The organism is Aquitalea sp. FG25, from assembly GCF_057809375.1.
On sequence record NZ_JBMDJV010000032.1, the window covers coordinates 1 to 50,805 of the forward strand.

The 50,805-nt window shown below is 55.3% G+C and carries 51 protein-coding genes; 26 read left to right on the top strand and 25 right to left on the bottom strand.

Translation table 11 applies throughout. The annotated features are described in order from the left end of the window. Nucleotides 1-32: 32 nt before the first annotated feature. Nucleotides 33-896 (bottom strand): thiamine pyrophosphate-binding protein, encoded by an 864-nt coding sequence (locus tag ACODR9_RS21395; protein WP_488812159.1) that lies wholly within the window; start codon nucleotides 894-896, stop codon nucleotides 33-35. Nucleotides 897-1,200: 304 nt separating this feature from the next. Between ACODR9_RS21395 and iclR the strand changes: the two genes are divergently transcribed. Further along, nucleotides 1,201-2,043 carry a glyoxylate bypass operon transcriptional repressor IclR gene (iclR, locus tag ACODR9_RS21400; protein ID WP_488812160.1) on the top strand — a complete coding sequence of 281 codons (843 nt, stop codon included), beginning with the start codon at nucleotides 1,201-1,203 and terminating at the stop codon, nucleotides 2,041-2,043. A gap of 68 nt (nucleotides 2,044-2,111) precedes the next feature. Here the strand turns inward: iclR and ispH are convergent, their stop codons facing one another. The 8 genes from ispH to ACODR9_RS21440 all read right to left on the bottom strand — a co-directional run bounded on the left by ispH (nucleotide 2,112) and on the right by ACODR9_RS21440 (nucleotide 11,329). After that, complete coding sequence (gene ispH, locus ACODR9_RS21405; RefSeq protein ID WP_488812247.1) at nucleotides 2,112-3,047, bottom strand: 4-hydroxy-3-methylbut-2-enyl diphosphate reductase; 936 nt, start codon at nucleotides 3,045-3,047, stop codon at nucleotides 2,112-2,114. 46 nt (nucleotides 3,048-3,093) lie between these two features. Then, entirely contained in the window at nucleotides 3,094-3,585 is a 492-nt protein-coding gene (gene lspA, locus ACODR9_RS21410; protein WP_488812161.1) for a signal peptidase II, read from the bottom strand. Between the two features lie 73 nt (nucleotides 3,586-3,658). Further along, on the bottom strand, nucleotides 3,659-6,445 hold the full coding sequence (gene ileS, locus ACODR9_RS21415) for an isoleucine--tRNA ligase (RefSeq protein WP_488812162.1): 2,787 nt from the start codon (nucleotides 6,443-6,445) through the stop codon (nucleotides 3,659-3,661). Further along, nucleotides 6,442-7,377 carry a bifunctional riboflavin kinase/FAD synthetase gene (locus ACODR9_RS21420; RefSeq protein WP_488812163.1) on the bottom strand — a complete coding sequence of 312 codons (936 nt, stop codon included), beginning with the start codon at nucleotides 7,375-7,377 and terminating at the stop codon, nucleotides 6,442-6,444. The genes ileS and ACODR9_RS21420 overlap by 4 nt, the downstream gene beginning before the upstream one ends. A 130-nt stretch (nucleotides 7,378-7,507) precedes the next feature. Continuing rightward, on the bottom strand, nucleotides 7,508-8,185 hold the full coding sequence (locus tag ACODR9_RS21425) for an OmpA family protein (protein ID WP_488812164.1): 678 nt from the start codon (nucleotides 8,183-8,185) through the stop codon (nucleotides 7,508-7,510). Nucleotides 8,186-8,423: 238 nt separating this feature from the next. Continuing rightward, nucleotides 8,424-8,936, bottom strand: a complete 513-nt coding sequence (locus ACODR9_RS21430; protein WP_488812166.1) for a DUF934 domain-containing protein — start codon at nucleotides 8,934-8,936, stop codon at nucleotides 8,424-8,426. Continuing rightward, the gene (locus tag ACODR9_RS21435) at nucleotides 8,920-10,578 is read right to left on the bottom strand and encodes a nitrite/sulfite reductase (protein WP_488812168.1); all 1,659 of its coding nucleotides are present in this window, start codon (nucleotides 10,576-10,578) and stop codon (nucleotides 8,920-8,922) included. Before ACODR9_RS21435 ends, ACODR9_RS21430 begins: the two co-directional genes overlap by 17 nt. Nucleotides 10,579-10,624: 46 nt before the next feature. Further along, nucleotides 10,625-11,329: a phosphoadenylyl-sulfate reductase gene (locus tag ACODR9_RS21440; protein ID WP_488812169.1), complete on the bottom strand. Its 705-nt coding sequence runs from the start codon at nucleotides 11,327-11,329 to the stop codon at nucleotides 10,625-10,627. Nucleotides 11,330-11,450: 121 nt separating this feature from the next. On the opposite strand from ACODR9_RS21440, the gene cysB reads away from it, so the two are divergent. After that, nucleotides 11,451-12,395: an HTH-type transcriptional regulator CysB gene (gene cysB / locus ACODR9_RS21445; protein WP_488812171.1), complete on the top strand. Its 945-nt coding sequence runs from the start codon at nucleotides 11,451-11,453 to the stop codon at nucleotides 12,393-12,395. 75 nt (nucleotides 12,396-12,470) lie between these two features. On the opposite strand, the gene fabG is transcribed toward cysB, so the two are convergent. Both fabG and ACODR9_RS21455 read right to left on the bottom strand, forming a co-directional pair. Next, nucleotides 12,471-13,211, bottom strand: coding sequence for a 3-oxoacyl-ACP reductase FabG (gene fabG, locus ACODR9_RS21450; protein WP_488812173.1), 741 nt, complete (start codon nucleotides 13,209-13,211; stop codon nucleotides 12,471-12,473). 270 nt (nucleotides 13,212-13,481) lie between these two features. Continuing rightward, nucleotides 13,482-15,113, bottom strand: coding sequence for an ABC-F family ATPase (locus ACODR9_RS21455; RefSeq protein WP_488812175.1), 1,632 nt, complete (start codon nucleotides 15,111-15,113; stop codon nucleotides 13,482-13,484). A gap of 174 nt (nucleotides 15,114-15,287) precedes the next feature. Here ACODR9_RS21455 and dapA point away from each other — a divergent pair, with 174 nt between their 5' ends. Together dapA and bamC are read left to right on the top strand one after the other, a co-directional pair. Then, on the top strand, nucleotides 15,288-16,163 hold the full coding sequence (gene dapA, locus ACODR9_RS21460; protein ID WP_488812177.1) for a 4-hydroxy-tetrahydrodipicolinate synthase: 876 nt from the start codon (nucleotides 15,288-15,290) through the stop codon (nucleotides 16,161-16,163). A gap of 25 nt (nucleotides 16,164-16,188) precedes the next feature. Continuing rightward, a complete protein-coding gene (bamC, locus tag ACODR9_RS21465; RefSeq protein WP_488812179.1) occupies nucleotides 16,189-17,352 on the top strand; it encodes an NlpB/DapX family lipoprotein in 1,164 nt (387 codons plus the stop codon). Between the two features lie 55 nt (nucleotides 17,353-17,407). Here the strand turns inward: bamC and ACODR9_RS21470 are convergent, their stop codons facing one another. Both ACODR9_RS21470 and ACODR9_RS21475 read right to left on the bottom strand, forming a co-directional pair. Then, nucleotides 17,408-17,632 carry a hypothetical protein gene (locus ACODR9_RS21470; protein WP_488812181.1) on the bottom strand — a complete coding sequence of 75 codons (225 nt, stop codon included), beginning with the start codon at nucleotides 17,630-17,632 and terminating at the stop codon, nucleotides 17,408-17,410. A gap of 332 nt (nucleotides 17,633-17,964) precedes the next feature. After that, entirely contained in the window at nucleotides 17,965-19,098 is a 1,134-nt protein-coding gene (locus ACODR9_RS21475) for a ribosomal protein uL16 3-hydroxylase (RefSeq protein ID WP_488812183.1), read from the bottom strand. A gap of 138 nt (nucleotides 19,099-19,236) precedes the next feature. On the opposite strand from ACODR9_RS21475, the gene ACODR9_RS21480 reads away from it, so the two are divergent. Continuing rightward, entirely contained in the window at nucleotides 19,237-19,716 is a 480-nt protein-coding gene (locus ACODR9_RS21480) for an FKBP-type peptidyl-prolyl cis-trans isomerase (protein WP_488812185.1), read from the top strand. 299 nt (nucleotides 19,717-20,015) lie between these two features. On the opposite strand, the gene prmC is transcribed toward ACODR9_RS21480, so the two are convergent. The 5 genes from prmC to ACODR9_RS21505 form a co-directional block, all read right to left on the bottom strand. Beyond that, nucleotides 20,016-20,849 (bottom strand): peptide chain release factor N(5)-glutamine methyltransferase, encoded by an 834-nt coding sequence (prmC, locus tag ACODR9_RS21485; protein WP_488812186.1) that lies wholly within the window; start codon nucleotides 20,847-20,849, stop codon nucleotides 20,016-20,018. Nucleotides 20,850-20,852: 3 nt separating this feature from the next. After that, nucleotides 20,853-22,256 (bottom strand): magnesium transporter, encoded by a 1,404-nt coding sequence (gene mgtE, locus ACODR9_RS21490; RefSeq protein ID WP_488812188.1) that lies wholly within the window; start codon nucleotides 22,254-22,256, stop codon nucleotides 20,853-20,855. A gap of 206 nt (nucleotides 22,257-22,462) precedes the next feature. Then, nucleotides 22,463-23,146 carry a monofunctional biosynthetic peptidoglycan transglycosylase gene (gene mtgA / locus ACODR9_RS21495; RefSeq protein WP_488812190.1) on the bottom strand — a complete coding sequence of 228 codons (684 nt, stop codon included), beginning with the start codon at nucleotides 23,144-23,146 and terminating at the stop codon, nucleotides 22,463-22,465. A 3-nt stretch (nucleotides 23,147-23,149) separates the two neighbouring features. After that, entirely contained in the window at nucleotides 23,150-23,971 is an 822-nt protein-coding gene (gene aroE / locus ACODR9_RS21500) for a shikimate dehydrogenase (protein WP_488812192.1), read from the bottom strand. A 126-nt stretch (nucleotides 23,972-24,097) separates the two neighbouring features. Next, complete coding sequence (locus tag ACODR9_RS21505; protein WP_488812194.1) at nucleotides 24,098-24,550, bottom strand: rhodanese-like domain-containing protein; 453 nt, start codon at nucleotides 24,548-24,550, stop codon at nucleotides 24,098-24,100. 284 nt (nucleotides 24,551-24,834) lie between these two features. Between ACODR9_RS21505 and glnA the strand changes: the two genes are divergently transcribed. The 15 genes from glnA to ACODR9_RS21580 all read left to right on the top strand — a co-directional run bounded on the left by glnA (nucleotide 24,835) and on the right by ACODR9_RS21580 (nucleotide 38,756). Beyond that, the gene (gene glnA / locus ACODR9_RS21510; RefSeq protein ID WP_159875135.1) at nucleotides 24,835-26,253 is read left to right on the top strand and encodes a type I glutamate--ammonia ligase; all 1,419 of its coding nucleotides are present in this window, start codon (nucleotides 24,835-24,837) and stop codon (nucleotides 26,251-26,253) included. A 180-nt stretch (nucleotides 26,254-26,433) separates the two neighbouring features. Next, nucleotides 26,434-27,717, top strand: coding sequence for a tyrosine-type recombinase/integrase (locus ACODR9_RS21515; RefSeq protein ID WP_488812196.1), 1,284 nt, complete (start codon nucleotides 26,434-26,436; stop codon nucleotides 27,715-27,717). Between the two features lie 637 nt (nucleotides 27,718-28,354). Continuing rightward, nucleotides 28,355-28,567: a helix-turn-helix transcriptional regulator gene (locus ACODR9_RS21520; RefSeq protein ID WP_178971994.1), complete on the top strand. Its 213-nt coding sequence runs from the start codon at nucleotides 28,355-28,357 to the stop codon at nucleotides 28,565-28,567. Between the two features lie 18 nt (nucleotides 28,568-28,585). Next, complete coding sequence (locus ACODR9_RS21525; protein WP_488812198.1) at nucleotides 28,586-29,299, top strand: hypothetical protein; 714 nt, start codon at nucleotides 28,586-28,588, stop codon at nucleotides 29,297-29,299. Next, nucleotides 29,296-29,508, top strand: a complete 213-nt coding sequence (locus ACODR9_RS21530) for an ogr/Delta-like zinc finger family protein (protein ID WP_488812200.1) — start codon at nucleotides 29,296-29,298, stop codon at nucleotides 29,506-29,508. The genes ACODR9_RS21525 and ACODR9_RS21530 overlap by 4 nt, the downstream gene beginning before the upstream one ends. An 11-nt stretch (nucleotides 29,509-29,519) precedes the next feature. Continuing rightward, a complete protein-coding gene (locus tag ACODR9_RS21535; protein WP_488812202.1) occupies nucleotides 29,520-29,795 on the top strand; it encodes an Ogr/Delta-like zinc finger protein in 276 nt (91 codons plus the stop codon). Nucleotides 29,796-30,162: 367 nt separating this feature from the next. Then, a complete protein-coding gene (locus ACODR9_RS21540) occupies nucleotides 30,163-30,336 on the top strand; it encodes a hypothetical protein (RefSeq protein WP_488812204.1) in 174 nt (57 codons plus the stop codon). Beyond that, nucleotides 30,333-30,677, top strand: coding sequence for a DUF1484 family protein (locus tag ACODR9_RS21545; RefSeq protein WP_488812206.1), 345 nt, complete (start codon nucleotides 30,333-30,335; stop codon nucleotides 30,675-30,677). Before ACODR9_RS21540 ends, ACODR9_RS21545 begins: the two co-directional genes overlap by 4 nt. Nucleotides 30,678-30,687: 10 nt before the next feature. Then, nucleotides 30,688-31,038, top strand: coding sequence for a hypothetical protein (locus ACODR9_RS21550; RefSeq protein ID WP_488812208.1), 351 nt, complete (start codon nucleotides 30,688-30,690; stop codon nucleotides 31,036-31,038). Further along, nucleotides 31,038-32,066, top strand: coding sequence for a DUF7146 domain-containing protein (locus ACODR9_RS21555; protein WP_488812210.1), 1,029 nt, complete (start codon nucleotides 31,038-31,040; stop codon nucleotides 32,064-32,066). The genes ACODR9_RS21550 and ACODR9_RS21555 overlap by 1 nt, the downstream gene beginning before the upstream one ends. Beyond that, on the top strand, nucleotides 32,053-33,816 hold the full coding sequence (locus ACODR9_RS21560; RefSeq protein WP_488812212.1) for a DUF927 domain-containing protein: 1,764 nt from the start codon (nucleotides 32,053-32,055) through the stop codon (nucleotides 33,814-33,816). Before ACODR9_RS21555 ends, ACODR9_RS21560 begins: the two co-directional genes overlap by 14 nt. A 403-nt stretch (nucleotides 33,817-34,219) precedes the next feature. Then, a complete protein-coding gene (locus ACODR9_RS21565; protein ID WP_488812214.1) occupies nucleotides 34,220-34,498 on the top strand; it encodes a hypothetical protein in 279 nt (92 codons plus the stop codon). A gap of 11 nt (nucleotides 34,499-34,509) precedes the next feature. Further along, nucleotides 34,510-35,286 (top strand): hypothetical protein, encoded by a 777-nt coding sequence (locus tag ACODR9_RS21570; RefSeq protein ID WP_488812216.1) that lies wholly within the window; start codon nucleotides 34,510-34,512, stop codon nucleotides 35,284-35,286. Nucleotides 35,287-35,304: 18 nt separating this feature from the next. Continuing rightward, nucleotides 35,305-37,515: a tetratricopeptide repeat protein gene (locus tag ACODR9_RS21575; protein ID WP_488812218.1), complete on the top strand. Its 2,211-nt coding sequence runs from the start codon at nucleotides 35,305-35,307 to the stop codon at nucleotides 37,513-37,515. A gap of 770 nt (nucleotides 37,516-38,285) precedes the next feature. Continuing rightward, nucleotides 38,286-38,756 (top strand): energy transducer TonB, encoded by a 471-nt coding sequence (locus tag ACODR9_RS21580; RefSeq protein WP_488812220.1) that lies wholly within the window; start codon nucleotides 38,286-38,288, stop codon nucleotides 38,754-38,756. Between the two features lie 406 nt (nucleotides 38,757-39,162). On the opposite strand, the gene ACODR9_RS21585 is transcribed toward ACODR9_RS21580, so the two are convergent. Beyond that, on the bottom strand, nucleotides 39,163-39,585 hold the full coding sequence (locus ACODR9_RS21585) for a BLUF domain-containing protein (protein WP_488812222.1): 423 nt from the start codon (nucleotides 39,583-39,585) through the stop codon (nucleotides 39,163-39,165). 267 nt (nucleotides 39,586-39,852) lie between these two features. Between ACODR9_RS21585 and ACODR9_RS21590 the strand changes: the two genes are divergently transcribed. The 3 genes from ACODR9_RS21590 to ntrC all read left to right on the top strand — a co-directional run bounded on the left by ACODR9_RS21590 (nucleotide 39,853) and on the right by ntrC (nucleotide 42,969). Next, complete coding sequence (locus tag ACODR9_RS21590) at nucleotides 39,853-40,329, top strand: DUF4124 domain-containing protein (RefSeq protein ID WP_488812224.1); 477 nt, start codon at nucleotides 39,853-39,855, stop codon at nucleotides 40,327-40,329. A 100-nt stretch (nucleotides 40,330-40,429) separates the two neighbouring features. Beyond that, nucleotides 40,430-41,485, top strand: a complete 1,056-nt coding sequence (gene glnL, locus ACODR9_RS21595) for a nitrogen regulation protein NR(II) (protein WP_488812226.1) — start codon at nucleotides 40,430-40,432, stop codon at nucleotides 41,483-41,485. 26 nt (nucleotides 41,486-41,511) lie between these two features. After that, a complete protein-coding gene (gene ntrC, locus ACODR9_RS21600) occupies nucleotides 41,512-42,969 on the top strand; it encodes a nitrogen regulation protein NR(I) (RefSeq protein ID WP_488812228.1) in 1,458 nt (485 codons plus the stop codon). Nucleotides 42,970-42,980: 11 nt separating this feature from the next. Here ntrC and ACODR9_RS21605 read toward each other — a convergent pair whose 3' ends face one another. Beyond that, on the bottom strand, nucleotides 42,981-43,898 hold the full coding sequence (locus ACODR9_RS21605) for a LysR family transcriptional regulator (protein ID WP_488812230.1): 918 nt from the start codon (nucleotides 43,896-43,898) through the stop codon (nucleotides 42,981-42,983). Between the two features lie 113 nt (nucleotides 43,899-44,011). Here ACODR9_RS21605 and metE point away from each other — a divergent pair, with 113 nt between their 5' ends. Next, nucleotides 44,012-46,294, top strand: a complete 2,283-nt coding sequence (gene metE, locus ACODR9_RS21610) for a 5-methyltetrahydropteroyltriglutamate--homocysteine S-methyltransferase (RefSeq protein WP_488812232.1) — start codon at nucleotides 44,012-44,014, stop codon at nucleotides 46,292-46,294. Nucleotides 46,295-46,468: 174 nt separating this feature from the next. Here the strand turns inward: metE and ACODR9_RS21615 are convergent, their stop codons facing one another. The 3 genes from ACODR9_RS21615 to ACODR9_RS21625 form a co-directional block, all read right to left on the bottom strand. Continuing rightward, on the bottom strand, nucleotides 46,469-46,936 hold the full coding sequence (locus ACODR9_RS21615; protein ID WP_488812234.1) for a SixA phosphatase family protein: 468 nt from the start codon (nucleotides 46,934-46,936) through the stop codon (nucleotides 46,469-46,471). Nucleotides 46,937-47,092: 156 nt separating this feature from the next. Continuing rightward, a complete protein-coding gene (locus ACODR9_RS21620; RefSeq protein ID WP_488812236.1) occupies nucleotides 47,093-47,806 on the bottom strand; it encodes an LrgB family protein in 714 nt (237 codons plus the stop codon). Further along, nucleotides 47,803-48,159, bottom strand: coding sequence for a CidA/LrgA family protein (locus ACODR9_RS21625; protein ID WP_488812238.1), 357 nt, complete (start codon nucleotides 48,157-48,159; stop codon nucleotides 47,803-47,805). The genes ACODR9_RS21620 and ACODR9_RS21625 overlap by 4 nt, the downstream gene beginning before the upstream one ends. 163 nt (nucleotides 48,160-48,322) lie before the next feature. Here ACODR9_RS21625 and ACODR9_RS21630 point away from each other — a divergent pair, with 163 nt between their 5' ends. Together ACODR9_RS21630 and ubiA are read left to right on the top strand one after the other, a co-directional pair. Beyond that, nucleotides 48,323-48,853 carry a chorismate--pyruvate lyase family protein gene (locus ACODR9_RS21630; protein WP_488812239.1) on the top strand — a complete coding sequence of 177 codons (531 nt, stop codon included), beginning with the start codon at nucleotides 48,323-48,325 and terminating at the stop codon, nucleotides 48,851-48,853. Beyond that, entirely contained in the window at nucleotides 48,850-49,722 is an 873-nt protein-coding gene (gene ubiA, locus ACODR9_RS21635) for a 4-hydroxybenzoate octaprenyltransferase (RefSeq protein WP_488812241.1), read from the top strand. Before ACODR9_RS21630 ends, ubiA begins: the two co-directional genes overlap by 4 nt. Before the next feature lie 311 nt (nucleotides 49,723-50,033). Here ubiA and ACODR9_RS21640 read toward each other — a convergent pair whose 3' ends face one another. Together ACODR9_RS21640 and ACODR9_RS21645 are read right to left on the bottom strand one after the other, a co-directional pair. Further along, nucleotides 50,034-50,393, bottom strand: a complete 360-nt coding sequence (locus ACODR9_RS21640; RefSeq protein WP_488812243.1) for a hypothetical protein — start codon at nucleotides 50,391-50,393, stop codon at nucleotides 50,034-50,036. Between the two features lie 80 nt (nucleotides 50,394-50,473). Next, nucleotides 50,474-50,805: hypothetical protein (locus ACODR9_RS21645; protein WP_488812245.1), on the bottom strand; the 332-nt coding region annotated here is incomplete at its 5' end.

Consider the following 50,805-nt stretch of genomic DNA (forward strand, 5'->3'; position numbering starts at 1 on the left):
TTGTGGGGCCTAGTGTGAGGCTCTCGAAGTGTCTAGGAAAGAAGGGGCGATTCACAGCGATTGCCAATACCAAAGACAAAATCGGCAGCCAGCACAGTGGCGTTGCCATAACGATGTGATGTCTGCAAACCAGCCATACCAACCATCAAGGGGTGATCATCGGGAATACAGCCCCAGCCCATCAATGTAGGAATCACCGGAATCTGAACAATCTGTGCAAATTCGGTGAGTAGTGCTGATGCATTGGCATTGATGACTCCACCACCAGCCACGATGATCGGACGCTCCGCTTGCAGCAGCATGGACAGTGCTTTCTCCACTTGCGGACGGGAGGCCTGTGGCTTGAATGCTGGGAGGGCTTGGTAGGTTTCTGGATCAAACTCAATCTCCGCCATCTGCACATCGAAAGGCAAATCCAGCAGAACAGGCCCTGGACGCCCGGAGCGCATCAGATGAAATGCCTGTTGTAAGGCACCAGGAAGCTGGGCTGGCTCCATGACGGTAGTAGCCCACTTCGCGACTGGACGGGCAATTTCCTTGATATCAACCGCCTGAAAATCCTCCTTGTGTAAACGCGCACGCGGTGCCTGACCCGTTATACAGAGAATGGGAATGGAATCGGCTGCGGCGGAGTACAAGCCAGTAATCATGTCGGTACCGGCAGGACCAGAGGTCCCGATGCAAACCCCGATATTGCCAGGAGCAGCCCTGGTAAAGCCTTCTGCCATATGTGCAGCGCCTTCCACATGGCGTGCCAGCAGATGGCGTATGCCACCTATTTTTTTCATTGCTGCGTACATGGGGTTGATTGCCGCTCCCGGCACACCAAATGCCGTCGTCACCCCCTCCTTGATAAGCACATGCACAGCCGCCTCGATTGCTCGCATTTTGGCCATTGAATAGCTCCTGAGTTAAGCAGGCCTCACCACATTGGTCATGACCCGGATATTCGGCAACTATCCCGCAATGCAAACCACCCGTCAACAAACAATGAAAACTGTTTCCATTTTTTAAAAATTTCAATTTTATTGCTTATTTTTCACGATGTTACAAAATACAAACAAAAGGAAATAAATCCCAAATTTTATTAAAAACGAACAAAAAGTGGCCATTACTGAGCTATAACTACTCTCAACTGTACCTAAGGCGTAAAATTGCAGCGGTTAAGAGCGCCCAATCCACAATCAGCAACGAGGATTTATGAGCAAAGTCGATACCCCCACTCGCAGCAATGTACTTAAGCGCAATGAGGGGGGCACTGCCAGCACCGGCCAAGTGCAATCGCTAACCCGAGGATTGGTTCTGTTGGAGCGGATAGCCGAAGCACCTGCCGGCATCATGCTGACCGATCTTTCCATGCAGGTTGGCCTACCGAACTCCACCACGCACCGGCTACTGACAACGATGCAGCAGATGGGTTTTGTTAAGCAGACTGGCGACCTTGGGCTGTGGAGTATTGGCGTGCGTGCGTTTACCGTTGGGAGCGGGTTTCTAAGCAGCCGCGACCTGTCCACGATGGCCATGCCGATTTTGCGGCAAGTCATGGAGGCGGCAGGAGAAACCAGCAATCTGGTGGTATTCGACACTGATGCCTGGCAAAGCGTTGTGATAGGGCAAGTGCAATGTCGAGAGCTGATGCGCATGCTCGCCCCGATTGGGGGTCGGTTGCCCTTGCACGCATCCGGGGCGGGCAAGGCTTTTCTAGCTGCGCAGGATGAGTTCCACCTTGGTCGTATTCTGCAAAAAACCGGCCTGCCGCAGTACACCGAACATACCATCACCACACCAGCAAGACTGAAACAGGAAATCATGCAAATCCAGAAACAGGGATTTGCTTTTGATGATGGTGAGCATGCGATAGGCCTGCGCTGCGTTGCCAGCTGCATTTATGATGAGTGCGGCGAGGCTTTTGCCGCCATCTCGGTCTCAGGACCCAAGTCGCGGATACCGGACGAGCGCATCACCCATCTGGGCTCACTGGTCATGCGTGCAGCCAGTGAAGTGACGCACCACTATGGTGGCAAACTAAAACATACCAGCTGATACGCCGGTTATATGGCATGAAAAAGGCTCTGCAATTGCAGAGCCTTTACTTTAGATAACATGGGTAATTACTGATCACGCAAACCTGGTGGCAGGGCAAACACGGTAGACTCTTCCACCCCACTCAGTTCGGCCACGGTTTCTGCACCATAACTCCGAATCTGCTCGATCACCGCCTGAACCAACACTTCTGGAGCACTGGCACCGGCAGTCACGCCGACCCGGTTCTTACCATCAAACCACTCTGGCTTGAGCAACGAGGCATTGTCCACCATATAGGCATCCACCCCACGCAGCGCAGCAACTTCGCGCAGGCGATTGGAGTTGGAGCTATTGGGCGAGCCGACTACCACGATGATGTCGCACTGGTCTGACAACACCTTCACTGCGTCTTGACGATTCTGCGTTGCATAGCAGATATCGTCCTTTTTCGGGCTGCTGATGGATGGAAAACGCTGCTTCAGTGCAGCAATGATGTCACGGGTTTCATCCACCGACAGCGTGGTCTGGCTCACATAAGACAGTGCAACCGGATTACGCACTTCCAGACTGGCGACATCCGCCACACTTTCTACCAGATACATGCCGCTATCAACTTGGCCCATCGTGCCTTCCACTTCCGGGTGGCCGGCATGACCGATCATGATGATTTCCATCTCAGCCTTGTGCATGCGCTTGACCTCGACATGCACTTTGGTGACCAGCGGACAGGTTGCGTCGAAAACCAGTAGCCCAAGCGCTTCGGCCTCGGCGCGTACCGAGAGTGGTACACCGTGCGCGGAATACACCAGCGTGCTTCCCGCCGGAACATCTTTCAGTTCCTCGATGAAAATGGCACCCTTGGCACGCAGGTCCTCCACGACAAAGCGGTTATGTACCACCTCATGCCTCACATAAATCGGCGCACCATACTTCTCGATGGCGCGCTCGACGATGGCGATGGCCCGATCCACCCCGGCACAAAAGCCGCGCGGGTTGGCCAGCATGATGGTCTTCGTCATCAGTAATCCTTGCAAAATGCCATCAGGCAACGATGGCAAAAAAACGGGTTCAGTGCGGTTTGGCATGCTTCATGCTGTCGAGCACCATCAGCACGGCGCCGACGCAGATAAAGGAGTCTGCCAGATTGAAAGCTGGGTAATACCAGCTGTGCTGATAGTGGACGAGGATGAAGTCGACAACATGTCCATATGCCAACCGGTCGATCACATTGCCAATGGCCCCACCAATGATGAAGCTGGCGGCCACATTCATCAGGCGGCTGAAACGCCCCTTGATGATGTTCCACCCCAGGTAGCCGGACACGGCAAGTGCCAACAGGGTAAACAAGTACTTCTGCCAACCACCGGCATCACGCAGAAAGCTGAATGCTGCACCTGGGTTGTAGATCAGAGTGAAGCCAAAATAGCCGGGTATGACATCCTGCACAGCACCATACGGGTACTGACTATTGAAATAGATCTTGGAGAGTTGGTCCAGAACAATGACCAGCAATGCCAGCCCCATCCATCTGGTCCAGTTTCTGGCTTGAGGCGCCTGCATGACGGATTCCATTTGATTACATCCTTACCGGTCGACACCCCCGGCACAAGGCCGGGGGCAGACTCAGGGTCGATCAGGCATGCGCCCGGGCTTCACCTTTGCCATCGATATTCTCGACGCAGCGTCCACATACTGCGCCATGACCGGCATGGGACCCAACATCAGCACGATAGTGCCAGCAACGATCACATTTCTTATACGTAGAAGGCGTCACGGCGATACGGGTTTCTTCCGCCTCACGGACACGCGCTGCCGAAACGATCAGAACGAACTTGAGGTCCTCGCCCAGGCTGGCCAGATGCTGGAACAAGTCGCCGGCGGCATCGATATCCAGTTCGGCCTGCAGCGAGGAGCCTAGTTGATCAGCACTGCGCAACTCTTCAATCTGCTTGTTGACCTGTGCACGCAGGCTGCGAATTGCCTGCCACTTCTGCTGCAAGGCTTGCTCGCTGGCAGCGGTCAGTGCCGGGAATTCATGCCAGGTGTGATAGAGCGTCGACTCCTCCTCGCTCTTGGTCAGCACTTCCCAGGCCTCATCGGCAGTGAAACACAGTACCGGAGCGATCATCAGCAGCAGGCTACGGCTGAGATGATACAGCGCGGTCTGGGCACTGCGGCGCGCACGGCTGTCGGCCTTGGTGGTGTACAGACGGTCCTTGATAATGTCCAGATAGAAAGCACCCAGATCCTCGGAGCAGTAGTTAACCACCTCTTGCATTGCATGGTGGAAGGCATAGCGGGTATAGAGTTCGCCTACTACCTTTTCCTGTACCTGACGTGCCATCAGCAAGGCGTACTGATCTAGCTCCAGCATTTCACCAAACGGAACCGCATTTTCCAGCGGGTCGAAATCCGACAGATTGGCTAGCAGGAAACGCAGGGTGTTGCGCAGGCGGCGATAGCTTTCGGTAACCCGCTTGAGAATTTCATCGGAAATCGCCAGCTCACCGGAGTAATCGGTGGAAGCCACCCACAGACGCAGGATATCGGCCCCCAGGCTGTCGTTCACCTTTTGCGGTGCCACAACATTGCCCTTGGACTTGGACATCTTCAGGCCCTTGCCATCCACCACAAAGCCGTGGGTCAGCAATTGCTTGTACGGTGCGCGACCAATGGTGGCACAACCTGTCAGCAAGGAGGACTGGAACCAGCCACGATGCTGGTCACTACCTTCCAGGTACAGATCGGCAGGCCAGGCCAGTTCAGGGCGCTGCTTGAGCACGGCAAAGTGGGTCGAGCCAGAATCAAACCACACGTCCAACGTGTCCGTCAGCTTGCGATACTCTGCCGCTTCGGCACCCAGCAGCTCTTGCGCATCCAGGCTGAACCAGGCTTCAATCCCCTGCTGTTCGATACGCAGTGCCACTTCCTCCAGCAAAGCCAGCGAGCGCGGATGCAGCTCGCCACTTTCCTTGTGCACGAAGAAGGTCATCGGCACACCCCAGTTGCGCTGACGCGAGACACACCAGTCCGGACGGTTGCCAATCATGGCTTCCAGGCGCGCACGCCCCCATGCCGGGAAGAATTCGGTTGCATCCACGGCGCTCTTGGCACGCTCACGCAGGGCAACATCATCCTTGCCCTGCTTGTCCATGCCGATGAACCATTGGGCAGTCGCACGGAAAATGATGGGCGTCTTGTGACGCCAGCAATGCGGGTAGCTATGCAGCAAACGGGCCTGATGAATCAGGGTGCCATGCTGTTCCAGCGTTTCGATGACTTTGGGATTGGCCTCCCAAACCGACAGACCGGCAAACAGTTCGGTGGTCGATTTGTAGCGGCCATCATCTGCCACCGGGTTGTCGATCGGCAGTCCGTATTGCTGACCAACTTGAAAGTCTTCCAGACCATGAGCCGGTGCGGTATGCACCAGACCAGTACCGGCATCGGTCGTAACGTGATCACCGCAGATGACCGGTACGGTACGGCTATAGAAGGGATGTTGCAGTTGCAGCATCTCCAGCTTGTCGCCCGTGGTTTCTGCCAATACCTTGGCATCGGCAAAGCCGTAACGCTCAAGTGCAGACTCCGCCAGTTCCTTGACCAGAATCAGCTTGCCCTTCGGCGTGTCGATCAACTGGTAAGTCAGCGCAGCACTGACTGCAACAGCCTGGTTGGCCGGCAGGGTCCACGGGGTGGTTGTCCAGATAACGGCCATGGCGCCGGCCACCTGCTCGCCAGTCAAGCCAAATGCGGTAGCCAGCTTGTCCTGATCCAGCACGTGGAAACCGACATCGATAGCTGGGGAGTTCTTGTCTTCATACTCGACCTCAGCCTCGGCCAGCGCAGAGCCACACTCAATACACCAGTGCACCGGCTTCTCGCCCTTGAACAGGTAGCCATTGCTGTAGATCGTGCCCAGCGTGCGCACGATGTCAGCCTCGGTCTTGAAGTCCATGGTGAGATAGGGGTTGTCCCAGTCGCCAAGAACGCCTAGGCGGATGAAGTCTTTCTTCTGGCGCGCAATCTGCTCCTTGGCGTACTCACGGCACAGCTCACGGAACTTGGCCGCCGGAATGGCCTTGCCATGCAGCTTTTCTACCATCAGCTCAATAGGCAGACCATGGCAATCCCAGCCTGGAACATAGGGTGCATCAAAACCGGCCAGGGTCTTGGAGCGTACGATGATGTCTTTCAGCACCTTATTGACTGCATGACCGATATGGATATCACCGTTGGCATACGGCGGGCCATCATGCAAAATGAATTTTGGGCGACCGGCGGATAGCTTGCGTACTTTATCGTAGCGTTTTTGTTCCTGCCAGCGCTTGACCCAGGCAGGTTCGCGTTTGGCCAGATCCCCTCGCATGGCGAACGGGGTATCCAGCAGGTTGACGGTTTTACGGTAATCGATGCTCATGCCTGCTCTCGCTGCAAACTGGTCAAATAAGTATGGGCACTGGCGGCATCACGTTCTATCTGCGCCACCAATGCTGGCAAATTGTCGTAGCGCTCTTCATCGCGCAATTTTTTCAGGAAATGCACCGTCACGCGCTGGCCATAAAGATCACCAGCAAAATCAAACAGGTGTGCTTCCAACTTGTAATCAGTCGTGCTGCTGACCGTAGGATTGAGCCCAAGGCTAGCTACGCCGCCCTTACGCCCTTGCGGTGTGTCTACTTCTACCACAAACACGCCCTGCAAGGCGGGTTTCAGATGTGACAGATGCACATTGATCGTGGGAAAACCAATGGTTCTCCCCAGTTTTTGCCCATGCATGACTTTGCCGGATACCTGATAGCTGCGTCCCAGCAAAGCATTGGCCGCATCAAGATCTCCAGCAGCCAAGCGGTCGCGCACCAGCGTACTGGATGCTCGCTCCCCCTGAACCAGTACCGACGGCATGGCCTCGGTAACAAAATGAGGGCAAGCTGACAGCAGGTCAAAATTTCCCTGGCGCGCTGCACCAAACTGAAAATCATCTCCTATCAGCAGATAGCGGGTTTTCAGATCGCGCACCAGCACATCCTGGATGAAGTCCTGCGCACTCATGCTGGCAAAATGCTGATTGAACCGAAAGACAAACACGTAATCGACTAGTCTGGATGCTTGTAAAACATTCAGTTTGTCACGCAAGCTGGATAAACGGGCCGGCGGATTGCTCCGGATGAAGAACTCACGAGGATGCGGCTCGAACGTCAGCAAGGCAGTAGGCAAGGACCGGGCATCAGCCTCGCTCTTAAGACGCCGCAGCATCTGCTGATGGCCAAGATGCACACCATCAAAGTTTCCGATGGTCAATGCACAGCCAGCGAGCCCGAAACGTCGTGGATCTCCTAGAAATACCTGCATCTGACGCCTAGCATCCTGAAAACTTACGATTGTAGCCGTGGGGGAGCAGTAGCGTCCAGCCATGTAATCAGAAGTGACAAAACAAAAAAGCCCCACGTCTGTGGGGCTTTTTGGGGTTTACCAAAGCAGATTACTGCTGGGTGGTAACCTTAACTGCGTCGATCACCACGTCAACACGACGATCCGGTTCGATGCAGGCCTTGATTTCAGCATTCTGCTTCTTGTTCTTGGCGTATTTCGGGAACTTGGCCTTGCACTCGTCGGTCATCTTGGCATCGGTCTTGCCCTTGCCAACTGCAGTAACCTTCTCAGCCGGTACACCAGCGTCAACGAAGTAAGCCTTAACAGCATCAGCACGCTTCTGGGACAGAGCGTTGTTCAGCTTGTCGCTACCCATGAAGTCGGTGTAGCCATCAACTTCAACACCATTCAGAACGCCTTGACCTGCATGTGCCTTCAGCTTGGCAACCAGCGGATCCAGTTCGTTCTTGGCATCAGCACGCAGGGTTGCCTTGTTGAAGTTGAACAGAACCTTGGCGGACAGGGTTACATGTTCCTTCACAGAAACCGGAGCAGCCTTCGGAGCTTGCGCTACCGGAGCAACCGGCTTGGCAGCTTCACGATCGCCACACTCAACCAGGCCATCCTTAGCCTTGTCAAAGTAGGTGGTGTGCCAGCATTCGCCGTAGTTGTTACGGGAAACGGCATCAGTGGTTTGATCTACGGTGTAGCCCGGCTTAGCTGCGAACGCGCTAGCGGAAACCAGCAGAGCAGCAACCAGGGCGCTCAGTTTCAGCTGTTTAGTCATATTATTCCCTCTTTTATCTATGAATCGGTATTGATGCGGTTGACGCAAACACCACACGGACAATTCTACTGCAAACAACAGGGTAAGCGCCAAACTGTGTTTATGCAGTTAACGGGCACTATAGAAATGCGCCTACCCGGTGTCAACACAGCACGACGGCAAACACCGATGAAATGTTGCAGAAAAGCATCACATTTACTGAACAATCCGGCAATTCTGTGTCATTAACACGACACTATCACAGCGATGTTACACGCCGACGAAACAGAGGAACCGGCTCACGATGTGTCGACTGATAGCGTTCCGTGAAAGTGTCATATCCGGACAATGCCCCGCCAAGGTCTTTGCCATCCTTGATTTCGAAGGCATTGAAACCAACCTGCCAGAGATAGTGCAGCAAATCTACCCACACGTCGCCCAGGGCTCTTAACTCACCGGCATAGTTGTAGCGTTCTCGCAACAGGCGACCAAGGCTGTAACCCCGGCCATCGGTAAATGCCGGGAAATCGACAGCCACTAGCGGAAGGCTGTTCAGATCCGCAGCCAGCAGCTGCGGATCTTCGTCCGGGGCCAGCCAGACTGCGGTCTGCCCCGCGCGGGTCTGCCAAACAGATTTGTCGGCCAGCCATACTCCCAGCGGGATAATGACATCAACATCTGCAGCGACTGCCGGGTATTGTCCTTCGGCATCAGCACGCAACACCTGCCAGCGGTCCTGCGATATTTGTCCATCTTTAATGATGCTTCGCATATACACGTTCCTTGAAGGGGTCGAGGCCAATGCGGCGTACGGTTTCGATAAAGCGCTCCCCGTCAGTGCGCTGCTCAAGATAGACCGTCATGATTTTTTCAAAAGCTAGCGGCACATCTGCCTGCGCAAAGGATGGCCCAATGACCTTGCCAATGGTGGTATGGCTGCCCTGGCTACCGCCCAGGGTAATCTGGTACCACTCTTCGCCATTTTTATCCACACCGAGAATACCGATATTGCCGATATGGTGATGTCCACAGGCATTCATGCAACCGGAGAAATTGCAGTCGATCTCACCCAGGTCAAACAGATAATCCAGATCATCAAAGCGCGTCTGGATAGCTTCGGCAACCGGGATGGAGCGCGCATTGGCCAGGCTGCAGAAGTCACCGCCCGGGCAGCAGATGATGTCAGTGAGCAAGCCGATATTGGGGGTGGCAAAGCCCTGGCTCTTGGCCAATTGCCATACTTCATACAAGTCCCGTTCGCGCACATCCGGCAGAATCAGGTTCTGCTCATGCGCCACACGAAGCTCGCCATAGCCAAAGCGGTCAGCCCAGTCGGCTGCGGCGTCCATCTGCTCTGCCGTGATATCGCCCGGCGGTACGCCGGTCTTCTTCAATGACAGTACGACTGAACGATAGCCGGCCTGTTTGTGAGGACGGGTATTGCGCGCTAGCCAGCGTGCGAAGGCGGGCTCAGCAGCTTGCTTTTCCACCAGTTCTGGCGGATTGGATGGCAGCAGGTCATAGGCCGGATCGGTGAAATAACTAGCGTAATGGGCGACATCAACATCCCGCAGGGTGGATGGACCATCTTTCAGATGCAGCCATTCGTCTTCGACCTTGGCGGCAAAGCCCTCTACCGTCATTGCCTTGACCAGAATCTTGATCCGCGCCTTGTATTTGTTGTCGCGACGGCCAAAGCGGTTATACACGCGCAGCACCGCATCCAGATAGGTGAGCAAGTGTCGGGTGGGGAGGAATTGTTTTACCACCTCACCGACGATGGGAGTACGGCCCAGACCACCGCCCACAATCACTTTGAAGCCGACTTCACCAGCCTCATTACGTACCACATGCAGACCGATGTCATGAACCTGCGTAGCAGCGCGATCTTCCACGCTGCCCGATACGGCGATCTTGAACTTACGTGGCAGGAAGGCAAACTCTGGATGCAAGGTGCTCCACTGGCGAATGATTTCGCAATAGGCACGAGGGTCGAGCATTTCGTCCTGAGCGACACCAGCAAAAGCATCGGTCGTGGTATTGCGCACGCAATTGCCAGAGGTCTGGATGGCGTGCATTTCAACTTCGGCCAGTTCCTCCAGGATATCCGGTACGCGAGCCAGTTCCGGCCAGTTGAACTGAATGTTCTGGCGCGTGGTGAAATGGGCGTAGTTCTTGTCGTACTTACGGGCAATATGGGCCAGCTTGCGCAACTGCCGACTTGCCAGATGGCCATAGGGAACAGCAATGCGCAGCATGGGCGCATGGCGCTGCACATACAACCCATTCATCAGACGCAGCGGGCGGAACTCGTCTTCAGCCAGTTCACCAGAAAGAAAGCGCTGGGTCTGATCGCGAAACTGTTCGACACGCTCGCGCACAATGCGATGGTCGACTTCATCATAACGGTACATGGTTGAATGTCCTTGAGTAAGGTTGGCCTGATAGGGCCGGCCAGCCTTATGCTGGGCGCTTGAGGGGGCTGGACTTGATGTGTAGCCCACACTCTTTGGATTCCGGATTTTCCCACCACCAGCGACCGGCGCGCACATCTTCGCCAACGGTAATGGCGCGGGTACAGGGGGCGCAGCCGATGGAGGGGTAACGCTGGTCGTGCAGGGCGTTGTAGGGTACATCATTGCTACGGATGTATTCCCAAACCTCGGCTTCGGTCCACTCGATCAGCGGATTGAACTTCATCAGTCCGTTATCGGTATCGAATTCTTGATTGCCCAGATCCTGCCGGGTGGGAGACTGTTCACGGCGCAAACCGGTAATCCATGCCGACTTACCTGCCAGCGCTCGCTTCAGCGGCTCAATCTTGCGAATCTGGCAACAGGATTTACGCAGTTCAACGCTTTGATAAAAGCCATTGATGCCATTCATATTGACATAGGCCTCGGTGGCAGCAGTTTCCGGGAAGTACACCTTTACCGGTACCGCTGGATAACGTTCGGCAACCTGCTGCATCAGCGTATAGGTTTCAGTCGGCAGCCTGCCGGTATCCAGGCTGAACACCTGCAGCGGCAGGGACAGGCGGGCGATCAGGTCGGTCAGCACCATGTCTTCGGCGCCATAGCTGTTGGCCAGCACCGCATCTGGGTGTTTGGCGGCAATGTCGGTCAGCAAGGCTTGGGTTGCTGCAAGTTTCACATCCAGGCTCATCGAGCGCTCCACTATAGGTAAAGTCTGGCTAGGGCATCATCCTACCCAAGCCTTATATAAACCTAAAAGAATATTGTGTTAGTATTTAATGCCTACAGGTTTTATGGAATATGCCCGTCTTATGAAACTGCAACAGCTGCGCTACCTGGTCGAAGTGGCCAAACAGGGTCTGAATGTCTCCGAAGCGGCAGAGAAGCTGCATACTTCCCAACCGGGCATTTCCAAGCAAATCCGCTTGCTTGAGGATGAGCTGGGCATCCAGGTCTTCATCCGCAACGGCAAGCGCGTGGTGTCTGTTTCCGAACCCGGTAAGGAAGTATTACGCATTTCCGAGCGCATCTTGCGTGAAGCGCAGAACCTGAAGCGCGTCGGAGATGAATTCTCGCGCGAATCAGAAGGTGCGCTTACCATTGCCACCACTCACACGCAGGCGCGCTACGCCCTCCCTCCCACCATTGCAGCATTCGTGCAACGCTATCCCAAGGTAAAACTGTCCATTAAACAGGGCAGCCCAACCCAGATTTGCGAAATGGTTGTTTCCGGCGAAGCGGATCTGGCCGTTGCCACTGAGGGCATCGCGCTCTACAAAGAGTTGGCCATGCTGCCTTGCTATGAGTGGAACCGCTCCGTAGTGGTACCGCAGGATCACCCCTTGCTACAGCTGGATCGGCCGCTCAGCCTGGCGGACATCGCCAGTTATCCGATTGTGACGTACGACTTTGCCTTTGCCGGGCGCTCCAAGATCAACAAGGCTTTTGCCGATCAGGGCCTCAGCCCGAATGTGGTGCTTACGGCCATTGATACTGACGTGATCAAGACATATGTCGCCCTGGGCCTGGGCATTGGCATCATCGCCAGCATGGCGTTCGAGCCGGTCCGGGATGCAAACCTGCACATTATCGATGCCGGCCATCTGTTCGAGCCATCCACGACCAAGATTGGCATCCGCAAGGATGCCTACTTGCGCGGCTTTGCCTACACCTTTGTCGAGCTGTTTGCACCACACCTGCACCGCCGTGAAGTGGATGCGGCTCTTCTTGCCCATGACAGTGAGCTGGACGACTAAAAATACGCTCGGATCATTCACCGACAAGCAAACGCCCCGGCATGCCGGGGCGTTTTCATTGCTACCGCCTGCTGCTTACAGTGTCAGGCCGCCGGTTACTTCAATGGCAGCGCCGTTGATGTAGCTGGCTTCGTCAGATGCCAGGAAGGCATAGACATTGGCAATTTCAGCCGGGTCAGCCATACGCTTCATCGGCACTTTGTCTTCCATGGCCTGGATAACCTTTTCCGGCATGGATTTCAGGATGGGCGTTGCCACAAAGCCCGGGCATACGGCATTGGCACGGATACCCTTCTTGCCTAGCTCCTTGGCCCAGGTCTTGACGAAACCAATCACGCCAAACTTGGTGGCAGCGTAGTTGGTCTGGCCAAAGTTGCCATACACGCCGACTACCGAAGACGCATTCAGAATAACGCCACCACCCTGCTCCACCATGGTATCCACCACGGCGCGAGCGCAGTTGTAAACGCCCTTCAGATTGATGTCGATTACCTTGTCGAACTGGTCGTCGGTCATCTTGATCAGTTGGGCATCCATCACGATGCCGGCATTGTTCACCAGCACGTCGATGCGGCCAAAGCGATTCTTCAGATCACCAACCATATCGGCGATCTGCGCCTTGTCGGTCACATTGACCAGATAGCCGACAGCCTCGCCACCCAGAGCCTTGAGTTCTTCCACCACCGCATTGACGGCATCGATGTTCAGATCACAGACGGCAACAATGGCACCTTCCTTGATGAACTTCTCTGCTGTCGCCTTGCCGATACCACTGGCAGCGCCGGTGATGATGGAGACTTTCCCTTTCAATCGCATGGTTCTTCCTTCATTAACTTGAGGTTGCAGGCAACCCGGTTCCGGGTCGACCTTCGGGCTCCACCATCGACCCATTCAAGATCGGGTTCCTGTTTTGGTCTTGTTGTTATTATGTTGGTGCTACAAAAAACGGGAGCATCGTGCGCTGTTATTTTGCAGCGCAACACGATGTCGCACTGCAATATAGCGCACCTGCTCCCGTCGGTAAAGCAATCGCTCTAGCCTGCCTGCCAACAAGACAAAGGCATTGAAGAAAGAGCGACTTACCGCTTATTCCAGGCCCTTGCTGGCCAGATAATCTTCGTAATTGCCGGTGTAGTAGTCATAACCACCCTTGCCATCCAGCTCCAGCACATGGGTGGCCAGCGAACTGACGAACTGACGGTCGTGCGACACGAAAATCAGGGTGCCCTTGTACTTTTCCAGCGCCATGTTCAGCGCTTCGATGGACTCCATATCCATGTGGTTGGTCGGTTCGTCCATGATCATCACGTTCGGCTTTTGCAGCAGCAGCTTGCCGTACAGCATGCGGCCCTTCTCGCCACCGGACAGTACGCGCACCGGCTTGGTCACTTCGTCGCCACCAAACAACAGGCGGCCTAGTGTGCCGCGAATGACTTGCTCGTCGTCGCCTTCCTGGCCCCACTCGCGCATCCATTCGGTCAGCGTCATGTCGCTGTCAAACTCGGCTTCGTGGTCCTGCGCAAAATAGCCGATCTGCGCTTTTTCCGCCCACTTGATATTGCCGTAGTCCGCAGTCAGACCTTCTGCGAGACGGGCTTCGAATGCACCAGCCAGCAACTTGACCAGAGACGTCTTACCTGCGCCGTTCGGGCCAATCACCGCCAGGCGGGCACCGGCTTCCAGGATGAAACTCATATCCTTGAACAGCACTTTGTTGTCGTAGGCTTTGTTCAGGCTTTCTACTTCTACCGCCTGACGATGCAGCTTGAAGCGATCGTCGGTTTCAAAGCGGATAAACGGGCTCTGACGGCTGGATGGCTTCACGTCCACCATCTCGGACTTCAGCTTGTCCACCTGCTTCAGACGGGAAGTAGCCTGCCGCGCCTTGGACTTGTTGGCCGAGAAGCGTGCCACGAACTCCTGCAGCTCCTGGATACGTTCCTTGGCCTTACTGTTGGACGACAGCTGGCGTTCGCGTGCCTGGGTGGAGGCGATCATGTAATCGTCGTAGTTACCCGGATAAATGCGAATGGTGTTGTAGTCCAGATCCGCCATGTGGGTACACACGGAGTTCAGGAAGTGACGGTCGTGGGAAATGATGATCATGGTGGAATTGCGCTCGTTCAGCACATTTTCCAGCCAGCGAATGGTGTTGATGTCCAGGTTGTTGGTCGGTTCGTCCAGCAACAGGATATCCGGGTTGGAGAACAGCGCCTGCGCCAGCAAAACACGCAGCTTCCAGCCTGGAGCCACTTCGCTCATCGGGCCAAAATGCTGCTCGACAGGAATACCCACCCCCATCAACAGCTCGCCTGCGCGCGCCTCGGCGGTATAGCCATCGTACTCGGCGAACTTGGCTTCCAGTTCGGCCGCGTGCATGTAGTCGTCTTCGGTGGCTTCGAGATTGGCATAAATGGCGTCGCGTTCGCTCATTGCAGCCCACATCTCGGTATGGCCCATCAGCACGACATCAATCACGCGCTGGTCTTCGTAGCCAAATTGATCCTGACGCAACTTACCCAGTCGCAGGCCGTTTTCAATGGCCACTTCGCCGCTGGTCTGCTCCAGGTCGCCGCCCAGAATCTTCATGAAAGTCGATTTGCCGGAACCGTTGGCACCAATCAGGCCATAACGGTTGCCTTCGCCAAATTTGACGGAAACCTTTTCAAACAAAGGTTTCACGCCAAACTGCATCGTAATATTGCTTGTGGTAATCACGCTTGGGATCCTTCAGCCAATCCAGCCGTAAGTATCGGAAAAACCGTGGATTCTATCACATCAGCACGACAATCCGGTGCCTGGCACCAAATGCGATGACATGCTTTTGACCCGTAGGGGAATTCCGCTACAATCGAAGACTTTGAATCTTCATCCCTAGATATAGGCAGAACTATGCTTACCGGTAGCTTGGTTGCCCTGGTCACCCCGATGTCCGCTGATGGTCGGGTCGACTTCGAATCTCTCTCCCGCCTGGTCGATTTCCACATCGACAACGGCACCAGCGGCATTGTTGCCGTCGGTACCACCGGCGAATCCGCCACCCTTGCCGTTGATGAGCACATCGCCGTCGTCGAAGCTGTCATCAAACAGGCCAAAGGCCGCGTCAAGGTTATTGCCGGAACCGGGGCAAACTCCACCGCCGAAGCCATCGAACTGGCGGCACATGCCAAGCAGGCCGGTGCCGACATGACTCTTTCCGTGGTGCCCTACTACAACAAACCGACGCAGGAAGGCATGTACCGCCATTTCCGCGCAATTGCTGAAAGTGTCGACATCCCGGTGATCCTGTACAACGTACCGGGCCGTACCGTTGCCGACATGAACAACGATACCGTGCTGCGTCTGACCGAAGTGCCCGGCATTATCGGGCTGAAGGATGCAACCGGCGATATCGGTCGCGCTTGCGACCTGATCAGCCGTGTTCCGAAAAACTTCGCGCTTTACTCCGGTGATGATGCTACCGGCATGGCATTCATGCTGTGTGGCGGCAATGGCGTAATCTCCGTCACCTCTAACGTCGCACCGAAGCTGATGAGCCAGATGTGTGACGCCGCCATTGCCGGTAACGCGGCATTGGCACGAGAACTGAACGACAAGTTGCAAGGTCTGCACAAGCAGCTGTTTGCCGAACCCAATCCGATTCCGGCCAAATGGGTACTGCAAGAGCTGGGCATGATTCCTGCAGGCATCCGCCTTCCCCTTCATGTAATGTCGGAAAATCTGCGTCCGCAGTTGACCGCCGCCATGAAGCAGGCTGAACTCATTTAAACCCCCTGACGACAAGGGAGTCCGCATGAAACGAAGCGCGCCCGCCGCGATTCTGCTTGCAACCGGCATTCTCGCTGGTTGCAGCACCTCCAACCCGCTGGAAAAGAAACTGGACTACAAGTCCGCCGAACCGCCCAAAGCGGGCAACACACTGGAAGTGCCGCCAGACCTGACCACGCCGCAAGTCCAGAACAAATATGTCATTCCGGCCACCGGCAGTGCTTCTGCCCTGGCCAGCAGCAATTCCGTGGCGGCTACCCAGCAAGCCGCAGCCGTTCAGGCTGCCGTGACGGGCAACACCGTTGCCGTCAACAGCATCGACAACATCACCATGGAACGTGCCGGCACCCAGCGCTGGCTCGAAGTGAAGGGCAAGTCCCCTGCAGAGCTGTGGCCGGTGTTGAAAGCCTTCTGGCAGGAAAATGGTTTTGTCATCAAAACCGAAGAGCCTGACCTTGGCATCATGGAAACCGACTGGGCGGAAAACCGTGCCAAGCTGCCGTCCGATGGCATTCGCAAGCTGATGGAAACGGTTGGCCTTGGCGGAGCCATGTCCACACCGGAGCGCGACAAATTCCGTATCCGCCTGGAAAAAACTGCCAATGGCACCGAGATTTACTTCTCGCATCGTGGCATGTACGAAACCTTCATCAACGAAGGCAAATCGGACACCATGTGGCAGCCGCGTCCGGTTGACCCGAATCTGGAAGCCGAGCTGCTGGGTCGCTTCATGATCCGCATGGGCATTACCGAAGAACAGGCCAAGGCAGCAGTCAAGAAAACCCAGGTCGTTGCCGACAAACCGAAAGACAGCATTGTTGATGGAAAACTGAACATCAATGATGGCTTTGATCGTGCTTGGCGTCGTGTTGGCCTGGCACTGGATCGTATCGGCCTGGTTGTCAATGACCGCGATCGCTCGCAAGGCCTCTACTTCGTCAAGCCTGCCAAGGGCGAGATGGATAAGAAAGATGAATCCTCTGGCGGCGGATTCTGGTCCAGCCTGGCATTCTGGAAGAGCAAGGATGCCGACGAGAAAGCAAACCCATCTGGTCCGGAATACCGGATCCAGGTCAAGGAAGCCGCCAGCGGCAGCAGTACGCTTGCTGTACTGGACAAGCAAGGCAAGCCGCTATCGGACAGCTTTGCCAAATCGGTACTGTCCAAGTTGCAGACTGAGCTGCAATAAGCCTGTAGTAGAAAAGCAAAAAGCCCGCATCTGCGGGCTTTTTTTATATCGCTGTTCAATGCGCAGCCGGCAAGCAGCAAGCATTGGACGTAAAAAAACCGGCCGAAGCCGGTTTTTGGTGCTTTCGCGCTGAATTACTGAGCAGCGGAAGCAGCCGGAGCGGAAGCAGCAGCAGCGGAAGCGTCAGCAGCCGGAGCGGAAGCGTCAGCAGCCGGAGCGGAAGCATCAGCAGCCGGAGCGGAAGCTTCAACAGCAGGAGCGGAAGCTTCAGCAGGAGCATCAGCCTTCTTACCGCAAGCGGACAGAGCAACGGCCAGCAGGGCAGCAACGAGGAGCGACTGTTTCATTTTTTCTTGACCTTTAAAGATAAGTTAACAAGACGTCAATTTAATCGCCCAAGCTGTATTTGGAAATGACTGGGCGACTGAAAATCTTTCAGTGCGCAAATTGTATCACGAAAAAAATTGCTGTGTAGGGGGGTAGACCAGCAAAAACGCCACTAATCCCGCAGCAACCTCCCGCAGCGCAGCATAACCGGCAAAATGAGCGTTTGAACGCTGATGCTTGGCCGGTAGATGCCTTGCCATGTGTACATTTGAACATCTGATGTGGTTATTTTGCTACAGACTGCGGAAAATGCCAATATCCAGATTGATATCCTTCGTACAGCACATCCAATAACGACGGCCTAATGTCGCCTGCCGACAAGTGTCGCTGATTAGCAAATTGTTGCCACACCGCAACATCACCTGGTTCGATTTCGAGAAGTTCGCCATTGCAATAGAACATTGCATCATGAAACAGAATCAGGCTCTTGCGATCCAGCTCTATTCCGTGACGCGCCACTTCCTGGGCAAACGCATCCTCGTCCATCTCCTCATCCGGGGAGTCATAGAAGACATGTGGCTTCGGTTCGGTGAGGTAATGGCCCAGAAAATCACTGACCGTCCGCTTATCCCAGGTAATCTGGCTCAGCATCTGGCTGACCTTCTCCACCATTTCATCACTGATGCGCGCCGGGTCGGGCTGGCGTTGCAACTCGGGATCGGCATAGCGCCCGTCCAGGCAGATATGGTCCTGCATGTACACCAGAAACTGTGTTGCCAGCTCCTGCGTCGGCGCAGCGCGAAAACCGATGGAATAGGTCATGCCCGGCTCAAGCGCAACACCGTAATGTGCGCATTTGGGCGGCAGGTACAGCATGTCGCCATGCTCGAGCACGAATTCCTCTTCCACACGGAAGTCCTGCAAGACACGAATGGGGGCATCCGGAATAAAGTCGTCATCAGCTTGCGATGATATCTGCCAGTGTTTCTTGCCCCCTACTTGCAACAGGAAGACATCATAGGAATCAAAATGCGGGCCGACAGTACCACCTGGCGGTGCATAGCTGATCATCAGATCATCCAGCCTGGCAAAAGGGATGAAATCGAATTGCCACAGTATCTTGTCGATGTGCGGCAAGTGATGGTTCACATTCTGTACCAGGATGGTCCAATCGGTTTCGCCCAACTTGCGAAAACGGGCGGGACGGAATGGCCCGCGCTCCAGGTGCCACTTTCCGCTGCGGTTCTCGATCAGGCGGGACTCAACATCCTCTTGCATGGCCAGCTCGGACAGGCATTTAAAATCAACATGCGGACCAACATCAGTCAGCGCACCACGGATCAGCAAAGGCTTTTTTTGCCAATATTCGCTGAGAAACTCTTCGGGGGTGAGCCCCCCCAGCAATGTCATCGGTTTCATGGCAGTTTCACGGGCTTGTGGGCCCTTCTATGGTTTACAATACGTTCAAGCGGCATTCCGCACTATTGCTTGCAGGACTGGGGCGCAATGTGCACCTCGCCCTGACAAGGTTTTTCATTTCATTCCGGACAATTTCTGATGCAAATCGCCAAAGATACCGTCGTTACCCTCCACTACGAGATGTTCGACGCAGAGAACACCCTTCTCGACAAAACTGAAGAGCCCATTGCCTACCTGCATGGCGGCTATGACGGCATCTTCCCGCTGGTTGAAGAAGCCCTGCACGGCAAGAGCGTTGGCGATTCCGTCGACGTAAAGCTGACCCCGGATGATGCGTTCGGCGATCCGGAAGAGGAACTGGTACGTGTCGAAGATCTGGACGTGTTCCCGGCTGACGTCGAAGTCGGCATGATGTTCGAAGCTGACGATCCGGAAACCGGCGACGTGCTGCTGTTCCGTGTCACCGATATCGCAGATGGCAAAGCCATTGTAGATGCCAACCATCCGCTGGCTGGCCAAACCATCCGCTTTGTCGCCAAGGTTTCCGAAGTACGTGCCGCTACCGCCGAAGAACTGAGCCACGGCCACGTTCACGGTGCACATGGCCACCACCACTAAGCAATAACGCCAGACAATACCCGCTATTGCCTGCCAAAGCTGGCGTCGCCCCAAATCTCTATGCTGATCGGGGGCGACGCCAGTTTTTCTTGCGCCATCGGCAGGAAACTTGTCGCAGGAATCATTCCAGAAACATCACATTTTTCAGACTGGCGCCAGCATGCCGTCGGAATTGACCCTGCCCCTTGATACAGGGCAAAAAAACCACTGTTGGCTGGCAATCCCCCACGCCCCTCTGCCAGATAAAGACACAGGCTTTACTGTCTCTGTCTTCACAAGGTGCGACACCACGACAGCGCTTATACCGCAAGCAAGACAGTCGGCATCTGCCCCAGAGATACCCGATCCAGTCCCGCCAGGTCTGCCAGGGTTTCTACTGCCTGCAAACCGGCCTGCTGCAATAACTGGCGCACTGCCGCGCCTTGATCGTAGCCATGCTCCAGCATGAGCCAGCCGCCAGGCTTCAGACGTTCGGGCGCACCGGCAATGATTTCGCGCAGGCAATCCAGCCCATCCCCCTCATCCGTCAGCGCCATGCGTGGCTCGAAACGGACATCGCCCTCTTCTAAATGATGATCGTGCTTTTCAATATAAGGGGGGTTGGAAACAATCAGATCAAAGCCGCACTGCTCACCCAGCGGCTGATACCAGCTCCCCTGATGAAAGCGGACAACCGCACCCAACCGATCGGCATTGTCACGGCCAACAGCAAGCGCATCATGGGATAGGTCAACAGCCTGAACCCGCCATTCTTTTGCCTCAAGCGCCAGCGTGACGGCAATGGCACCACTGCCACACCCCAGATCGACCACGTTGGCTGGCACCTGCCCCACGCGCTGCAAAGCAGCGTCGACCAGATGTTCAGTTTCAGGCCGGGGAATCAGCACCGCAGGCGTAACTTTGAAGCTGCGACCATAGAACTCTCGTTCACCCAACAAGTAGGCCATCGGTTCGCCTTGCAGACGGCGCTGTGCCAACTGAGTGAAACACGCGGACTCCTCTTCAGTAAGCGGCAGGTCCGGGTCCGCAATCATGCGGGCATGAGTCAGGCCAGGGCGAACATGCTGCAACAGCATGCGTGCTTCAAGACGTGGCAGGGAATGGCAACGCAGTGCCTGTTCAATGGTCAACATGATTCAAAGCAGGAAAATGGTGGCTAGGCCAAGGAAAATGAAAAATCCGCCGGAGTCGGTACAGGCGGTAATCAGTACGCTGGAACCCAAAGCCGGGTCGCGCCCGAATTTTTGCATCAGGGACGGAATCAGCACACCCATGGTAGCAGCCAGCATCAGGTTCAGCGTCATGGCGGCCAGCATCACCAGCCCCAGTGACAGGCGCCCATACAATAGCCAGGCAATCAGGCCGATAGCACCCCCCCATACCAAGCCATTGATGATGCTGACTCCTAATTCCTTGCGCCATAGACGCCAGGCCTGACTTACCTGCATCTGCCCCATGGCCAGTGCCCGCACGATCATGGTGATGGTTTGATTGCCGGAGTTGCCACCGATACCTGCCACGATGGGCATGAGGGCTGCCAGTGCCACCAGTTGATTGATGGAATGTTCGAATGCGCCAATCACCCGGGATGCGACAAAGGCCGTACACAGATTGATTGCCAGCCACGACCAGCGGTTTTTCACTGAGTCGATCACGGGCGCGAACAGGTCCTCTTCTTCTTTCAGACCCGCCAGATTAAGGACTTCGCTGTCCGACTCTTCGCGCATGACATCGACCATCTCATCCACAGTCAGTCGGCCAATCAAGGCACCGCGCTCATCGACGACGGGGGCGGATACCAGATCGTAACGTTCGAATGCCTGGGCGGCATCTCGCGCCTCGTCTTCTGGCTGGAAGGACACGACCTCTGTTGCCATCACGGCCGACACCATGGCTTCAGGATCAGCCACCAGCAGGCTGCGCAAGGGCAGAACTCCGCATAGGGCTTCATTGGCATCCAGCACAAAAATCTTGTCGGTCTGATGCGGCAACTCATCAAAGCGGCGCAGATAGCGCAGCACCACTTCGCAACTGACATCGGCACGGATCTTCACCAGCTCGAAGTCCATCAGAGCACCGATACTGCCCTCAGGATAGGACAGCGCAGATTGCAACTGCTCGCGCTCGGCTTCGTCCAGTTCGCCCATCACTTCGTAGACCACCTGACGCGGCAGATCGCCAGCCAGGTCTGCCAATTCATCGGTATCCAGTTGGCGTGCTGCGGCAAGCAGCTCGTCCGGAGCCATCGACTCAATCAGGGTTTCCCGTACCGCATCGGAAACTTCAAGCAGGATGTCGCCATCCTGCTGCACCTTGACGCGGTCCCAAACCAACAGCCGCTCTTCCAGCGGCAGGGCTTCGAGAATGTAGGCGATATCTGCCGGATGCAGGTTTTGCAGCCTTAGCTGCAGCTCATCCAGCGCGGGTGAGTTGGCCGGGGCGATGACATCATCTTCCTGATGCAGCGCAATCAGCCTTTGCACCTCGGCCAGGCTCTCACTCAATCGTTCAGCAGTTTGTTTTTTTTCGATAACCGACAAGCACAACTCCTTCCGCCGTGGCGACGGAGACAGGGCTACACGGTCGTGACGGCGAGAATCAAGCAGGAAAAACAGGGAAGCCAGAGGCTATGGAATAACTGGGTAAGTCCATGTGCAATACCACGCCTTGCGGTGTGGCAGAACGTAAAAACAGGAGTGGGATTGTAACATGAAGCCCCCCTTGCCTTCCAGCAAGGGGCGCGATATCAGGGGAGATCAGCGAAAGCCATGCGCCGCTGGATGATGCGGGTTTTCTTCATCAGACCGGGAGCATTGCGATGCTCATCGTAATAACGCGGATTGGGTACCATGGCAGCCAGTTTGGCGGCCTGACCTGATGACAGGCGGGCGGCACTGGTATGGAAGTAGTAGCGGGCAGCAGCTTCTGCACCGAACACACCATTCCCCCACTCGATGACATTGAGGTAGATCTCGAAGATACGACGTTTATCCAGCACCTTTTCCAGCATCACGGTAATCGCAGCTTCTTCCAGCTTGCGCCATGGTGTTTTCTTGCTGGACAGAAACAGGTTCTTGGCTAATTGCTGGCTGATGGTGGAGCCACCCGCCACAATATGGCCCTGCTTCAGGTTCTTTTCGAATGCGGCCTCGATACCATCCCAATCAAAGCCTTCGTGATCGGCAAACTTGGCGTCTTCGGCAGCAATCAGTGCGCGCTTGAGATTGGGAGAAATCTGGGCGTACGGCACCCATTTCTGTCGCAACTCGGCCTCGGGGTCGTCTTCCTGCAATTTGGCTAGCTGTTCGTTCATGAAGGCACTGGCAGAGGGGTTGTGACTGCGCCAGTAGACGATGTGACCGAAAATCCACAGGTTGTACAACACAATGGCGGCCACCAGGACCGCCATGATCTTGAATAAAAGACGCATCAATCAGGCCAATACTTCTCGCAGCATATTGGTGACCTTGCGCGTGTCCGGTTTGACGCCACGCCAGATATGGAAGGACTCGGCAGCCTGCTCCACCAGCATGCCCAGGCCATCGGCCAGCATGCCGGCGTTTTCGCTTTGGGCACGTTTCAGGAAAGGGGTGAGACCCTTGCTGTACACCATATCGTAGGCCAGCGTGCGGGCAGTAAAGATGTTGGCTGGCAGCGGCGGAATTTCGTTGTGCAGGCTGGTGGAAGTACCGTTGATGATAATGTCGAAGGTTTTGCCTTCCAGTGCCTCGTAGCCACTGGCGACCACCTCACCCCAGGGGGCGAAATGATGGGCAATGGATTCCGCCTTGATCAAGGTGCGATTGGCGATGGTGACCTTGGCCGGTTTCTGCTCCAGGATGGGCTCCAGCACACCGCGCACGGCACCGCCGGCCCCCAGGATGAGGATGCTTTTGCCTTCCATCGGAAAATCGAGATTCTCCACGATATCGCGCACCAGACCGACGCCGTCGGTATTGTCGCCATATACCTTGCCATCGCGGAAAGTCAGGGTATTGACTGCTTCAGCAGCGCGAGCGCGTTCAGTCACTTCCTGCGCCATGCGGAAGGCATCCCCCTTGAACGGCAGGGTGACATTCAGGCCCAGACCGCCGTTTTGTACGAACTGGCCAACCACTTCGTCGAATTTGCCCAATTCGGCAAACAGCTTTTCGTATTGCACGGCTTCGCCGGTGGCACGGGAAAATTCACTGTGGATAAACGGCGACTGGCTATGGGAAACGGGGTTACCGATGACGGCGTAACGGTTGGTCATGATCAGCTTTCTTGGATTCCTGTGGTGCTACCGCATTATGCGGTTCATCTGCTGAGGTAGCACTTTGCCGTGTAAAGTCATAAACATCAACCGGTCAATACCTCTGTCCCAACAATTCAGCACGGATCAACCCTGCACCCAGGGCAGGCCATGGGCCTTCCAGCCGGTCAGATTGCCACGGTGCTCCTGTGCATCTTTGTCACCTTCAAAACCCTCCATGACGTTGTAAACCCGGGTATAGCCAGCTGCGGCTGCCAGCTCTGCGGCCTCATGGGAACGCACACCGCTGCGGCACATCAGCAGCAGCACCGCATCCTTGTCTGCTGCGCCCTGCAATTGGGCAGTGAACTGGGGATTGGGCTGCATGCCGGGGAAAGTGCGCAGCTCGATACGCAGCGCACCAGGTACGACACCGACGAATTGCCACTCGGCAGCACTGCGGACATCCACCAGCACCGCCCCTTCCAGATGCTGGGTCAAATAATGGGCTTCCGGTGGCGTCAACGCCCCCTGATAGCTCAGTTGCTGGCTTGCTGCACGCTCGGCTGCGGTTTGCAAAATGATTACTGACTGTTCCATATCCAAGCTTCCTTTCCGTGTAATGTAGCCGTGCCACGCTATGCTCACTGGCTGGCCCGGCAGCCCGATCCATCTGCGCATGAACCAAATGCACCGTATTGGTGCTTGCGCACAATGCACCATCCCATTTTGGTGCAATCCGAATGACTAGCCGGACCGGATACCCTGTGACACAATGATTAGATTAGCGTTCTTAGCCTGGCACGCTTCATGCTTGATTCGAAGCGTACCATCTTTATCAAGCAATATTGCTTTCGATGCACGTTGCCTTTAGGAGAACATTCATGGCGGTTGCAGACGTAGTCAAGCTGATTCAAGAAAACGACGTCAAGTTCGTAGACCTGCGCTTTACTGACACCCGTGGTAAAGAACAACACGTTACCATCCCGGCACACGTTCTGCTGGAAGATGCTGATGAATGGTTCGAGCACGGCCACGCGTTCGATGGCTCTTCGATCGCTGGCTGGAAGGGTATCCAGGCTTCCGACATGCTGCTGATGGCCGACCCGGCCACCGCCAAGATCGACCCCTTCTTCGATGAACCCACCGTGTTCATGTCGTGTGACGTCATCGACCCGGCCGACGGCAAGGGTTACGACCGCGACCCGCGCTCCATCGCCAAGCGCGCTGAAGCTTACCTGAAGGCATCCGGCCTGGGCGACACCGCCTACTTCGGTCCGGAACCGGAATTCTTCGTATTCGACAGCATCACCTGGGGCACCGATATGTCCGGTTGCTTCGTGAAGATCAAGTCCGAAGAAGCTGCCTGGGCCTCCGCTGAAGAATTTGAAGGTGGCAACACCGGCCACCGTCCGGGCGTAAAGGGCGGCTATTTCCCGGTACCGCCGGTTGACTCCGCACAAGACCTGCGCTCTGCCATGGTTCTGCTGCTGGAAGAACTGGGCGTACCGGTTGAAGTGCACCACCACGAAGTGGCTACTGCCGGCCAGATGGAAATCGGCACCAAGTTCAGCACCCTGACCCAGCGTGCCGACTGGACCCAGATCCTGAAGTACGTGGTACAAAACGTAGCGCACAGCTACGGCAAGACCGCCACCTTCATGCCCAAGCCCATCGTTGGCGACAACGGTTCCGGCATGCACGTGCACCAGTCCATCTGGAAAGACGGCAAAAACCTGTTTGCTGGTGACGGCTACGCCGGCCTGTCCGACACTGCCCTGTACTACATCGGCGGTATCATCAAGCACGCCAAGGCACTGAACGCCATCACCAACCCGGGTACCAACTCCTACAAGCGTCTGGTTCCGCACTACGAAGCTCCGGTAAAACTGGCTTACTCCGCCAAGAACCGTTCCGCTTCCATCCGTATCCCGCACGTTGCCAATCCGAAGGGCCGTCGTATTGAAGCCCGTTTCCCGGATCCGCTGGCTAACCCGTACCTGTGCTTCTCCGCACTGCTGATGGCTGGTCTGGACGGTATCCAGAACAAGATCCACCCGGGCGATGCTGCTGACAAGAACCTGTACGACCTGCCGCCGGAAGAAGACAAGCTGATCCCGACCGTGTGCGCCAGCCTGGACGAAGCCCTGGCAGCCCTGGATGCAGACCGCGACTTCCTGACCCGTGGCGGTGTGTTCTCCAACGAATGGATTGACGCCTACATCGAACTGAAGATGCAGGAAGTGAACCTGACCCGCATGACGACCCACCCGGTTGAATTTGCGATGTACTACTCGCTGTGATTCGGAAAGACGTCTGAGGACGTCCGACGAAGTCCAGAAAACCCGCACGGCTTAAGGCTTTGCGGGTTTTTTCATGTCCGACACAATCCGACAAAATCCAGCCAAAGCCAGCTCAAATTGCCCCCGTTTCGCCCCTACTTTACACTCTGTCCAAATTTTGCAAAAAAACGGGGGCAAAAAATGGCACTGACAGAGCTGCAATGCAGCAGGGCCAAGCCGGACAGCAAGGAACAACTGCTATCCGATGGCAACGGCCTCAATCTGCTGATTCGTGTCAAAGGCACCAAGACGTGGATCTATCAATTCAGACTCAACGGCAGCAAGTACAAGCTCAACTACGGCAACTACCCTGCCATCGGCCTGGCTGACGCCCGCAAGCTACATGCCTTTGCCAAGCAGCTACTAGAACTGGGCCAGCACCCAGCGGAGCTACTCGATAGTGACGAAGCCCGCCGCATGATTCTTGCCGGTCATAGCAGGATGGAAATCGAGGCCGCGCAATATCAATTGGCACTCGCAGCAAAGCAAGCGGCCCGAATGACATTTTCCCAAGCAGCAGAACGCTATAAAAATGACTGGGTAGATCACAACTGGAAACATCCCGATAAAGGATTTGCACCAGTGCGGCTTCACCTAGAACCGAAAATTGGTAACTTGGCCCTAGAAGACATTGACGCCCCGATGCTGCGGGAATTGCTTTACGACGTGCGTGAGCGCAGAGGCGTGCAGGCTTCACTTGGTGCACACGGCTGGGCAACACGTATTTTTGGCTATGCGCTTGAGCATACTTGGTGCAATCACAATCCGGCACAGCAGATCAAAGCAATGCGTATCGGCCAACGAGGAAAACGAACACGCTGGCTTACGATTCCAGATATCCGCCGCTATCTTTCGGCGCTGTACCAGGTTGATTGCTATCGTGGGTACAAGCTGGCACTGCATCTCTTGCTGATGCTAGCTTTGCGGAAAAATGAATTGGTTGAAGCCAACTGGAATGAATTTGATTTAGCAGCGGGCGAGTGGCTGATTCCAAAAGAGAGGATGAAAGCCAAAAAAGAACATCGCGTCTTTCTGCCACGGCAAGCCATTGAAATACTGCAAGAGCTGCGGCGACTGGGTAATAGCAGCGAATGGGTAATGCCCATGCCTACAAATCCCAGACGTGCCATGAATGGTAATAATCTTAATGGTGCGCATGCTGCAGCAATCAACGCCGCGAAAATTGAAGACTATGTGATTCACGACCACCGCCATACCGCCAGCACACAACTCCGGGAAATGGGCCACTTACCTGAGGTGGTAGAGGCAGCACTTAGCCATGCGATTCCCGGTATTGCCGGTGTCTATGCACATGCACAGTACAAAGAGCAACGCCTGGCCATGCTGCAGTCCTGGGCAGATTTCCTGGATAAAACCATGAATGAGCAGACCGTGATACAAGCTGCGTTCAGAAAATTGGCGTAAGAATGTGATTTCACCAAAGCCCGGTCTACCGGGCTTTATTTCTGTCTGACGCAAGATTACGGCATGCCACAGATGCCCCACAAACGCCCCCTGCCGCAACGCCCCTTCATTGGCACTCTCTGACTCACTGCTGCCCCGATCGCCACGCTCTAGTGGCCATAGCGTCCGCAATCCACCACCCTCAGCCCCCAGCGCGCGCAATCGAAGCCCCGCCTCGCCCCCGGTCTTCATGTGCCTCAAATCATGCACCTGCATGATTCCCCGCAAAGCCCGCCCAGCCGGGCTTTGTCGTGGCCTTTTCCCCTCTGTCGAATCATGCGTTTTCATGCACTTTCATGCAGATTCATGCACCCGCTTCGGGTGATTTCCCGCTTTCCCTGCTGGACGTTCTCGGACACATCGCTTTATTGATCCGCTGGCGTCCTGTTACGTCCACCGCTGTACGGTCCGACGATTCCACCCGCCTGAGCGGGTGATGTGTGGGTGATTTTCTGCCGCTTTTCGGGGGCTTGTTGTATGGCGCTTCCATACAACGGGCTTCGCGTTTCAAGCCGTTTTGTTTTCGGGATACTGCACCCGTTCCCCGACACATCCGGGTTACGCCGACGCCATCCAACCAACGACAACAGGACACACCATGCCGCCATCCCTCCTCCCAACCACGCCCACCCGTTTCTTGCGCCTGCCGGAAGTCATGGGTCTAACAGGGCTGTCGCGCTCGACGTTGTACGACGCCATCAAGCGCGGCAGTTTTCCGGCCTCTGTGCCGTTGGGCGGCAAGGGGGTGGCTTGGGTATCCACCGAAATCGAAAGCTGGATGGCCAGCCGCATCGCCGCCCGTCAACAATAAAACCAGAAAGTCACACTCATGCACCTTTCCAACTCAGTGATGAACTCCACGCTGACCGCACAACTGGCCGAAGCCGAAGCCGCCATGGCCGACTACCTGCGCCACCGCCAGGACTGGCAAGCCAAGACTGCATTGCTCAATCAGCAAAGCGCTGCCGCCGACGCCGCAGAAACCAGCGCCAAAGGGTTCAAGGAACAAGCCCGCGCCCTGCTGCGCCAGGTGATGGGCAAGAACACCAAAGAACTGCAGGCACTCCGTGCTGAAGAACGGGCCGCCTACAGCCAGGCCGAAGACTTCCGCGACTTTCTGCAGGAACTGGAATTGGCCCGCGATGAAGCCGAAATCAGCATGCTCGAAGCCGGGAGCAGCTACATCAGCAAACGCGCCAACGCACTGGCCACGCTGGCCGAAGGACGGATGGAAGAGGCGCTGAATCAGTTGGAGCCGCTGTTGGCCGCCATTGCCATGCAGGAGGACGTATTGAACCGGCAAGGCCGCTTTGCCGAGTGGAAACAGCGGGGCCATGAGTTTGCGATTGATGCCATCACGACCAAGTTATCGCTGCAGATCAAGCAACGCATGAGCAGCTTCAAGCTGGATACCAGCCAGGAACCGGTCATGCAGGCGCTGCCCTGGCAAGACGGCTTGCGAGAGGCCGCTGAATTCACCCCGATGGCTGCCCACAAGCGCCGGATTGAGATGGCCAAGCGTAAAGAGGAGCTGGACGCATGAAGATCAACTGCCCCCACTGCCACAGCCCGGCCCGCGAAACCGCTGCCGAAGCCTATAGCTCTGAACGTCATGTCCTGCGCTTTGCCTGCAGCAATCAGCGCTGCAAGCACACTTTCCGCGGTGAACTGCTGCTGACCCGTGGCCTGCGGCCCGGCCTGACCGCATTTAGCCAGGGCGATGCCCTGCCCACCGATGTCACCGACTGCTAAGGGAGGGCTCCATGGCATTTCCTTGCCCGCTGTGTGGCGCATCGTCGCGTGTTCGCACCAGCCGCATGCTGTCTCCCACCACCAAAGAGACTTACTACAACTGCACCAACGATGACTGCTGCCACCAGTACAAGACACTGGAAGGTGAGCCGCGCACGCTGGCCAAGCCGGTACATCCGGCAGAAGCCATCCCGGCCAACCAGGTGCGCCGCATGGTGCTGACCGAGAAACCGGCCATCACGGCGGTGACGCACTCGCCCGGCAAGCTGCGTCACACCTTGCTGTAAGCCACAGGCCCGGAGCCATCCGGGCCTTACCCTGGCCACCTGTTGGCCCTGCGAATCTGAGTCACATTCCATGTCTACGCATATCCACTGTATTGACAAGCCGAAGCCACGGCCTAACAATGGCGGCGTGCTGTTCAATAGCGGCACCGGGATTGGTCTCCCGAACGACATAGGCGGACAGCCGCCTTGCGGCATTTTTTTTGTCCGTTACTTACCATTGGTACGTCCTTTTCTATGGGCTGGCCGTGGTCGGAGCATCCTCGGATGCGCCGGTTCCTATGTCCCGGTAGACCAATCCGATCATGTGCTGGCCCACCCCCGATTGGTCTCGGGGAGGCTGGTTAAATCCAGACATAGGAGGCATACCATGCCTAGCATTTCCCGCGCCCTGTCGCGCCTGTTCCCTGCTGTTACCACGCCTGTATCTGTCTTGCCGTCCGAAGCCGAAGCCCGCGCTTTGTCTGCGCTGCTGGTGGCACAAGGTCGTCGCGCCGTGTTTCATCGCACTGCTGCCGGTTTCGCTGTGGAGGTACTGGCATGAACACCCTGCACCTTCTCAGCCAGGCCGTTCCCGCCGCCCATCTGGCGCTGGCCACCATTCAAAGCGAACTCAGCCGCCTGCATACCCTGGCCAGCCAGCCCGAGCATGCCTCGCTGCGTGACTCCCTCAGCCAGCTGACCCGCCTGTGCCAGACCATCGAACACACCATTGCCGAGGGCGTCCACACCCTGGCCCGCTCCGGTGACGGCCTGCAAGGGCTGCTCGATCTGCTGCACCACGCCGAGGACAAGCCACTGCCAGCCAACCAGCTGGCCGGGCTGTTGACCCCGCTGCAGCAACAAATCAGCCACGCCCGCGCCGACATCGGCCAACTCCTCTAAGGGGCAGATCATGAAACAGAAATCCACTCTCCCGAAATCCGGGCGAGCCGCCCCCGGCTTGTCTGCTGCCCGCACCCTGCACGATTGGGCCTATCAATCAGGCCACCTGCGCGCCCTGGAACTGCTGGACACGGTACTGACCTTCCGCGACCGCCAGGACATCAGCAGCTACCAGCAGGTACAGGCTGACGCTGCCGTACTGGATGGCTTCTTTGCCACCCTGCGCCCGGCGCTGGATGACGCGCTGCCCATGCTCACCCCGGAAGAACGCACCGCCCTGCTGGCCAATATCACCGAGCGCCTGCGCATCCGCGCCAGCCTGCTGATGCAGTACCGGCCCATCCCGAAAGGGGGCCTGTGATGAAACTCGATCTTGCCCACCTGCGCCAGCAGGCACATGGCCGCTGGCCCGACATTCTCAACGCGCTGGGGATTCCGGCAGAAGTGCTGGCCACCCGCCGCAATCAGCCATGCCCGGCCTGCGGTGGCCATGACCGTTTCCAGTGGATAGACAAAGACCGTGGCCGCTTTGTCTGCCGGGCGCTGGATAGCGCTGGAGGCGATGGCTTTGTGCTGGTTCAGCACTGGCTGAATTGTTCTTTCCTGTCCGCCGCCCAGGCGGTGGCCAGGGTACTGGGCGGAGAGGAAGGGGCTGCACCGCGACCAGTGGCGGTGGCCACACCCCGGCCCGTCGCCAACAGCCAGGACTTGCGCGCCCAGATCGTGCGTTTGTGGCATGCCGCCAAACCGGTAACAGCCGCTGACCCGGTGGGCCGCTATCTGGCCCGGCGTGGCCTTGTCCTGCCGCAATACCCCGCCGCCCTGCGCTTTCACCCGGCCTTGCCTTACTGGGTCACCCACCATGGCAAACCGGTAAAGCTGGGCCACTTCCCGGCCATGCTGGCGGCAGTCAAAGCGCCTGATGGCCATCTGGTGGGCCTGCATCGCACCTGGCTGACCGCCGATGGCCACAAGGCGGTGCTGCACCATCCGGCCACTGGCGAAGCCTTGCCCGTCAAAAAACTGGTAATAGGCCGGGCCGGTGAACTGGAAGGCGCGGCTATCCAGCTGAGTGCGCCCCAGCAAGGCCGTTTGGCCCTGGCCGAAGGCATCGAAACCGCGCTGGCCGTACAGCAAGGCAGCGGCCTGCCCTGCTGGGCGGCACTGTCAGCGTGGGGCCTGTCGCATGCCCGATTGCCAGACACCGTGAACGACGTGTTTGTGATGGCCGACAACGACACCAATCAAGCCGGGCAGAATGCCGCCCGCCGCCTGGCCAAGCGCCTGCAAGGGGAAGGTAGACAGGTGCATGTGCTGATTCCAGAGCGGCCGGACAGTGATTGGCTGGATGTCATGAACACGCAAGGAGAACAACATGGGCAGCGCTGACAAGAAAGTGCTCAAGCTGGCGGCCGCCGCCCCCGTTTATGCGGCTGGGCCACGCTATGAGGTGACGGCCAACGGTGTGCATTACATTGCCGTCAAACGCGACCGCGATACTGGCGAACTGATCGAACAGCCTGCCGAATGGCTGTGCGACCCGGTGGAGCTACTGGGCTGCGGCACCGATAGCGACGGCAATCATCACCGCATTGTCAGATGGCACCGCCAGGGCAACCGCGAAGCCATCACCACCGCCCTGCCCAATGCCGACATTGGCGAGCGGGTGGGCTGGGCCATGCTGCGCAAAGGTGGGCTGACCATCACCACCGACCGCGGCGGGCAAGCCCGGCTGGCCAACTGGCTGCAGCGGGAAGGCTCCACCGAGTGGCACGACATTGTCACCATGTCCGGCTGGCAACATGGGGCCTTTGTATTGCCAAACGGTGAAATCATCGGCACGCCAAACCGCAAGATGCACTTCAATGGCCACCCCAAGGATGCCAGCGCCTACTTTGCCGCCGGCACGCTGGATAGCTGGCAAGAAACGGTAGGCACGCTGGCCCAGGGCAACCCGCTGGCCATCACTGCCATTGCCTGCGCGCTGGCTGGCCCCCTGCTGGCCTTATGCGGGGCGCGGGATGGCATTGGCCTGCACCTGTACACCAACTCCTCATCCGGCAAGAGTACCTGCGCCGATACCGCCGCCAGCGTGTGGGGCGACCCGCAACGGCTGCTGCATACCTGGTCCGGCACCGCGCTGGGCCTGACCAATGAAGCCGAGGCCAGTAATGACATGCTGATGTACCTGGACGAAGTGGGGTCAGGTGATGCCCGCAAGATCGGTCCGGCCATTTACAGCATGCTCAACGGCGTCTCGAAGCTGCAAGGCGCGAAGGATGGCGGCAACCGCACCGCCCGCTCGTGGAAACTGGCCATGATCTCTACCGGCGAAGTGGCCATGAGTCAGTACCTGACCGAAGGCGGACAAACCCCACGGGGCGGACAGGAAATACGCCTGCTCGACATTCCCGCCGATAGCGGCGCTTACCGGGCCTTCGACTACATCCATGGCCGCAAGAATGGCGAAGTGTTTGCCGATGAACTCACCCGCCAGGCGCGCAGCCATTACGGCACGCTGGGCCGTGCCTTTGTGGCCTGGCTGCAAGACCACCGGACAGAAGCCGTGCAGTGGGTGGAGAAGGCCCAGCAGCGCATGCTGGCAGCTGTGCCGGAAGGAGCCGCCCCTACGGTACGCCGCGCCACGCGCAAATTCGCCATCCTGTCCGCTGCGGCAGAAATGGCCAGCGCTGCCGGTCTGACCGGCTGGACGGAAGCCGAAGCCATCAACGGGGTGGAAACCACCTGGCAGCGCTGGATGGGTGCGTTTGGCATCGAAGACCGCGACGACGCCCGCCTAATCGAACAGGCCATTGCCGTACTGCAAGCCAGCCAGTTCTCGCGCTTTGTACTGCTGCCCATGAGTGATGACGACCCGGTGGTGCACAACATGATGGGCTACAAACGCTACACCTCTACCGGCGAACCCATCTTCATGGTGACGCCGGGTGCATTCAAATCCGAAGTGATTGCCGGATACGAGGCACGGAGAGCCTGCGAAGTGCTGCACAAGGCGGAAATGCTGGACCGCCCCAAAGGCCGCGACGCCTGGACGGTGAACGGCGGCAAAAGCATTGGCCAGGTGTATCGCATGCACCTGTACCAAGTCATGCCGGGCGAGGAGGAAGAAGGGGGGTAAATTCTCACGTAAGGAAAAAACTGCCGCCAACACCGCCAACCCGCCAACTCTTATGTAACCTTATTGATTTATATAGGTTTATTTGTTGGCGGTGAGTTGGCGGTGTTGGCGGTAGTCACGTCTGAAATCCACCCCCTCCCGCCCAGTTGGCGGTTTCAGGGTGGCTGTTGGCGGCAAGCTTGGCGCAACCGCCAACAACTTAATCATTACAAATCAATCACTTAGACATGAGCTGGCGGTGTTGGCGGCATTGGCGGCGGGTTTTGCTTCATACGTGACGGTTAGCTAGAATTCGATTTGCAAAATGCATATCGTTGGTTCAACATATACCATGACATATAATCAAAACAATACTATTCGTATTAATATTTGATTAAATCTAAATTCTATTAAAGGAGTAATAATGAGTGACCAAATACTTATCATTGCAATAATTGCGATTTTTATTCTTTGCTGTCTTGTTATTTATTACATAAAAAATAGAATTAAATCTGGTCATTTAAAGTTATTTAATTTTAAATCTGAATTCAAGACACATGACATAGATTCAATTAATTTAAAAAATATTAAACAAGATTCCAAAGATGGGTCTAATGAAATTAAGATAAAATCAACATCAATTAACATTAAAGATGTTAATCAAAAATCCAAAAAAAACAATACCATTGATATTGGCAAGTAATTAATATAATTATGCATACTCCTCTTGCTAACTACCATCTAGAACGCAAGTCGTTTCAGGAACTAGTTAATGGCGATGGCTTTGTCAACATATTTCTAATTGCTGGCAGTAGTGGTTTTGGCAAAACGTCACTTTTAACCAATTGCATTAGCTCGCTCCCCTCTGGCGCGCATTATATAACTATTCAATTAAGACAGAACAGCGTTAGCGTAGATGAAATATTTTTACGCGCCGTGACCAGGATAGGATGGGAAAATTTACCTGAATTTGATAAGTGCGTACAAGATCTTTCCGCAAAAAAACCGGAAATTAATCTCACCAACATTAGGCAAGAAGGGCGAAGTAATATTATTAAGCTTGCGCTAAATGTTGAGGATGTTCAAGGAAGAGAATATAGACAAACATTGTTAACACAAGCATTTTTCGATGATATAACTAGATTGGCATCACCAGTCTTTATATTTTTTGATGCATATGAAAATGCACCAAATGAAGTTCAAAACTGGCTAAGCGGGCCATTTCTTTCAAGAGCTGCTGATTGTCCTTTTATACGAGTCACTGTTGCTGGAAACATTGTGCCAAAACCTAGTATTGAGTGGAATAGCTCCCACATTTCTCATACTTTAAGTGGAGTAAAAGACCCTAGGGAATGGCTACCCGTACTGGAAGAAATGAAAAAGAAAACATTAGAAGACCCACCTCTCACATGGATGCATGCATTGTGCCATGTTTTAAATGGCAGTCCGTCAGAGATTATGAAAATTATTAAAGGCCTTCCCGATCTTTAAATTGAAGGACATGATGCAATGCTTATAATTGATGACCTGATAAAAATGCTGGCATCAGCCAAAACTGATGAAGAACGTGCGTTGATAACGTTAGAGTTTAGTATCGGTCAATTGCCTTTAAAGATACAAAACACCATCAAGATTTGCGCCATACCAAATCAATTCAATTTTGATATGTTAAATTGGATTTTGGAAGAAAAGATTACACAGGAAGAGTTTTATCAAATATGCTCTCAGTCATATATTGAGCTGCACTCTCAGGGAGGCGACTCAAAAGACTATTTGATAAATAAAGAAAATGTAAAAAATTTTGATCCCCATAGATTGTGGTATATGCACGAGAAAACAAAAAATGCATTGCAAGCACAAATGTGGATGACTGAGAAAAATAGATATCGCAATATTAGTAGAAAAATTGCAGTTTGGGGACGAAAATTCCACTCGAATGATGCAATGTGGCGTATTGAATCAATATACCATAGCCTTATTGCCAAAGAAAAAGCAGCCGATAGAGCTTTTATAGTTACTAGCACGAAATTATCAAATTCATTTCAGTATGCGGAGCTTGATTCTCTAATCAGTAAAATTCTTTCCTCAACTGATGACGAGAAAATATCTATACATTCAACTGCCTGGGCCTATTATATGCGAGGTGAACAAGCGCGTAGACAAGGCAGCCTAATTGAAGCCGAGGCAAACTCATTAAAAGCATTATCCTATGACACATTAAGTGATCAAATATTAATTGCCAATTGCTTCCATTTACTTGGCCAAGTTTATCTTTCCATGGCCGACTTAAATAAATCAATTTCTTCTCTGAAAAAAGCACTTCAGATATATAGAAAGCAAAATGAAACAATTGGTGAGGCCAATTGCATTCAAACATTAGGAACGGTATATGAAACGATGGCGCATTGGCCTCTTGCCAAGAGTCATTACGATGCCGCCCTACAGATATTTAAGTCCCATAAAGAGGAAATTGGACAGGCAAATTGCATTTATGCAGGTGGGCGTATTTTCCTACAGACCAGCAACCACCCTCAAGCTAGAGCATACACTGAATCGGCATTGAAGATTTATCAGAGGTGTGGCGAAAGAATCGGCGAAGCTAATTGCATTAAAACCTTGGGAGATATTGAAATAACGCTTGGACATACAGACTTGGCCGAGTCGCATTACAGCTCCTCTCTGAGAATAAATAGAGCACTAAAAAGCAGGGGCGGTGAAGCTAGCTGTATGCTTGGACTTGCCGGAGTATATGCTGCAAATTATAAAACTGAAAATTCAATTGAATATTTAAATTTTGCCTTGTCATTATATACTGACATGAAGAATGATATTGGGATTTCGCAAGTAAAAATAAAATTAGGCGAAGCAAGAGTTAGAGAGTTTAAACTTGAGGAGGCAAAAACTCTATTTTCATCAGCTAGAGAAACATATAAGGAAAAGAGTAAGCCGCTAGGTATAGCTCAAGTCGATCTTTTAATTGCTGATTTAATGAGACAGGAAGGTAATTTTGCTGAGTCAAAAAAAATAGTGCAGGCATCAATTAAAAAATTTGCCGACAGCAATGATAGAATCGGAGTTGCGAGGTGCTTTAGGGCCCTTGGAGATATCGCTGCAGATCAGTTTGAAGCTAATTATTCATTGAGATGCTTTTCAATTGCAAAAAAGAAATTTGAAAAAATAAACAATAAGATCGAAGTGGCTGTGGTACTGGATCACACTGGATGTGCCCTGTTAAATATGATGAATTACCCAGAGGCCATTAAAAAATACAATGAGGCAATAAGCTATCACGAGGACAGTTTATATTTTGCAAATAGAGCATATGGTAAAATTTATCAGAACCTATTAGATGAAGCAGCATCTGATTTGCAAACCGCCTCTGATTTACCACACTGCAAATATTATATTAACTACGTTAAATCGAGACTAGACCTACACCGGGAAGAGTATGAAAATTCACTCAAATTAATTAAATTATCAATTAATGAATGCCCAAAAAATTCTGAATTGTATTTATGGGAATCTCTATTACTGCTCGCAAACAATATGGACTGGAAAGACCAGCTAACCGCCGCAATAGTGAAAATAAAACTGAAACGGATTGGCATTGAAATGCTATCACTAATTGAAAAAATTATTAATAGCGATGCACATCGAAACATCAACAGAGAGCAACTGGGTCAATTTCACTCAACCCTAACAAACCACTTTAAGCCATAAAAAGAGCAATTACATTTCAATACCCATGAAATGTAATTGCCGATGATTTTATATTAATTCACCTTAACGATATATAAATACCTAGGCGATTAAACTAAATCCAACCCCACCAAAAATAGCTTGTATTGAAACTTATTAAAACTCCTCCATGACAATATTTTAATCCGGCAGCACATGCCATAAATACAAAATAGCATAAACACCAGAATTATTTTCACCCTCTATTTTTTACCTATATTTTAAAGATAAATTTCCAGCTTAATAACAAACCTTTGGAGCGATACTCTACGCAGGCTTACCACGCCGTTCGTTAAAAAATTCCGTTCCATCTATATAAATAAACAGGAAGCCCCCGACTGTGTTTTGGTGCTGGCTATTGCTTTAATAATTATGCAAAAGTGACTAACCGATAGCATCAAGCTACGCCAACAACAATAATCAACTAAATGATTATGGTTGGCTTCATCTCCCTTGGTATGCCACAAGTGCTATATCTGGACTAAAAGCTGTCAAAAAATTGGTATATCTTGGACCTCAACTAACTTGTGCTGTCCCCCACTGCTATCCAGACTTCAGTCTGGCCAGGATTAAATGTGTATAGATTTGTGTACAGATCAAGTTTCCACAGACTAGAAATAAACGCCTGTACTGGCTTTCCAGCCACACTTCGATAGAGACCCCGACCATGGAATGAAAGCGCAGCGCTGAAATTCTTGCCTAGTTCGACAGATCATGGATGGTTAGCTATGGAAATCGGAAATTAAAACAAGATGGCTGTACAATATATCAACAAAACGACGAAACCGATGAATACAACTAAATTATTATTCATTACAATGATGCTGATCAGTATCACTGGCTGCATCAATGTATCACGCTCCATTCCTGACACAGCAAATACATCTCTATCGCCGACAAATAAAGTCATTCCTTCCCCGGTAGAAAAATCAGTTCCCATCAATCCTAATTTGGCGGCTTGGTCTGTTAAAATTATTGCAAAAATTCGACCTCTTGTACATATCAAGAAAGGAGAAAACATCCCATCAGCGGCAATTGTTCGCGTAAGACTACTTCCAACTCTTGAGGTTTACTCCGCAACCCTAATCAAGTCTAGCGGCAACCTAGATTATGACCAATCTGTTCTAAATGCTATATTTTCTGCGGAAAGATTTCCCAAATTGCCAGACGGAGAAAATTCCATAAATCATTTAAATTTAACTCTTACATTTAAACCAGAGTGAATTTATTTAATTTCAAAAGATAATTTAAAAATCTTGGAACTACTATTGACTGTAAATTATGATTATTCTAGCTGTAGAGTTGAAACAATCCATCTCGATAGAGACCCTAGCCTTGGATAGAATATTCATCTAGTTACATACCCGTGCTTGCCTGCGCTCATGCTAGTGGTGGGCATGATTGGTGCATCACTGAATTAATGCACCAAATTAGTGCAATCACTGTACGCGCCCCCGTTTTGCCCCCTTTTTATACAAAACATCAATAAGTTATTGATTTAAATAAAGACGAATACTTCTCGCTGAATCAGGTTTGGGCGTCCACGGACGCCTTGCCGGATACAGAAAAACCCGCACAGCGCTGCTTGTGCGGGTTTTTTCATGGCAACAGCCACTACTTGAAGGTCGCTCAGTCCGGTAACGCGGCAAAAGCCTTGAGCATGGCCAGGCCATCCTGCGGCGCGACAACCAGCTGGCTGACGTCAAATGCCGGATCGAACACCGGGGCAAACTGGGGAAACGTTGCCAGCGCTTCAGGCTGCGGCACACGGAAACCCATATACCACTGAGCAAACTCCCGTTGTTTGCATTCACTGCAAAATAGCGACTCCACCTGATGATGGCGCGGATCAAGGCTGATTCTCCTGAAGGCCTCTTCCACCACGGCAGCCTCTCCCTCCAGCAGCTGCAAGAAACAGCCATCGCGGTATAGCAACAGGCCGGTAATCTGCCGGGCCTGGTTATTGGCCACCGACTTGTCCAGAATTGCCGTCAATTCAGCAGGCGACAATGCCGTGGTGGCCTTGCTGGAATAAAGCAACTGGATCAGCATGGGCAGGCTTTCTGCAAAGTTACAGGGCGCAGGCCCGAACGGATGACTGCAAACATTTCCTCATGACCTTCTGCATGGCGACTGAACATCAAATGCAGGCACATATCATGCCATTGGCACAACGTGAAGCCCGAGCGCATGATGACACATTCAGCAGATTCAAGGCATGCTGGCCACCGCATTGTTGTTATGCAGATGTGACGCGCGCCAACCTTTTGCTTATCATAGTGTCACGTCCACCCGTTTTCACCGCAGATGCCCAACACCATGAAAACCCTTGCGTTCTGCCTGCTGCTGACTTGTGGCCTGGCCCAGGCCGAGGTATACAAATACATCGATGCCAACGGCAATGTCACCTTCACCAATGTGCCGATCAAGGGCGCCAAGCCCATGCACCTGGCACCGCTGTCCACCTATGGCGGCAACAAGCCACGCACTTCGGGCAGCAGCAAGCCTGCCTCGACACCGGACGGCTACCCCAGTGTGGACAACGGTACCCAGACCAAGCGGGATGAGGGCCGACGCAAGATTCTGGAAGGCGAACTGGCCAATGAGCAAAAAGCGCTGGCCGATGCACAAAAGGCCTACACCGACGGTGCAGCCACCCGCAACGGGGATGAAACCCGTAACTACCAAAAATACCTGGACCGGGTACAGAAGCTGAAAGACGCAGTAACCGATCGGCAGAAGAACATTAGCTCGCTACGCCGCGAATTGGGGCAATCCGCATCCTCCGCACAATAATGGTGCATAATTAAGGCCGATTTCGTGCATTCGCTGTGCTCTGGCTTGGCGTGCTTATTGCTAATAGCTTCAGGCACAGCCCCATCCGATTCGGAGCACCATGAACTCTCCCAGCTTTGCCGGCCTGGAATTACTCGACACCCCGGTGCTGATTGCCCACGCCGACGGCAGACTCGAATTTGCCAACCCCGCCTGTGAAAACCTGCTGGCCATTGGCCGGCGCGAGCTATTACGCCATACGCTATTCGAGCTGCTGCAAGACAGCCCTGCCCTGCGGCAAGCCCTTGCCACTGCACTGCAACACAACTCCAGCTATATCGAGCACGACCTGGAGCTGCGCACGCCGCATGGCGAGCAGCCACTGCACATTGCCCTGTCCGTCACCCCCATTGATGCCGAAGGCCGGCTGGCGCTGGTAGAGCTGCGGCCACTGGATCAGCAACTGAAAATTGCCAATGAAGAGCGACTTTTGCTGCAACAGCAGGCCAATCGCGAGTTGATCCGCAATCTGGCGCATGAAATCAAGAACCCACTGGGCGGTATTCGTGGCGCAGCACAGCTGCTGGAGCATGAGCTGTCTGACCGGCCGGAGCTGAAGGAATACACCGAGGTGATTCAGGAAGAAGCACTGCGCCTGCAATCCTTGGTAGACCGCCTGCTGGCTCCGCATCGCCGCCACGTGCGCAGCGAAATCAATATCCACGAAGTGCTGGAGCGGGTACGCAGCATTGCGCTGGCCGAGTACCCGCAAGGCCTGGTCATCCGTCGCGATTACGACACCAGCCTGCCACACATGGTGGCCGACAAGGAACAGCTGATCCAGGTGGTGCTCAATATCGTCAAGAATGCCATCCAGGCCATGAAGGCCACGGGCGAGGTGATTTTACGCACCAGAGTGGCCCGGCAAGTCACCTTGGCGCGGAAGCGTCACCTGCTGGCATTAAAATTGCAGATTGTCGACAACGGCCCCGGTATTCCGGAAGAAATCAGGGACCACATTTTCTATCCCCTGGTTACCGGACGCGCCGAAGGCACCGGCCTGGGGCTGACACTGGCCCAGGCCTATGTGCACCAGCATGGCGGCAGCATCGAATTTGAATCCCGCCCCGGCCAGACCTGCTTTACCGTGATGCTGCCCTTCAGCAACGCGGATTGAACCCAATAACAGAAACGAGGGCTGCTATGAATAACCCGGTGTGGATCATCGATGACGACAAGGCCATCCGCTGGGTACTGGAAAAGGCGCTCGGCCGCAGCGGCATCGGCTTTGACAGCTTCTCCAGTGCCGATGACGCACTCAATGCCCTGTACGACAACACGCCGCGCGTCATCATCTCCGACATTCGTATGCCGGGTACTGACGGCCTGAAATTTTTGTCCAAGGTAAAAGCGGATCACCCGCAGCTGCCGGTCATCATCATGACCGCCCACTCCGATCTGGATTCAGCTGTCGCAGCATTTCAGGGCGGCGCATTCGAATACCTGCCCAAGCCCTTTGATGTCGATCAGGCAGTACAGCTGATCGAGCGCGCACTGGCGGAAAGCAATAGCCAGATCGAAGCCACCGGCGGCGTGGAAGCCATGCCGGTGCTGCTAGGCCAGGCCCCGGCCATGCAGGATGTGTTCCGCGCCATTGGTCGGCTGTCGCAATCCCACGTTACCGTGCTGATTACCGGCGAGTCCGGTACCGGCAAGGAGCGGGTGGCCGAAGCGTTGCACCGCCATTCGGTACGTTCCAGCAAACCGTTCATTGCCTTGAATACGGCGGCCATTCCGAAAGACCTGCTGGAATCCGAACTGTTCGGCCACGAAAAAGGCGCGTTTACCGGCGCACTGGCCACCCGTCGCGGTCGTTTTGAAGAAGCCGAAGGCGGCACGCTGTTTCTGGATGAAATCGGCGACATGCCCACCGAGCTGCAAACCCGGCTGCTGCGCGTGCTGTCCGACGGACACTTCTACCGCGTGGGCGGCCATGTGCCGATCAAGGCCAATGTGCGGGTGATTGCCGCCACGCATCAAAACCTGGAAGACCGCGTCAAACGCGGCCTGTTCCGCGAAGACCTGTTTCACCGCCTGAACGTGATTCGCCTGCGCCTGCCGCCCTTGCGCGAACGGCGTGAAGACATCCCGCTGCTGACCCGTCACTTTCTGGCCAAGAGCGCTAGCAGTCTGGGGGTGGAACCCAAACGCCTGACCGAAGCTGCCATGGAGGTCATCAAGTTCCACAGCTTTACCGGTAATGTGCGCGAGCTGGAAAACCTGTGTCAGTGGATTACCGTGATGGCACCGGGCCAGCAGGTGGAAGTGGGCGACCTGCCCGCCGAACTGCGCGAACCGGAAAGCGCAGCACCGGCCAGCGAGAGCGATGGCAACCCGACAGTCAGCAGCGCTGTGCACGTGGTGGACTGGACGCTGGGCCTGGCCGAGGAAGTGGCACGGCGGCTGCGTGCCGGTGAAGTCGGCATCATCGACGACCTGACCCGGCGCTTTGAGGAAAGCTGCATCCGCACCGGCCTGGCACACACCGGTGGCCGCAAGGTGGAAGCTGCCCACTTGCTGGGCTGGGGCCGCAATACGCTCACCCGCAAGATTCAGGAGCTGGGCATGGAAGGGCATGACGAACATGCCGACCATGCATAGGCACTGACCGGCTAGCCGGCCAAGACGGTGAGGCCGGGGAGCGTGGCAAAGCTGCGCTCCCTTACCGTGGCCAGAAAATCCTGCATGAAGGCAAGCGGCGCATCCTCGCTACGCACGGCAGCATAGAGTTCGCTGCGCAAGCCGCCATCGCCAATGGTACGCGCCACCACATAGCCCTTTTCCAGATAAGGCCGCACCGCCCAGTACGGTAGCGCCGCCACCCCGCGCCGACTGGCCACCAGTTGAATAATGGCCACCGTCAGCTCGCTGCTGCGCCGCTGCGGATTCACCCCCGCCGGCAGCAATACCTTGCGCCACAGATCCAGCATGTCATCCGGCACCGGGTACTGGATCAGCGTTTCCCCGGCAAAGTCCTCGGCCTGCCACACTTTCTTGTTAGCCAATGGATGATCCCGCGCCACAATGCCCACCATCTCATAGGCAAACAGGGGCTGATGCACAATACCGGCCTGGGCTTCAATCTCTGACACAATCGCCAGATCAGCCCTTTGTGTCAGCAACAGGCTGACCGGATCGGCATGAAAGCCGGACACAATGTCCAGCTCCACCGCAGGCCAGTGCTGACGAAAGCGATCCATGGCCGGCATCAGCCAGTCAAAGCAGGTGTGGCACTCCACCGCCACGCGCAACTCCCCCGCCTCGCCCTCACGGATACGTGCCACATCACGCTCAGCCGCAGCCACACGGCCCAGCAGCTCATGCGCCAGCGCCAGCAGACGTTCCCCGGCCAGGGTAAAGCGCAGTGGCTGGCTTTTACGTTCAAACAAGGGCTGCTGATAGTAAGCCTCCAGTTGCTTCAACTGATGCGACAGCGCCGATTGGGTAAGAAATACCCGTTCCGCCGCCAGTGACACGCTGCCGGTTTCCTGCAAGGCAATCAAAGTGCGCAAATGGCGTAGTTCCAGCATGGTCGGCTCCGGCTTTAATCATGAAAATATTTAATGCAAAACACAAAAATTACGCATTTGAATCATACATCAAATTCCACCATGCTGGAGCCACTGACAACAAGGAGCCCCGCATGACCACGCTGCACCTGGCTGGATTTCCCCGTATTGGCGCCAAACGTGAACTCAAGTTCCTGCAGGAAAACTACTGGCAAGGACAGATTGACGAACAAGCACTCAAACAAGGCGCACGCGAACTACGCCAGCGCCACTGGCTGCTGCAAAAGGGGGCGGGCATCACGCTATCCCCGCTGGGCGACTTCTCCCTGTACGACCATGTGCTGGATGCGCAGATTCTGGTGGGGGCCATCCCGCCGCGCTTCGGCTTTGATGCTGCCAATCTCAGCCTGGAACAGTATTTCCAGCTGGCACGTGGCAACCAGCAGCAACCCGCACTGGAAATGACCAAGTGGTTCGATAGCAACTACCACTACCTGGTACCGGAATGGCAGGCGGATACCCGCTTTAGCGCCAACCCGGCCACACTGCTGGCACAACTGGCCGAAGCGCGCGCGCTGGGCATCCAGACCAAACCGGTGCTGATCGGCCCACTTACCTTGCTGTGGCTGGGCAAATGCAAGGGAGGCGATTTTGACCGGCTGCAGTTACTGCCGGCACTGCTGCAATGCTATGCGCAGCTGCTGCAAATACTGGCGCGCGAAGGCGTGGAGTGGCTGCAGCTGGACGAACCCATCCTGGCGCTGGACCTGCCCGCCAACTGGCTGGAATCCTTTGCCCCCGCCTACCAGCAACTGGCCCGTACACCGCTCAAGATCATGCTGGCAAGCTATTTTGGCAGCGTGGCCAGGCATGCAGCCCTGCTCAAGGCACTGCCGCTGGCCGGTCTGCATCTGGACCTGGTGCGCGCACCGGAACAGCTGCCGGTCTTTGCGGAACAATGGCCGACAGGCCGAGTGCTATCGGCAGGCATTGTGGATGGCCGCAATATCTGGCGCAGCAATCTGTCCGCCCAACTGGCCCTGCTGGAGCCACTGGCCGGACAGCTGGGCGATACGCTGTGGCTGGCCCCCAGCTGCTCGCTATTGCACTGCCCGGTGGATGCCGCCGCCGAAACCACCATGGATGCCGACATCCGCAGCTGGCTGGCCTTTGCCGTACAAAAACTGAATGAACTGAAACTGCTGCAGCGCGGACTGATGCAGGGCCGAGCCAGCATCGTGCATGAATTGCAGGCCAGCGATCATGTGCAGTCCATGCGGCGCAGCAGCCCGCTGATTCACCGGCCTGCCGTGCAGCACAAACTTGCCCAGCTGCCAGATGCTGCCGATCAGCGCAGCAGCCCCTTCGCCAGCCGGGCAAAGCAACAACAGGACTGGCTACAGCTCCCCTTGCTGCCCACCACCACCATCGGCTCCTTTCCGCAAACAGCCAGCATCCGCAGCGCCCGCGCCGCCTTCAAACGCGGCGAGCTGTCCGCTACCGACTACCAGTTGGCCATGCAGCAGGAAATTACCCTGGCCATTCGCCGTCAGGAAGCGCTGGGGCTGGATGTGCTGGTACATGGCGAGGCTGAGCGCAACGACATGGTGGAGTACTTTGGCGAGCAGCTGGATGGCTTTGTGTTTACCCAGCTGGGTTGGGTGCAGAGCTATGGCAGCCGCTGCGTCAAGCCGCCCATCATCGTGGGCGATGTGGCGCGCCCCCATGCCATGACCGTGCAATGGGCGGTGTATGCGCAAAGCCAGAGCAACAAGCCGGTAAAAGGCATGCTGACCGGGCCGGTTACGCTGCTGCAATGGAGTTTTGTCCGTGACGACCTGCCGCGCAGCACGGTGTGCAAGCAAATTGCCCTGGCCCTGAACGAAGAAGTGCTGGAGCTGGAAAACGCCGGCATCCGCATTATCCAGATTGATGAACCGGCCATCCGCGAAGGCTTACCGCTACAGCAGGCAGACCAGGCCGACTACCTGCGCTGGGCGGGTGAAGCCTTCCGGCTGTGCAGCTGGCGGCTGGATGACAGCACCCAGATCCACACCCATATGTGCTATTCCTCGTTTGGCGACATCCTGCCGCACATCGCCGCCCTGGATGCTGACGTGATCACCATTGAAACCTCACGCTCGGACATGACGCTGTTGCAGGACTTTTCCCGTTTTCACTATCCAAACCAGATCGGCCCCGGCGTCTACGATATCCACAGCCCGCGCACGCCACGCGCTGCCGATATGGAAGCCCTGCTACACAAGGCCCTGCGCGTGATTCCGGCCAGCCGCTTGTGGGTGAACCCGGATTGCGGCTTGAAAACCCGCAGCTGGCCAGAAGTGGAAGCGGCACTACAGCGCATGGTGGCGGTGGCAAAAAAACTGCGCCAACAGTTAACCGTTAACGCCAGCTGATTAGCCGCCATTGGAATCAGTGAACAGCCTTGCTGACATTGACTTGGCAAGACGCTCTCTGGGCCAGCAGCGGCCCGCTTGCTAGCCACAGATCAAGGGCTCCTTCGGGAGCCATTTTTCTGCTGCGCATAAAAAAACCCGCCAGCTGGGCGGGTTTTGCACAAACCGGATGATTCATTCCCCAGGTGTCAGCATGCTCGGGGTCATCATCACCTTCAGCCGTACTTGCTCCAGATCGTGGCGCACGCGATGGCTCAGCCACCACACCGCCCCTTTTTTCACGCTCCACAACAAGGGCTGCTCACCCAGCAACTGGGCGGACAAACGCCCGATATAGGGCTGATGGCCAACCAGTACAATAGTCTTGCCCGCCTCCGGCCAGTTGACTGCCTTCATGACGGCTTCCACCGAGGCATCCGGGTTCAGCTCCGGCAGTACGGTATAACGCTTGCTCAACAGCGCAGCAGTCTGCTGCGAACGCTTAGCTTCCGATGCCAGCAAAATGAAATCGCGCGGCAGGCGATCGCGCAGCCAGGAAGCCATCTGGCTAGCCTGTTGCTGGCCACGGCGCGTGAGTGCACGCGCCAGATCATCCGACCCCTCTTCCGCTTCGGCATGACGCCACAGAATCAGATCCATCATTCACCTCCGTTATTGTTGTTGGTGCTGCAGCACAATCAGGCGCAGTCGCCTCTCGGTGCTGCAGCGTATACCCGCATAGCAGTCTGGCAGTGCGGCAGCCTACACCAGCCGTGTGTCAGCCGCATGTCGGACAAACACCTAGCCACTGGCCAGGCACTAATGCAGCAAGGGTGCCAGCAGCGGCACCAGGATGGCCGTCACCACGCCGTTCAGCCCCATGGCCAGGCCAGCAAAGGCACCGGCAGTTTCCGACAGCTGAAACACCCGTGCCGTGCCAATGCCGTGCGCAGACAAACCGGTGGCAATGCCCAGTACCATGTCGTCGCGCAAACCCAGCAGGCCAAACAGCGGTTTGACGATGACCGCGCCGAAAATGCCGGACAAAATCACAAACATGGCCGACAACTCCGGAATACCACCAATGCCCTGTGACACACTCATGGCAATGGGCGTGGTGACCGCACGGGTGGTCAGCGACAGCAACACCTGCTGCGGCAATTGCAACAACCAGCCTACCCCCACCGCACTGACAATGCCCACCACACCACCAAACACAATGGTGATGGCCAAGGGGCCAGCCGCACGCTTCAGCCGCGACAGATTGCCATACAGCGGCACCGCCAGCGCCACCGTGGCCGGGCCCAGCAGCATCTGCACCATCACCCCGCCTTTCATGTAGTCGCGGTAACCGGTGCCAGTGGCCAGCAGCCAGGCCAGTAACAGCAATACACCAATTAACACCGGATTGGACAAGGGATGCCCCTTGCAGCGGCGGTTGAACAATACCGCCAGCTTATAGGCCAGCAAGGTGACAAATACCCCGGTCAAGGGGGAGGTGCGAATCACACTCAGGGCGGCATCGGTATTCATGCGCCCTCCTTATGGCGGTGACGCGCCAGCAGCAGCTTGAGCAACAGGCCGGGCAACAGCAGGGTCAGCGTGGTGGACAGCACCAGTACCACAATCAGCTGCCAGCCAAAACCAGCCAGCAAGTCCCGGTAGGCCAGCACGGCGGCTCCGGCAGGAATGAACAGCAGCGACAAATGCGACAGAAAGCGCGGCACATTCAGCTTCATGCTTTCCGGCACCGATTTGCGCACGGCCAGCGTGGCAAACAACAACAGCATGCCCAACACCGGGCCAGGCAATGGCAGGGATAAAGTGCGGCTGATCAGTTCTCCAGCCAGCTGGTAGCCTACCAGCCACAACAGGGTTTCAATCATGATGGTCAATCCGCTTGCGGCAACAGGCCGCCACAAGTCTGGCAATGGGCAAGGACATGGGGCTTTCATCATACCTGCCGCTGCCCGCCGGTGAAATAAACAGACAAGCCCATTGTCGTATTACCGGTTACAAACAGGACAAGCGGCACCGGGCTTTGGCATAATGCGCGCCATGATCGAGGATTCGCACTGGCTGCTGCAGCCGCCCGCACTGGCACCGGCCCTGCTCGGTTTTGTCACTGAGCCCGGCTCGCTCACCGAGCGGCTGATAGCCACCGACCACCACTTTGGCGTACAGCCGCTGTTTCAGGGTGCAAGCACGGCCCACCCGGACGAAGCAATACTGCTAGGCCTCCCCGCTGGCAGCCCGCTCTACGCCCGCCATGTCCGGCTTACGCTGGATGACACCCCGGTAGTCTATGCCCGCAGCATCGCCCGCCTGGACTGCCCGGTATGGCAGCCGATTCTGGACCGGGGCAGCCGCTCGCTGGGTTTCACCCTGTTTGGCGGCCTGCCGCAATTACAGCGCGCCGCCCTGCATTACCGGCAACTGGACCGCAATCACCCGCTGCATCTGGCCAGCGAGGCCAAAACGGACAGCCTGACGGCACGCCGCTGCCGCTTTGTGCTGAATGACGCCCCCATGGTGGTATGCGAGGTGTTCCTGCCCGCCCTGAAAGACTTTGCCCGATGACACTGCACGCCCTGAAAGACCGCTACACCGTTTACAAGCAGCTGATGCGCATGGACAAGCCCATCGGCACCCTGCTGTTGCTGTGGCCCACGCTGTGGGGGCTGTGGATCGCCGGCAATGGCAAGCCTGACCCGCTGGTGGTACTGATTTTCGTGCTCGGCACCTTCCTGATGCGCTCGGCTGGCTGCGTCATCAACGACTATGCCGACCGCCACTACGACATGCATGTGGAGCGCACCAGCCAGCGCCCGTTTGCCCGAGGAGCGGTGACCGAGCGTGAAGCGCTGTGGCTGGCCCTGGTGCTGGCCATTCTCTCCTTCCTGTTGATATTGCCGCTTAACCAGCTGACCTGGCTGATGAGCATACCGGCGGTACTGGTAGCCGCCAGCTACCCGTTCACCAAGCGCTTTTTCCCCATGCCGCAGGCCTATCTGGGCATTGCCTTCTCCTTTGGCATTCCCATGGCGTTTGCCGCACTCACCAACCATGTGCCGCCCCTGGCCTGGCTGCTGCTGGTAGCCAATGCCTTCTGGACCGTGGCTTACGACACCGCCTATGCCATGGCCGACAAGCCGGATGACCTGAAAATCGGCATCAAAACTTCAGCCATTACCTTTGGCGATCACGACGTCACCGGCATCATGCTGTGTCATGCCGTGTTCATCCTCATGATGACGGGGATAGGCCTGCACCTGGCACTGGGCTGGCCCTACTTCGCCGCCCTGGTCGTCAGCCTGGGCTTGATTGCCAAGCAGTATCTGGAAATCCGCACCCGTCACCGTGGCCTGTGCTTCAAGGCCTTTCTGGACAACAACCGCGTTGGTGCCGTGCTGATGGCGGGCCTCGTGCTGAGTTATCTGTTGAAGTGATGGTGTAGCTAGACGGTGATCGCTGCAAAGTTAAATCAGGCTTGTATCTGCTATCGCAGATGATGGTTTGCATGCCGCTTCCGCGCGGCGGGCGGGAAAGAGGGCTTGCGTGGGCATGCTTGACGGGGCCAGTGGGTGGTGTCGGTTTGGTGAGAAATGCCGGGAGAGATGGGTGACTTCGTATGCCAAAGCCAAATGATGGGACGTGGACTTCCGCTTTCGAATCTAATCAGTAAAGGCCGACCTGAATAAGCCGTCGTTCAGAAACATTGAAATACTGCGCAGCGCAGTTGAGCGCACTCTTGTCCGTGTCAATAGCATATTGAATGGCCTTCTTTTATTTTCCATTTCCTGCCTTGTTGGTCTTCAACCTCTGTTTCAAACATTGGGACGCTGCCCATTGCCATTGGAGGCAACTCAAAAATGCTTGCTTCATTCTTGTCCCAGAACACAACTGCGTAAGTTGAGAAGCTCTTGAAGCGTGTGAAGCTACCGACTGCTGAGTTCAGGTCGGAGCCGCTAATAACTGTTGCCTGAACTTGATATCCCTTTGACCATCCATAGTCTTTCCGATATTTAACGCACACATCAGCTTTTTCTGCAGCAAATGCAATTGGCTGCAGGAGAAATGTTAGACCCGCGAGTAGCAGTAAGCTGAGCGCTTTCATCATGGAGTTTCCTGATAGTTATAGAACGCTTCATAGGGCAGTTCTCGCATAATCTAATTGACACAGAAACACGCTACAAGTACCTATTCATCGCGCATCTTGCTCAAGAAGAATGTCTGCATTGGATTGACCCGAGCCAATGACCGCTTATGGCCGATAACAGTCAATGACAATTCATTGGCATAAAAACTTCTTAGACTAACTGCAAACACCACTTCAACGAGACCGGGGCCCGTCAGCGCAAGCCGACGCAGACGTGCCGCCCAAGGTATTAAGCGGCTGCATGTTTGAGCGCCGTGACGGTAGCACGGGGCGAGTTCAGCCGCGCCTTGGGCGAGATGGCTGCGGCGGGAATTCGACGCGCTGCGGGTCGCCTTTTCTTTGGGTACTTTCTTTTTGGCGAAGCAAAAGAAAG

What these genes read in the sequence shown, in the direction of transcription:
- ACODR9_RS21395 (WP_488812159.1), bottom strand. Translation starts at nt 896, where the DNA reads ATGGCCAAAATGCGAGCAATCGAGGCGGCTGTGCATGTGCTTATCAAG.
- iclR (WP_488812160.1), top strand. Translation starts at nt 1,201, where the DNA reads ATGAGCAAAGTCGATACCCCCACTCGCAGCAATGTACTTAAGCGCAAT.
- lspA (WP_488812161.1), bottom strand. Translation starts at nt 3,585, where the DNA reads ATGCAGGCGCCTCAAGCCAGAAACTGGACCAGATGGATGGGGCTGGCA.
- ileS (WP_488812162.1), bottom strand. Translation starts at nt 6,445, where the DNA reads ATGAGCATCGATTACCGTAAAACCGTCAACCTGCTGGATACCCCGTTC.
- ACODR9_RS21420 (WP_488812163.1), bottom strand. Translation starts at nt 7,377, where the DNA reads ATGCAGGTATTTCTAGGAGATCCACGACGTTTCGGGCTCGCTGGCTGT.
- ACODR9_RS21425 (WP_488812164.1), bottom strand. Translation starts at nt 8,185, where the DNA reads ATGACTAAACAGCTGAAACTGAGCGCCCTGGTTGCTGCTCTGCTGGTT.
- ACODR9_RS21430 (WP_488812166.1), bottom strand. Translation starts at nt 8,936, where the DNA reads ATGCGAAGCATCATTAAAGATGGACAAATATCGCAGGACCGCTGGCAG.
- ACODR9_RS21435 (WP_488812168.1), bottom strand. Translation starts at nt 10,578, where the DNA reads ATGTACCGTTATGATGAAGTCGACCATCGCATTGTGCGCGAGCGTGTC.
- ACODR9_RS21440 (WP_488812169.1), bottom strand. Translation starts at nt 11,329, where the DNA reads ATGAGCCTGGATGTGAAACTTGCAGCAACCCAAGCCTTGCTGACCGAC.
- cysB (WP_488812171.1), top strand. Translation starts at nt 11,451, where the DNA reads ATGAAACTGCAACAGCTGCGCTACCTGGTCGAAGTGGCCAAACAGGGT.
- fabG (WP_488812173.1), bottom strand. Translation starts at nt 13,211, where the DNA reads ATGCGATTGAAAGGGAAAGTCTCCATCATCACCGGCGCTGCCAGTGGT.
- dapA (WP_488812177.1), top strand. Translation starts at nt 15,288, where the DNA reads ATGCTTACCGGTAGCTTGGTTGCCCTGGTCACCCCGATGTCCGCTGAT.
- bamC (WP_488812179.1), top strand. Translation starts at nt 16,189, where the DNA reads ATGAAACGAAGCGCGCCCGCCGCGATTCTGCTTGCAACCGGCATTCTC.
- ACODR9_RS21470 (WP_488812181.1), bottom strand. Translation starts at nt 17,632, where the DNA reads ATGCTCCTGCTGAAGCTTCCGCTCCTGCTGTTGAAGCTTCCGCTCCGG.
- ACODR9_RS21475 (WP_488812183.1), bottom strand. Translation starts at nt 19,098, where the DNA reads ATGAAACCGATGACATTGCTGGGGGGGCTCACCCCCGAAGAGTTTCTC.
- ACODR9_RS21480 (WP_488812185.1), top strand. Translation starts at nt 19,237, where the DNA reads ATGCAAATCGCCAAAGATACCGTCGTTACCCTCCACTACGAGATGTTC.
- prmC (WP_488812186.1), bottom strand. Translation starts at nt 20,849, where the DNA reads ATGTTGACCATTGAACAGGCACTGCGTTGCCATTCCCTGCCACGTCTT.
- mtgA (WP_488812190.1), bottom strand. Translation starts at nt 23,146, where the DNA reads ATGCGTCTTTTATTCAAGATCATGGCGGTCCTGGTGGCCGCCATTGTG.
- aroE (WP_488812192.1), bottom strand. Translation starts at nt 23,971, where the DNA reads ATGACCAACCGTTACGCCGTCATCGGTAACCCCGTTTCCCATAGCCAG.
- ACODR9_RS21505 (WP_488812194.1), bottom strand. Translation starts at nt 24,550, where the DNA reads ATGGAACAGTCAGTAATCATTTTGCAAACCGCAGCCGAGCGTGCAGCA.
- glnA (WP_159875135.1), top strand. Translation starts at nt 24,835, where the DNA reads ATGGCGGTTGCAGACGTAGTCAAGCTGATTCAAGAAAACGACGTCAAG.
- ACODR9_RS21515 (WP_488812196.1), top strand. Translation starts at nt 26,434, where the DNA reads ATGGCACTGACAGAGCTGCAATGCAGCAGGGCCAAGCCGGACAGCAAG.
- ACODR9_RS21520 (WP_178971994.1), top strand. Translation starts at nt 28,355, where the DNA reads ATGCCGCCATCCCTCCTCCCAACCACGCCCACCCGTTTCTTGCGCCTG.
- ACODR9_RS21525 (WP_488812198.1), top strand. Translation starts at nt 28,586, where the DNA reads ATGCACCTTTCCAACTCAGTGATGAACTCCACGCTGACCGCACAACTG.
- ACODR9_RS21530 (WP_488812200.1), top strand. Translation starts at nt 29,296, where the DNA reads ATGAAGATCAACTGCCCCCACTGCCACAGCCCGGCCCGCGAAACCGCT.
- ACODR9_RS21535 (WP_488812202.1), top strand. Translation starts at nt 29,520, where the DNA reads ATGGCATTTCCTTGCCCGCTGTGTGGCGCATCGTCGCGTGTTCGCACC.
- ACODR9_RS21540 (WP_488812204.1), top strand. Translation starts at nt 30,163, where the DNA reads ATGCCTAGCATTTCCCGCGCCCTGTCGCGCCTGTTCCCTGCTGTTACC.
- ACODR9_RS21545 (WP_488812206.1), top strand. Translation starts at nt 30,333, where the DNA reads ATGAACACCCTGCACCTTCTCAGCCAGGCCGTTCCCGCCGCCCATCTG.
- ACODR9_RS21550 (WP_488812208.1), top strand. Translation starts at nt 30,688, where the DNA reads ATGAAACAGAAATCCACTCTCCCGAAATCCGGGCGAGCCGCCCCCGGC.
- ACODR9_RS21555 (WP_488812210.1), top strand. Translation starts at nt 31,038, where the DNA reads ATGAAACTCGATCTTGCCCACCTGCGCCAGCAGGCACATGGCCGCTGG.
- ACODR9_RS21560 (WP_488812212.1), top strand. Translation starts at nt 32,053, where the DNA reads ATGGGCAGCGCTGACAAGAAAGTGCTCAAGCTGGCGGCCGCCGCCCCC.
- ACODR9_RS21565 (WP_488812214.1), top strand. Translation starts at nt 34,220, where the DNA reads ATGAGTGACCAAATACTTATCATTGCAATAATTGCGATTTTTATTCTT.
- ACODR9_RS21570 (WP_488812216.1), top strand. Translation starts at nt 34,510, where the DNA reads ATGCATACTCCTCTTGCTAACTACCATCTAGAACGCAAGTCGTTTCAG.
- ACODR9_RS21575 (WP_488812218.1), top strand. Translation starts at nt 35,305, where the DNA reads ATGCTTATAATTGATGACCTGATAAAAATGCTGGCATCAGCCAAAACT.
- ACODR9_RS21580 (WP_488812220.1), top strand. Translation starts at nt 38,286, where the DNA reads ATGGCTGTACAATATATCAACAAAACGACGAAACCGATGAATACAACT.
- ACODR9_RS21585 (WP_488812222.1), bottom strand. Translation starts at nt 39,585, where the DNA reads ATGCTGATCCAGTTGCTTTATTCCAGCAAGGCCACCACGGCATTGTCG.
- ACODR9_RS21590 (WP_488812224.1), top strand. Translation starts at nt 39,853, where the DNA reads ATGAAAACCCTTGCGTTCTGCCTGCTGCTGACTTGTGGCCTGGCCCAG.
- glnL (WP_488812226.1), top strand. Translation starts at nt 40,430, where the DNA reads ATGAACTCTCCCAGCTTTGCCGGCCTGGAATTACTCGACACCCCGGTG.
- ntrC (WP_488812228.1), top strand. Translation starts at nt 41,512, where the DNA reads ATGAATAACCCGGTGTGGATCATCGATGACGACAAGGCCATCCGCTGG.
- ACODR9_RS21605 (WP_488812230.1), bottom strand. Translation starts at nt 43,898, where the DNA reads ATGCTGGAACTACGCCATTTGCGCACTTTGATTGCCTTGCAGGAAACC.
- metE (WP_488812232.1), top strand. Translation starts at nt 44,012, where the DNA reads ATGACCACGCTGCACCTGGCTGGATTTCCCCGTATTGGCGCCAAACGT.
- ACODR9_RS21615 (WP_488812234.1), bottom strand. Translation starts at nt 46,936, where the DNA reads ATGATGGATCTGATTCTGTGGCGTCATGCCGAAGCGGAAGAGGGGTCG.
- ACODR9_RS21620 (WP_488812236.1), bottom strand. Translation starts at nt 47,806, where the DNA reads ATGAATACCGATGCCGCCCTGAGTGTGATTCGCACCTCCCCCTTGACC.
- ACODR9_RS21625 (WP_488812238.1), bottom strand. Translation starts at nt 48,159, where the DNA reads ATGATTGAAACCCTGTTGTGGCTGGTAGGCTACCAGCTGGCTGGAGAA.
- ACODR9_RS21630 (WP_488812239.1), top strand. Translation starts at nt 48,323, where the DNA reads ATGCGCGCCATGATCGAGGATTCGCACTGGCTGCTGCAGCCGCCCGCA.
- ubiA (WP_488812241.1), top strand. Translation starts at nt 48,850, where the DNA reads ATGACACTGCACGCCCTGAAAGACCGCTACACCGTTTACAAGCAGCTG.
- ACODR9_RS21640 (WP_488812243.1), bottom strand. Translation starts at nt 50,393, where the DNA reads ATGATGAAAGCGCTCAGCTTACTGCTACTCGCGGGTCTAACATTTCTC.